Here is a 57,100-nt window from a genome sequence, read left to right as displayed (position 1 = left end):
CGATCTCGGCCGACGACGTCATCGCGGTCTGCACATTCATCACCAGGATGGCGTCGTTGTCCGGATCGGCGAGCAACACCTCCAGGGATGCCGCATAGCGTTCGGCATCGGCATCGCCGGTGATGTCGATCGGATTCGAGCCCGACCAGCTCGGCGGCAGAACGGCGTCGAGCTTGTCGCAGATGTCTTTCGAGAGCGTCGCCGGGATGCCGCCGAGTTCTGCCAGCCGATCGACGGCGAGAACGCCGATACCGCCGCCATTGGTCAGGATCGCCACGCGCTTACCGCGCGGGGCGCTGACCCGGCCAAGGGTTTCGGCGCAATCGAACAATTCGCGCAGATCGAACACCCGCAACATGCCGGCGCGGCGGAATGCAGCGCCGTATACGGCGTCGGCGCCGGCGAGCGCGCCGGTGTGCGTCTCGGCCGCCATGGCGCCGTGCGCCATCCGTCCCGATTTGACCACCACCACCGGCTTCACCCGCGCGGCGGCGCGCGCCGCCGACATGAACTTGCGGGCGTCGGTCACCGCCTCGATGTACAGAAGGATCGCGCGGGTCTCGATGTCGGCAGCGTAGAAGTCGAGCATATCGGCGATGTCGACGTCGAGCTGATCGCCGATCGACACGATCCCCGAGAAACCGATGTTCTTGACGGCGGCCCAGTCGACCATACCGGCCGCGATCGCGCCGGACTGCGAAATCAGCGCCAGATTGCCCCGCCGCGGCATATGCGCGGCGAAGCTGGCGTTGAGGTTGGAACTCGGCACCATGATGCCAAGGCAATTCGGGCCGATCAGTCGTATTCCCGATTTGCGCGCGGCGCGATTGGCGGCCTCGGCGTAAGAGCCTTTGCCACGACCCATCTCGGCGCTGATGATGATCGCCCCGGCGACGCCGCGTTCGCCGGCTTCGGCGACGATCTTAGCTACCGTCCGCGAAGGCGCGGTGATGACGATCAGATCCGGTACGAACGAAAGCTCGGCCAGCGCGCGAACCGTCTTGAAGCCGCCAATCTCCGGATAGCGCGGGTTAACGACGCCGATCTCGCCCTTGAAGCCGGCGTTACGCAGATTGTCGAGCACGGCGCGGCCGAGCGATGCTGGCCGCGGGCTTGCGCCGATCACCGCCACCGCGGCAGGCGACAGGAGATTGCTCAATCGATAAGTCGACATCCCACCTCGGCACCGGGCAGCCGGAGGCCGATATCAGCCGTTGCGCGATTCCGGGGCTGCCCGCAACCTGTGTATTACAAATGCCCCGGCGTTTCCAATTTTCGCTACCGCGGCCCAGCGCCGCGCGGCTGTCATTTTACCTTGGTGAAACTCGCGAGAGCCTTGATCACGTCCTCGCGCGAGATGATGCCTTCCAGCTTGCGGTCGGCATCGAGCACCGGGATGCTACGGGTCTGGTGCTCGACCATCAATTGCAGCACCCGCGTCAGCTTGGTGTCGGCATGAACATAGATGAAGTCGGGCGTCATGATGTCGCCGACGGTGCGGTTCATCAGGTCGTCATAATGCGGCAGCATCTGGGTCGGGTGAAAGGCGAAGCAATTGAGAAAATCGTACTTCGTCACCAGCCCGATCGCGCGTGAATCTTCCAACACCGGATAGGCGTTGTAATCGTCGCGCTCGAACTGGTCCTCCAGCTCGCGCATCGTCATTTCCCGCGACACGGATTTCACCGGACGCGTCATGTGGTCGGCAACGATTGCCTCGAGAAACTTGTACAAGCTAATTCCAATCAGTCGAACTGCAGTCGATGGCGTACAAAGTGTATTGAGACACCTGATAATCGCCGTTTCGGGCAAATTGACCGCAGCTTTGCGGAATTGAATTGATCAAGGTCAATCCGGCGCCGTTTTCCCGGGCGTCTTGTTATCCGTGCAATTATGCTCGGCACGTCGGCCTGCGGCGCTGATCCATTTCCGGACAGGTCGCAAGTTCCGAAGTAGCATCATGGCAGAGCCGATCACAGCATCAGACCGGGCGCGGCAGGAAGAAGTGTTCCGGTTTGTCGCCGATCCGGCGACGCATGGCGGCGCGCCCGTCACGCAAATCGACACGCACGGCGCGGCGGTGTTTCTCACCGGTGATCGCGTGCTGAAGATCAAACGCGCGGTGCGTTTCCCGTTTCTCGACTATTCGACGCTGGTGCAGCGCAAGGCGGCCTGCGAGCAGGAACTCCAGGTCAACCGTCGATTCGCGCCGCAGATCTATCGCCAGGTGTTGCCGATCACCCGCGCTGCGGACGGCACGCTGCGGATCGGCGGCGACGGCGAGCCGATCGAGTGGGCGGTCGAGATGCAGCGCTTCGACGAAAGGCGCACGATCGACCATCTCGCAGCCGCCGGTCCGCTCGATCCCGCCCTTGTCGTCGCCATTGCCGATGTAATTGCCGCGTCGCATCGCGCGGCGCCGGAAGCCGCCGCTGCCCCCTGGATCGCATCCATCGTCCCGATCATCGCCGACAATGCCGCAGCGTTCGAAGCCGGCGGCTTTCCGGCCGACGCGGTCGCGGCGCTCGATCGCGCCACCCGCGCCGAATTCGAACGCACGCGTGGGTTGCTCGAATGGCGCGGTGGACAGAGCTTCGTGCGCTGGTGCCACGGCGATCTGCATCTCGCCAATATCGTGCTGATCGACGACGCACCGGTGCTGTTCGACGCGATTGAATTCGATCCGGCATTCGCGTCGGTCGACGTGCTGTACGACCTCGCCTTCGCGTTGATGGATTTCATCCATTACGGCCGCTGCGAGGCCGCCGCCGACCTGCTGAACCGTTATCTTGCGGTGACGCGCGCGCCGAACGGCGACGCGCTCGGCCTGTTGCCTCTGCTGCTGTCATTGCGCGCCGCGATCCGCGCCAAGGTGATGCTGGCGCGGCCCGCCGGCGATGCTGTGACGAAGCGTAGCCACCGACAGACCGCGGAGGCCTATTTCGTCCTCGCCGCGCGCCTGATCGCGCCGCCGCCGCCCCGGCTGATCGCCGTGGGCGGGCTGTCCGGCACCGGAAAGTCGGTGCTGGCCCGCGCGCTCGCCGGCCACATCTCGCCGCTTCCGGGCGCGGTGGTGCTGCGCTCCGACGTCGCGCGCAAGCGGCTGTTCGGCGTCGACGAGACCGAACGGCTGCCCGATACCGCCTATTCAGCTGAGGTGACGGCGCAGGTCTATCGCAACCTCGGCGAACGGGCCGGGCATATTCTGAAGCAAGGTCATTCGGTGATCGTCGATGCGGTGTTCTCGAAAGGCGAGGAGCGGCAGGCGATCGAAGCCATCGCGGCGCAGACAAGGTCCGCGTTCGCGGGTCTGTTTCTGGTCGCCGATCTGAAGACCCGGCTGGATCGCGTCGGCCACCGCGTCGGCGATGCGTCGGACGCGACGCCGGAAATTGTCCGACAGCAGCAGGATTATGAGCAAGGCGAGATCGGCTGGGCCGCGATTGACGCCTCCGGCGGGCCTGGCCAGACGCTGGCGCGCGCCGTGACGGCGCTGAAGCTCGACGTTCAGGCCTGCAGCACGTAATGGCCGGGGGCATCCGGCAGCTCGGCGGCGTTCGTATCCGAAAGCCCGATCCGCGGCGGCGGCACCGGCTGGCCAGATCGTGCCTCGAGCCAGTGCACCCATTCGGTCCACCACGATCCTTCGGCGTGCGGCGCCTCCTTGATCCAATCGTCCGGGCCGATATAGGGACCATCAGCCTCCTTCATCATCACCTGATAGCCGTGCGCTTTCGGCGACGGCGGCGAGACGATGCCGGCATTGTGGCCGCCGCCGGTCAGGCAGAAGGTGATCTCGGCGTCGGCCAGCAGATGGATCTTGAAGGTGGAGCGCCACGGCGCCACGTGGTCGCGCAGCGTGCCGACCACGAACATCGGAGTGTGAATGTCCGACAGCGCGATCGCCCTGTCGTCGACGGTGTAGCGCCCCTCGGCAAGGTCGTTGTCGAGGAACAGCTTGCGCAGATATTCGGAATGCATCCGATACGGCATCCGGGTGGCGTCGGCATTCCACGCCATCAGATCGTTCGGCTCGGACCGCTCTCCCATCAGATAGTCGCGCACCATCCGCGACCAGACCAGATCGTTGGAGCGTAAGATCTGGAAAGCGCCGGCCATCTGCGTGGTGTCGAGCACCCCGCGCTTCCACATCATGTCCTCGAGAAAAGCCACCTGGCTTTCATTGATGAACAGAGTTAACTCGCCGGCTTCGGTGAAGTCGGTCTGGGCCGCGAACAGCGTGATCGATCGCAGCCGATCGTCGCCATCGCGCGACATCGCCGCCGCCGCGATCGACAGCAATGTGCCGCCGAGGCAATAGCCGACCGCGTGGATCGGCTGGTGCGGGACGATCGCACGGATGGTCTCGATCGCAGCCATCACGCCGAGCCGGCGATAGTCCTCCAGCGTGAGATCCCGGTGTTTCGCCGTCGGATTGCGCCACGAGACCATGAAGACGGTGAAGCCCTGTTCGGTGAGGTACTTCACCAATGAGTTGTGCGGCGACAAATCGAGAATGTAGTACTTCATGATCCAGGCCGGCACGATCAGGATCGGCTCCGGCCGAACCTCCCCCGTTGCGGGCGCATATTGGATCAGCTCGATCAGATCGTTGCTGTAGACCACCTTGCCCGGCGTCACCGCGACGTCGCGCCCGACCTCGAAATCGTGCTTCAGGTCGGTGTCGTGCGACATCGTCTGCAGCAGATCCTCCCACCAATTCCGCAGGCCTGCGGTGACGTTGCCGCCTTCGGACGTGAGAGTGCGGCGGATCACCTCGGGATTCGTGAGCGCGAAGTTCGACGGCGCAAACACGTCGAGCATCTGCCGCATGGCGAATTCGACGATCTTCGCGTTCTGCTGGGACACGCCGCGGATCCCGTTGGTGGCGTCGCGCCACCATTCCTCGGCGAGCAGAAAACTCTGCGCCATGAGGTTGAATGGCGGCTGCCGCCATTCCGGCCCGGCAAAGCGTCGATCCTGCGGCTGCGGCGTGATCAGCGACCACGGAGGCGCGGGATGGACAGCGGCTTGCGCCAATTGCGCGGCGCCGCGCAGCGCATCCTGCGCGAGGTCGAGCCGGCGCGCCGGCGCCCAAAACAGATGCGAGAGCCAGTCGGCATAAGCGAGCGACAGTGCGGTCGGCGACAGCCCGCCGGTCAGCGGCGCCAGCGCGGCGTGCAGCGAGCGGTCGCTGTCGGTCGACCCGACATGCCTGACCGGCGCTTGCGGCGCTACGGCAATTGGGTTTGACGGCGTTTGCAGCATCATCGCCTCATGTCGGTGCGGGCCAGTTCGGCGTGAAAACGGTCGGGACTCTTGCGAAATCGTCGAGCGGATTCACGGCACGGCATTGCGATACACATATAGGATGGCGAAATCGTCATCTCGCAGTCCTGCATCCAAGCGACGCAACGCAGCTTGCCCGATGGTTAAGGAAGCGTCACGTCGGATCGGCGAGAGAGCATCCCATTCGGCGATTTGGCGTCGTTGACGCCAATCAATGCAGGGGTCACGTGAAAGACCAAGCGCAGTTCTGGCTGTCATCGATCGATGCCCTGCTCGCTGAGTCCAACAGCCAGCGCACGGGGCTGACCTCCGGCGAGGCCGCGCAGCGGTTGCTGCGTTATGGCCACAACGCATTCCATCAGCCGATCCGACAGGCGCTCCTCGCGGTGGGCGCTGCGCCGATCGGTGGCTGTCGCCATCGCGCTGGTGATCGGCCCGCTGCGGACGGTGTTCGGATGGTCGATCGGGGTCGAGGTGCCTTGGCGCTCGGCGCGATCGTCGTGTGTTATCTGGCCTGCGCTGAAATTGCCAAGCGCCTGGTGCTGAAGCGAGTGGACGTCATCAACAGCCCGGCTGATGTTTGTCGCGCGATTTTCCCCGAAGACCGGGATCCATTTCCAGGACGATCATGCATCAGCGCGCCAGCAAGGCGCAGCGGGCGGTCTGCTCGATCAGGTGCTGGGTGACGCCGCCAAGGATCCATTCGCGGAATCGCGAGTGCCCATAGGCACCGGCGACGACAATTCCGGCGCGGACCTGGGTTGCGACCGTATCGAGTTGCCTGGCGACATCGCCGGCCGGCGCCGGCACCTCGCCTGTGGCGTGAATATGATGGCGCGACAGCCAGTCGACTACATCGTGAACGCCGGCAAGCGCGTCGGCGCGGCTGCCGTCATGTTCGACGATCTCCACCACTGTGACGTGGCTTGCTTGACGCAGAAGCGGGAGCGCATTGACGATCGCGCGGCGTGCCTCCGGATTGTCCTTCCACGCCACCAGCACGCTCGACAGATCGACGCGACAATTATCGTCGGGGACAACCAGCAACGGCCGTCCGATCTGCATCACCAGATCCGCCGGATCGGCCAAGGCAAACGGGTCGGTCAGCGGCCCGGCGGCGCGGCTGATCACGATGTCCGCAGCGCGCGCCTGCTGCACGATGTACTTAGCCGGCTGGTCGATCGCCGAGCGCCATTGCAGCTCCCGCGCATGGCCGCCCATCGCCTGCCGGAATTCGGCTTCCACTTCGCCAAGGCGCTGCCGGATCGCAGCGAGTCCGTGCTCGAGCAGCCGCTCGGCCTGATCCCCGGAGGTAAAGTAGAGTGGCGGACTGATGTCAGAGGCCGCGATGCCGATCACCCGGGCTTCGAACCGTTCTGCGAGTTCAGCGGCGATCCCGAGCTGACACGCATTCGTATGATCGCAAGACAAGGTCACCATCATCGTCGAATAGGTCATCGGTATCCCCCCAGCGCATCCACCCCGAACTAACCGTATTGTTCGGGGCATCCTCATTGCTGCAATTGAGCCATGTTTCTGCAACGGGGCCAAGCCCGCACGATGAGCTAGATCAAAGTACGGCGCGTCAACGCCGGTATATTTCGCCGAAACTCGGAACAGGCATTATGCGGGGAACACTGCCATGCTGAATGATATTGTCGTGCATATTCCGGCGGACCGACCGGCTGATGGCATCGTCGGCTGCGCCGTCTCGATCGCCAAAGCGTTCGGCGCGCATCTCGACGGCATCGTCTGCACCTATCAGCCGATCAATCCGGCGATTGTCGTCGGCGCGTCGGCGGCGTACTACGCAGCAGCCAATCAGTACAACACCGACAATGACGAAGCGGCGGCGCGCCTGGACCAATTCGAAATCGCGGCCCGCGCCGCGGGTATCACCCATGGCGCGCGCAGCATCTGCGACACTCCGGTGCTTGCCAATGAGTCGCTGTCGGAGATCTCGCGGCTGTACGACCTCAGCGTCGTGCCACAGCCCGATCGCGCCAAGCCGGGCCACCAGGATCCGCTGCCGGAGAGCATCCTGTTCAATTCCGGCAAACCCATGCTGATGGTGCCTTACATCCATACAGGGCCGATGCAGCTAGATCGCATGCTGATCTGCTGGGACGGCGGACGCCAGGCCGCGCGCGCCGTGCATGACGCGATGCCGTTTCTACGCCGCGCCAAGACCATCGATGTCGTGGCCGTCAACGAGGATGAGGAGGATGTCGGCCAGTCGTCGACCGACGCCCTGCTGGCGCATCTGCTGCGCCACGACCTCGCTGCCACCGCGCACCGCTACACCTCACCCCCGGGCAATATCCACAACACCATCCTGTCGCTGGCCGCCGATCTCGGCGCCGACATGCTGGTGATGGGCGGCTACGGCCATTCGCGGCTGCGCGAATTCATCCTCGGCGGCGTGACCCGCGGCATCTTCAAGTCGCTGACGCTGCCGGCGCTGATCTCGCACTGAGGCGACACGACCGGCCGCCGACGCATCGATGCCGGAGTCGCCGGGCGCTAGACGATTGACGGCACAGCCGTGCCGGAGGAGAGCCAGATCATGCGTGCGCAGCAGATCATGACGGAACAGGTGATGACGATCGGGCCCGAAGCCTCGATTATCGACGCCGCCAATGTAATGCTCGAAAACCACGTCAGCGGCCTGCCGGTGGTCGACGCCGACGGCAAACTGGTCGGCATCATCTCGGAAGGCGACTTCATCCGCCGCGCTGAGCTCGGCACCCAGCGCAAACGCAGCCGCTGGCTGCGGCTGCTGCTCGGCCCAGGAACCTGTGCTGCCGACTTCGTCCACGAGCACGGCCGCAAGGTCGGCGAGGTGATGACCCATCATCCGCATACGATCACGGAAGACACGCCGATCGAGGCCATCGTCAAGACGATGGAGAAGCATCACGTCAAGCGCCTGCCGGTGATGCGCGGCGACCTGCTGGTCGGCATCGTCACCCGCAAGAACTTGCTGCGCGCGGTCGCCAACCTGGCGCGCGAAGTTCCGGACCCGAGCGCGGCCGACGACAAGATCCGCGAGAAGATCGTCGCCGAAATCGAACGCAACGACTGGCGACCGTTCGGGCTCAGCGTGCTGGTGCGCGAAGGCGTCGTGCACCTTAGCGGCGTGATCACCGAGGAGCGCTCGCGCCAGGCGGCGATCGTCGCCGCGGAGAATGTATGCGGGGTCAGGGAGGTGCACGATCACCTTTGCTGGGTCGACACCATGTCCGGCTTCTACTTGAATTCGCCGGAGGACGATCGCTCCGCCAAGAAGCAGCGCTGAGCGCGGCGCGCCGGCCGGCGCGCAGGGGCTTGACAGGCTCGACGACTGCGGCAAACGGATGGTTTGCCGCAGCGCGTTTTGTTGTGCACCGCGTCCGTTGCGGATCGGAACACCGCTATGATAAGACTAAGACAATGAATGACGAAGGTAGCGCGTGACGGATCAAGCCCAATCGTCATCGGAGGCCCTGGCGCGCGATAGGCGGCTGCAGCAGGGCATCGATAGCTACGGCGTGGGAAGTTGGGAATTGAATCTCGCCACGCGGGAATTGGCGTGGTCTGCGACGACGCGACGATTGCTCGGTGTCGCGCCCGACGCACCGGTCGACTTCGACACCTTCGTCTCTCTGGTCGATCCGGAAGACCGCGACCGCGTCACGCAGGCGGTGCAGCGCACGATCGAGCACAGCGAGTACCTCGACATCATGTTTCGGGTCGCCGACAGGGGCCAGCCGAGCCATTGGCTGCGCGCCCGCGGCGGTCTCGTCAGGGAGAACGGCACGGCCGGCTACCTGTGCGGCATCGTGCTCGACATCGACCAGCAGAAGGTGCTCGAACAGGAACTTCGGCTGCAGCAGAATCAGCTCCGCTCGATTCTCGACACGGTGCCTGATGCGATGATCCTGATCGACGGCCGCGGCATCATGCGGTTCTTCTCCAGCGCCGCAGAGCGGATGTTCGGACTGTCCGAGAGAGAAGCGATCGGCCAGAACATCAGCATCCTGATGCCCCGGCCGGACGCGTCACGCCACGACAATTACATTTCCCGCTACAGCAATACGGGCGAGCGCCACATTATCGGCATCGGCCGCATCGTCACCGGCCAGCGCAAGGACGGCACCACCTTCCCGATCCATCTGTCGATCGGCGAGATGGTGTCCAGCGGCGAGCGATATTTCACGGGATTCATCCGCGACCTCACCGAATATCAGCAGACCCAGGCGCGGCTGCACGAACTGCAGGCGGAGCTGGTGCACGTCTCGCGGCTGACAGCGATGGGCGAGATGGCGTCGGCGTTGGCGCACGAGCTCAATCAGCCGCTGTCGGCAATCAGCAACTACATGAAGGGCTCGCGCCGGCTGCTCGCGGGGAGCAGCGACCCGAACATCTCCAAGATCGAAAACGCGATGGAGCGCGCCGCCGAGCAGGCACTGCGCGCAGGCCAGATCATCCGACGGCTGCGCGACTTCGTCGCCCGCGGCGAATCCGAAAAGCGGGTCGAGAGCCTCGCCAAGCTGGTCGAGGAAGCCGGTGCGCTGGGCCTGACCGGCGCGCGCGAGCAGGGCGTGGTGCTGCGCTTCCACATGGACCAGGCCAACGATCTGGTGCTGGTCGACCGCGTGCAGATCCAGCAAGTGCTCGTCAATCTGTTCCGAAATGCGCTCGAGGCGATGGCGACTTCACGGCGCAAGGAGTTGTCCGCGTCGAATGCACGGGTGGCGGACGACATGATCGAGGTGACGGTGGCCGACAGCGGCAGCGGCATCCCCGACGACGTCAAGGCCAAACTGTTCCAGACATTTTTCACTACCAAGGACACCGGAATGGGCGTTGGACTATCCATCAGCCGCTCGATCATCGAGGCCCATGGCGGCCGGATGTGGGCTGAAACCAACAGCGCTGGCGGCGCGACGTTTCGCTTCACGCTGCCGATGGCGCCGGGCGAGGACGTGACCGATGCCGCATAAGGGAATCGTCTATGTGATCGACGACGACCAGGCGATGCGGGAGTCGATCGACTTCCTGCTCACCTCCGCCAATTACGAAGTCCGCCTGTTCGAATCCGCGCCGGCCTTTCTCGATGCCATGGCCGATGTCGAATTCGGCTGCGTGCTGTCCGACGTGCGAATGCCCGGAATCGATGGGCTCGATTTGTTGAAACGGCTGAAGGCCAGCCGGAGCCGGTTGCCAGTCGTGATCATGACCGGGCACGGCGACGTCCCGCTCGCGGTCGAGGCGATGAAGCTCGGCGCGGTCGACTTCATCGAGAAGCCGTTCGACGACGACCGGCTGATCGGCATGATCGAGACCTCCCTGAAACTGGCCGGCGAAGAGGCCAAGAGCGAAGCGGTGTCGCAAGATATCGTGGCGCGAATCCAGTCGCTCAGCCCGCGCGAGCTTCAGGTGATGGAGGGGCTGATCGCCGGAATGTCGAACAAGGCGATCGCCCGCGAGTTCGATATCAGCCCGCGTACCATCGAAGTCTACCGCGCCAACGTCATGACCAAGATGCAGGCCAGCAGCCTGTCGGAACTTGTCCGGATGGCGATGCGTGGCGGCGTGATCAAGGATTGAGGCAGATCAACCTGCTTCGTACGCCGGCGCCTATTCTCGCGACCATGAGAAAATTGCAGCTGGGCCGGGTGCGTGGAATCAATTGATGACCTCCGCGCCGGTAAAAACTGTTGTCTATGTGGTTGACGACGATCAGGGCGTACTCGGATCTCTGCGGTTTCTGCTGGAAACCGACGGGTTCGCGGTTCGCACTTTTCGGAGCGGGCCAGCCTTACTCGACTCGCTCGATGACGGGCGAGCCGACTGCATCGTCGTGGACTACAAGATGCCGGGCATGAATGGCATCGACCTCGCGCTGAAGCTCCGCGATCGCAAGGTCAAGACTCCGGTAGTCATGATCACCGGATACCCGGATGAGAGCATTTCCAGCCGCGCCGCCGCCGCCGGCGTGCGCCACGTGGTGCTGAAGCCGCATCTGGAAGAGAGCCTGGCCTCTCATATCCGCGGCGCGCTACAGGGCAGCGACGCCTCGGCGTGAATCGCCGCAACGCCCTCCCCGACTTCCAAGCCATTGAAGAATTTCGGCTTTATTTTATCAGCCGGCGGCCACGCCGCCTCCGTAAAACTACTTAGGTAGACCTCCTTAAGATAAGGGGCGAAATTTCTCACCTGAGAATTCTTCAATACAACCTGGCCATCCGATCCCGATACCCGTTAGGAGATGGCAAGATGCTGAACCAGTCGCTCAGGGCACATACCGCCGCCAAGGCTCCGGTTGACCCTTCCTGTTCCCCGGCGGTTCAGTTTTTTGCAACTACGGGCCATGCCGGGCTGATTGCCTCGGAGTTTTCCTACAAAAAGGAAGAGGAAATCTACGGCGAGGACGAGCCGTCGGAATACGTCTATCAAGTTGTGTCGGGCGCCGTCCGCAGCTACAAGCTGCTGTCAGATGGCCGCCGTCAGATCGGCGCTTTCTATCTTGCCGGTGACGTGTTCGGGCTGGAATCGGGACCGACCCATCGCCTCACCGCGGAAGCCATCGTCGACACCACCGTCCGCCTGCTGAAGCGCCGCAGCCTCGAACAGGCCGCCGCCACCGACGTTCATGTCGCCCGCAGCCTGTGGTCGATGACCGCCGGCGAGCTGCGCCACGCCGAAGACCACATGCTGCTGCTCGGCCGCAAGAATGCGATGGAGCGCGTCGCCAACTTCCTGCTGGAAATGGACCGCCGCCTCGCCGTCGCGGGCATGATGGCGCTGCCGATGTGCCGCCGCGATATCGGCGACTATCTCGGCCTCACCCTCGAAACCGTGTCGCGCGCGCTGTCGCAGCTGCAGAGCCAGGGCATTCTCGGTTTCTCCGGCGCCCGCCAGATCGAGCTGCGCAATCGCCAGCAGCTCCGCAATCTGGACGCCTGATCGCAGACGCCTACCGACCGACGGCAACGTCGCCAACGGTCGGCGGGCCTACATCACTCTCGACGGATCGGCCGCCAGCAATGGCGGCCTTTTTGCTGCAGATAGAAGCCGATGGCGCGAGCAGGTCTTCGCAAAAATCAAAAGAATTTTCTACCAGAAACCACAATACCTGAAGAATGAACTCGTCACAGGCGCAAATTCCCCGCCTGATAGATTTTTATTTCAATCGACCGATTGACTTGGACGGGGCGCCCCGACCTGATGGACGCTCCGGCGGACCTTCGCATCGACCCCAGAAGGGCAAGGCGCAGGGCAGCTTTGCCGTTCTCAATCGAAGGACCTTGTCATGACCCAGAAACTTCATCCTGAAACCCTCGCTCTGCACGCAGGCTGGCGCGCCGATCCTTCGACCGGCTCGGTTGCAGTGCCGATCTTTCAGACCACGTCGTATCAGTTCAACAACACCGAGCACGCGGCCAACCTGTTCGCGCTGAGGGAGCTCGGAAACATCTACACCCGCATCGGCAACCCGACGACCGACGTGCTCGAAAAGCGCGTCGCGGCGCTGGAAGGCGGCGTCGCCGCGCTCGCGGTCGCATCGGGCCAAGCGGCCTCCGCCCTTGCTCTGCAGAACCTCGCCCGGGTCGGCGACAACATCGTCAGTTCGACCGATCTCTACGGCGGCACCTGGAATCTGTTCGCCAACACGCTGAAGGACCAGGGCATCGAAGTCCGCTTCGTCGACCCGTCCGATCCGGAAGCGTTCGAACGGGCCACCGACGACCGCACTCGCGCCTATTACGCCGAGACGCTGCCAAACCCGAAGCTCGCGGTGTTTCCGATCGCCGAAGTCGCCGCGATCGGCCGCAAGCATGGCATCCCGCTGATCGTCGACAACACCGCGGCGCCGCTGCTGGTGAAGCCGCTCGAGCACGGCGCCGCGATCGTGGTGTATTCGGCGACCAAATATCTCGGCGGCCACGGCACCTCGATCGGCGGCCTGATCGTCGACGGCGGCAATTTCGAATGGGATAAATTCCCGCAGCGTCAGCCGGCGCTCAACACCCCGGACCCGAGCTATCACGGCGCGGTCTGGGTGGAGGCGGTGAAGCCGATCGGTCCGGTCGCCTACATCATCAAGGCGCGCACCACGCTGCTGCGTGACATCGGCTCGGCGCTGTCGCCGTTCAACGCCTTCCAGATCCTGCAGGGCCTGGAAACGCTGCCGCTGCGGATCGAGCGTCATGTGCAGAACGCGCAGGCGGTCGCCGATTATCTCGAAAAGCGGCCCGAGATCGTCAAGGTGATCCACCCGTCGAAGCAGACCGGAATCGCCCGCGAACGCGCCGACAAATATCTCAAGGGCAAGTTCGGCGGCCTGGTCGGCTTCGAACTCGCCGGCGGCCTCGACGCTGGACGCAAGTTTATCGACGCGCTGCAGTTACTGTATCACGTCGCCAATATCGGCGACGCCCGAAGCCTCGCGATCCATCCGGCGACGACAACCCACTCGCAGCTCTCCACCGAGGACCAACTCGCGACCGGCGTCACGGACGGCTATGTGCGGCTGTCGGTCGGCCTCGAGCACATCGACGACATCATCGCCGATCTGGAACGCGGCCTCGCCGCAGGGCGGCTCGCCAAAGCGGCTTGACGCGACCATCAGGTGGGTTGCGCGCTTCGCGCCAACCCACCTGATGGTGTGATCACGGCGCCAGCGTCGCCCGCACGACGTCGATCAGAACCGCCGGCGCGACGCCGAACAATACGATCAGCACCACGCACACCGCCAGAAGCCCCTGGTCGAGCCGCGGCAACGGCTCTGCCTCGGGGCTCGACTGGCCGAAGAACGGCGCGGTGAAGAACCGCGCGTAGTAATAAAAGCCGAGCGAGGAACCGGCGACCACGATCGCCAGCAGCGTCCACAAACCGCCATCGACCAGCACGCGCAACAGATACAGCTTGGCGATGAAGCCGCCCGCGGCCGGCAAGCCCGCCAGCGACAGCAAGGACAACGACAGCGCGATCGCCTCCAGCGGTCGCCTTCTGATCAGCCCATGCAGATCCGGCAACGTCGGCGCGCGGCCGAGCGCCGCCGACACGCATAACGCGCCCAGCATCGCCGGCGCATAGATGCCGAGATAGAACAGCACCGCCTCGCCGGCGCGCGGCGCGCCCGACGCCAGGATCAGCGCGATGTAGCCGGAATGCGCGATGGTCGAATAGCCGAGCATCCGCGGCAATTGCGGCTGGCGCAGCGCCAACAGATTACCGACCAGGACCGAAGCGGCGCCCAGCGCTGCGAGCCCGCTGCTCCAGACCGGCTCCGGCAGATGCGCGGTGAGGAACAGTCGCAGGATGACGATCGCCACCGCCGCTTTCGACACCACGCCGGCCAGCGCCGCGGCGCTCGCGGGCGAGGCCTCGAAGGCGTCAGGCGTCCACATATGAAACGGCGCCAGCGAGAATTTGAATGCGAGGCCGGCCAGGAGCAGCGCGGTCCCGAACGCAGCCAGAGCGCCGTGGCCTGTCCAGCCGACGAAATCGAGCGCGCCGGTCTCGGCGTAGATCAGCGCAATGCCGAGCAACAGAGCCGACGACGCGAGCCCGCTCATCACCAGAAACTTGTAGGCTGCCTCCAGCCCCTGCCGCGAAAGCCGGAACGCAAACAGCGCGATCAGCGACAGGCTGACGATCTCGATGCCGAGAAAAAGTGTTGCGGCATGGCCGGCGCCGGCCAGCGTGGCCGCGCCGAGCGCGACCAAGACCAGCAGAGAGGGCGCCTCTTTCGCCGGCACGCCGGTGCGCAGGAAGACCAGAGCGCCGAGCGAAGAAAGGCAGGCATAGGCGATACCGAACCGCGCCATGCCGTCGTCCGTGAACAGCGCACCGAGCGGCGCCGCCGGTGCGCCGACCCGCAGCAACACCAGCGCCAAAGCGGCGAGCAGGCCAACGCCGGCGGCGGCTTGGGCGGCTTCAAGACGCGCCAGCGGCACAAGCATCATCGCCGCGACCGCGGCGATCGCCAGCACAATGAGCGGCAAGAGCGCGACGAACTGGGCTGCGGTCATGGCCGAGGCAGCACCAGCGCGGCCTTGATGGCCGGTTCGAGCAGCGCCAGCAGGCCCTGCGGGTAAAGCCCGATGATCAAGGTGGCGAGGCTCATCACCAGCACCGGCCAATATTCGCGCCAGTTGAGATCGGCGAGCGGCGCGTTGGTCCGCGGCACGCCGAACACCAGCCCCTTCAGCAGCCGCGTCGCGTAGATCACCGAGACCACCAGCGTTGACAGCGCCAGCAGCGCGAACACCCAGTTGACCTGGAAGATGCCCACCACGATCAGCGCCTCGCCGACAAAGTTCGCGGTGCCGGGCAGCGCCAGCAGCGCAGAGCAGAACAGCGCGAAAGCCGCAGCGAAACGCGGCGCGAGCTGTTGCAGACCGCCGAGCTGGCGCAGATCGCGCGTGTGGGTGCGCTCGTAGAGCGCGCCGATCAGCAAAAACAGAGCCGAGGCCGAGAACGAATGCGCGATCATCTCGACCGCAGCGCCGGCCAGCGCATACTGCACGCCGGCTGAGATGCCCATCAGCACGATCGACATATGCGCGATCGAGGTGTAGGCGACCAGCCGCTTGGCGTCGTTCTGGCCGCAGGCGACGAAGCCGCCGTACAGCGCGCCGGCCGCGCCGAGCGCGATGCCGTAGGGCGCCACAGCCTCCAGGCCTTGCGGAAACAGCATCGGCGCGAACCGGAACAGGCCGTAGGCGCCGGTCTTCAGCAGCACGCCCGCAAGCAGGATCGAGCCTGCGGTCGGGGCCAGCGTATGAGCCTCAGGCAGCCAGGCGTGGAACGGCGGCACCGACAGCTTGACCAGGAAGGCGAGCGAAAAGCCGAGCAGCATCCAGACCTGCACCGACGTGCTGAGCTTCATCTCCGCAAGTTCGAAGGCGTTGAAGGTCATGTGGTCGGCCATCGACGCCAGCGCGAACGACGCCGCCAGCAGTCCAAATCCCGCGACCGCGTTGAAGATCAGGAATTTCAGCGCTGCGCCTTCGCGGTCGCCATGGCCCCACACCGCGATCAGTGTGAACGCCGGCACCAGCATCGCTTCCCAGAAGAACGCGAAGATCAAGAGGTCGAACGACAGGAACACGCCGATCGTCGCAGCCACGGTCCAGCACAGGCTGGCGTGAAACAGCCCGGACTGGGTGCGGATCTCCGACCACGACGCCATCACCGAAATGATGCCGAGTCCGGCGGCGATGGCGATCAGGGCCGCCGACAGCCCGTCCATCGCGAAGTCGAGCGAAATGCCGAACGACGGCACCCACGGATAGGAGACTTTCGCGTACCAACGGCCATCGTCGGCGCCGGCGACGATCGCGGCGAGCAGCACGAGCATCAACGCAAAGGTCGCGATCGTGACCCATCGTTCGCGCTCGCCGCGTCCCGCGATGAAGAATGCGACGAGGCCGCCAATGGCCGGTAGCAGAATGAGCGCAATCAGCGCCATGACGTCCCCCAGGCAAACAACAGAAGTCCTACGCAACCGAGCGCAATCCAGAGCGAGTGATCGCGAACGCGGCCGGTCTGTATCCGCCGCGCCTGTGCCCAGGCATGGCCGAAACCGCCCGCGAAGCCCATCCAGGCCCGATCGATCTGATCGGGACTGAAGCGCGCGACGAAACTGCCGACGAACACCCGCGCGACGGCAATCAGAATCCGTCCGACCGGATCGCCGGAGACGAGACGCACCATTGGCGTCTGCCCGTCGGTCACGCGCGCGATGAAATCCGGCTTCGTTGCGTCTACGCCGAAGGCGCGCGCGGCCGGATCGTCGGCTACCGTTCCGGGCACGTCAATGCCCTCGCGGCGCAGCGCCGCGGCTTGTGCGACTGCTTCGGTGCCTTCAGCGTTACCGAGTACCGTGGCGACGTGCCGGAAGCGCCGCACGAAGTAGTAATAGTACAAGATCTCGATCCGGAATGCGCGGACGTGCCGCAACCGGGCCGCGATCCGCTCGAGCTCACGCGGATTGCGGACGAATCGTCGCGCGAGCAACACGCCGAGGATCGGCGCGGCGGCGCCGAGCAGCGCCAGCAACAGCGGAATGTCCTCCGGCGGGCCGCCGGCGAAACTGATCAGCGCACCGACCGACAAGCCGCCGACCACCGCCACCGTGGCCAGCACGACGAGCGGCACCAGCACCGCGAGGCCGCCCCAGGGCGGCGCTGCGAGATCGGCGGACTGACTGCCGGCGATGAACACGACGCGGAAGGCATAGGTGGCGGTCAGCATCGCCGCAATCGCGGCGAGCAACCACAGCGGCACGCCCCACGGTCCGCTGCTCCACACCGCGGCGAGCACCGCTTCCTTGGAGTACCAGCCGGCGGTGATCACCGGCAGGCCAGCCAGCGACGCGGCGCCGATCGCGAAGCTCCAGAACGCCCAGGGCTGACGATAGCGCGCACCGCGCAGCGCCTCGATCGCGGTCGAGCCGCCCGAGGCATGGCTCATCACGCCGGCGCTGAGGAACAGCAGCGATTTGAACGCGGCGTGGATCGCGAAATGCGCCAGCGCCACCGCCGGCGCACCGAGCCCGAGCGCCAGCACCATGAAGCCGATCTGGCTCATCGTGGAGAAGGCCAGCAGCTTCTTGATGTCGGGCTGGATCACCGCGATCAGCGCGCCAAACGCCGCGGTCAGGATGCCGAGCATCGCCACCATGGCGGAGATTTCCGGCGCCGCGGCGAACAGCGGCGCGAGCCGCGCGAGCAGGATCACGCCGGCAGCCACCATGGTCGCGGAATGCAGCAGCGCCGACACCGGCGTCGGGCCCGCCATCGCGCTCGGCAACCAGGTGTGAAACGGAAACTGCGCCGATTTGCCGAGTGCGCCGAGCGCGATCAGGCCGGCGATCGGCGCCAGCCGCCACGGGTCGATCGACGGCACCGCGGCGAGCATGCCGTCGAGCCGCGTGGTGCCGGCGGAGAGGAACAGCATCATCAGGCCGGCCAGCAGCATGGTGTCGGCGATGCGCGTGGTGATCAGCGCCTTGCGCCCGGCCGACACCGCCTTCGGCAGCTTGGTGTAGAAAGCGATCAGCATGAAGCTGCACAGGCCGATGGTTTCCCAGCCGAGGAACAGCAGGATGACATCGCCGGCGAACACCACCGCCAGCATGCCGGCGAGAAACAGATTCATCAGCGCGAAGTAACGGCGCAGCTCGGGCAGCGGTTCGGAGCCCATATAGGCGCCGGAATAGATCAGCACCAGCGCGGCGACCACCGCGACGGTGCCGCCGGTGACCATGCTGAGCGGATCGAGCGACATCGCGATTTGCGCGACGAAAACGCCGACGTCGATCGACAGGATCGGCGCCACTGCGCCAGACACGCAGGCGCCGTCGAGGCAGGACAGCGCGACCGGCGCGAACAGAATTGCCGGCAGCACCGCTGCGCCGACGCCGATCGCAATGACGACGGCGCGCGACAGCGTCGCCGGCGTCAGCGACAGCACGATGAAGCCAACCAGCGCCGGCACCGGCACGAAGGGAAGCAAGCTGATCATGCTCATCCCTTCATCCCACTGATAACGTCGCTGTCGTCGCTGCCGGCGATGCGGCGGATGCGCAGAAACAAAGCGAGCCCGACCGCGACCTCGGCCGCGGCGAGCGTCAGCACCAGAATGAACATCCCCTGCCCTTGCGGATCGGCATGATAGGCGCCGGCGGCGACGAAGCCGAGTGCCGGGCCGCTCAACGCGACTTCCAGCGCGACCAGCTGAAACATGATGCCGCGCCGCGCCAGCACGCCGAACAGCCCGATGGCGAACAGGCCGGCGGCGAGGATCATCATCGCGATCAGGTCGGAACCGGTCATGGGCGGCTCCTCGGGGTGCGGTCGCTGCGGCCGATATGACGAACGCCGATCAGGCCGGCGAGCAGCAGCAGCGAGGCGAGTTCGACCGCCAGCGCCCACGGCCCGAACAGCAGACGCCCGACCTGCTGCGCCGACACCGGCGCGGCGGCGGTGTTGGCCGCGATGCCGAATTCGCCGAACACGAACGGCGCGATGATCAGCACCGACAGCAGCAATGGCACCGGCCAGGCGCCGCGCAAGCTGGCGCGCTCCCGCGTCATCGATTCCGGCGAGATCGGCAGCGTCATTACCACGAAGACGAACAGCACCACGATCGCGCCGGCGTAGATCATGATCAGCAGCACGGCCGCGAACGCAGCGCCGAGCGCGAAGAACGCAACCGCCAGCGCCAGCAGCGTCACCACCAGATACAGCAGCGCATGCACCGCGTTCGGTCGCGTCACCGCGATCGCCGCGGACACCAGCGCGAAGGCTCCGGCATAGATGGCGAGCAGCAGGCTCATGGCAGCAGCCCCCTCAAGTCGACCGGCGGGGATTCGTGCTCGGCATCGCCCTTGTCCTTGCCGTCGATCGCCTTGCCGGCAACCGACCAGTAGCGATAGCCGCGCACCTTGCCCTCGCCGGAGATCAGAAGATCGTGCTTCTCGTAGACCAGCGCGTCGCGCCGCCACTCGCCGAGTTCGAAATCCGGCGTGAGCTGGATCGCCGAGGTCGGGCACGCCTCCTCGCAGAAGCCGCAGAAGATGCAGCGCGCGAAATTGATGCGGAAATGTTCGGGATACCAGCGGCCGTCGTCGGCCACCGCTTTGGTGAGGTCGATGCAGCCGACCGGGCACACCACCGCACACAGGTTGCAGGCGACGCAGCGCTCCTGACCATCCGGATCGCGGGTCAGCACGATGCGGCCGCGGCTGCGCGGATACAGCTTCGGCTTCTCCTCCGGATAGAGCTGGGTCTCCGCCTTGACGAACAGTTTGCGGCCGACCCGCAACATCGCCTCCAGCCAGCCGATCATGACGCGCTCCTCGCCACCACGACGATGCCGGTCAGCAGCAGATTGGCCAGCGACAACGGCAGCGCGATCTTCCAGGCGAAACTCAGTAACTGGTCGTAGCGCGGCCGCGGCAGCGTCGCGCGCAGCCAGACGAACACCACGGCGATCACCCCCGTCTTCAGTCCGAACCAGATCGGCCCCGGCAGCCACGGCCCCAGCCAGCCGCCGAAAAACAGCGTCACCGCCAGGGCCGACACCAGCAGCACCGCAAGATATTCGCCGAGGAAGAACAGACCGAACGACATGCCGGTGTACTCGGTCATGAAGCCGGCGACGAGGTCGTTCTCGGACTCCGGCAGATCGAACGGCAGCCGGTGCGCGGCGGCGACGCCGGCGATGCAGAACAGCGCCGCGCCGAGCGGCTGCAGCACAACGAACCAGACGTCGCGCTGCGCCTCGACAATCGCGTTCATCGAGAGCGAACCGGCAAGCATGACTGCGCCCATCAGCGACAGGCCGAGGAACACTTCGTAAGCGAGCATCTGCGCCGCGGCGCGCATCCCGCCCATCAGCGCGAAGCGACTATGCGACGCCCAGGCGCCGAGCACCACGGCATAGGCGGTGAGACCCAACATGCCGATCAGAAACAGCACGCCGACATCGACCGCGGCGAGCGACAGGCCGTCGCCGAATTCGATGACGCCAAAGCCGGCGAGCACCGGCGTCGCGGCGACCGCGGGCGCAAGGATGTAAGTGAACTTGTCGGCACCAGGCGGCGGGCGATCCTCCTTGGTGAGAATCTTGACGGTGTCGGCGACCCATTGCAGCGAGCCGAACGGCCCGACGCGGTTCGGCCCGAGCCGCTCCTGCACGAATCCGAGCAGTCGCCGCTCCACCCAGGTGAAAGTGCCGGCGACCACCAGCAGCACCATGATCAGGGTGACCGAAATCGTCGCGGTGATGATGAGACCGATCATCGCGCCGCCTCCACTCGGACGCGGTGCAGCGGCCCGCGCGGCACGCCGACGCCGGCGCTGATCGCCACCGTGCCGCGTGGCAGCGAGGCATCGAGCGAAACCGTCGCGGGGTAAAGCCGGCCGTCGACCAGCGCGGCGGCGCCGTGCGTGAGGCCATGCAGCGCAGCGTCGTCAGGATGCAGCAGGAGCCGCGGCGCAGGCGCGCGCGCGGCGAGCAGCGCGCTGGCGCGGCTCAACTCCCAGCCGGAGAACGCGTCGTGCAACGGCACCAGCAATAGCCCGTCGCCTTCGACCGCCCGAGACGGCGGCGCGTCGGGCAGCGATGCCTCGCCCGCCTTCAGCAGCATCGCGCCGGGATCGCCGCCGCGCAGCGGGCCGCCGACCTCTTCCATGAAGCGCGTGACGTTGTTGGCGGAGTGGTGCCCTGAGGTCTTGTAGCTGGTGATCAGCGCCGGCGGCACGGCCGTGCCGCGCGCGCCCTTGATGCCGAAAGTCATCGGCCCGTCGAGATCGATCGGCGGCGCTGCGTCGGCGAACTGACCGGCGCGGTCGTCAGCCGTGCGGCCGGAATAGGGCCGCGGCGCACGGGTCACCTGGCCGTCGGCCATCATGAAATCGGCGTCGGGCGCGGCATCCGCGACGCCGACCAGATCGGGACGCTCGACGATCAGGTCGCCGATCAACGCGTCGAGCCCGTGCCAGTCGCCGGCGCCGAACACGTCGAGCCGTCGCCACGACGCAGGCGTCGCTTCGGACGACGGCACGGCGGCGAAGAAGCGTTGCGCGCGGCCTTCGTAGTTGACGAAGGTCCCGGCGCATTCGGTGAAGGGCGCGACCGGCAGCGCGATCGACGCCCGCGCGGTGGTCTCGCTGGCCATCGAATCCAGCACCACCACGGATTTGGCGGCGGCGAACAGCCGCTCGACGCTGGCGCGCGGCGCGCGTTCGAACAGATCGCTTTCGAGCACGATCGCGGCCTTGGCCGCGCCGCGCTCCAGCAGCGCAGCAGCGCTCTCGACGCCGTCGCCGCCGAGCAACGCCAGGCCGATGCTGTTGGCCTCCGGCGGCAGCAGCGCAATCCGCGCCTTGGGACCGAGCGTCGAGACGAGCGCTGCAGCGACTTCGATGATGCCGGCTGTCCCGAGCGAGCAACCGGCGATGATCAGCGGGCGCTCGGCAGCCGCGAGAATGTCGGCGACGCGGTTTGCGTCGGCATCTGCGCTCGCGACGCCGCCGAGCGCGGCGGCGAGGCATGCGCCGAAATTAATGATGGCCTGCGGGTCGCGTCGCAGAGCCAGCGCCGCAATGTCGTCGAGCGGATCGACGACCGGCGTAGCGAGGATGATCGGCGAACGGCGGCCTTCACCGGCGACACGGACCGCCGGATCGAGCCACTGCGGCACGCCCTTTTGCGCGGCGAGCTCGCGCTCGGCGCCGCGCGCGGTCTGGCGCAACGCCAGCGCAATGCGCGGGGATGTGTTGGTGAGATCTTCGCCGAGCACCAGCACCGCGTCGGCTTGCTCGACATCCGCGAGCGAGGCGATCTGCGCCGGGCCGGCGCGCAGAATGGCCACGATGCGCCGGACCATCGCGGCTTCGGCGTCCGAGACGCCGGCGAAGAACCGTTCCGGGCCGACCAAACGCTGCAGCGCGTAGTTCGCCTCCAGCGAGGCGCGGGGCGAACCGATGCCGATTGCGCCTTCGGCGACCGCGGCGTGCGCCGCCGCGCAGGCGTCGTGCTCGCCGGCCGCCTCGCCGTTTATCAGCGGCGTCAGCAATCGCGCATCGGAGACGACGTGCAGCGGGCCATACCGGCCGCGATCGCAGATGAAGTAGCCGTTGAGCGCGCCATGATAGCGGTTCTGCACCCGCTTGACCCGTCCACCGCGCTGGTCGACCAGGATGTTGCAGCCGACCGCGCAATGCGGACAGACCGAAGGCGTCGCGCGCATGTCCCATTTACGGGCGTAGTCCTGCGACCAGCCCTTGTCGTTGAACACGCCGGTCGGGCAGACCTCGGCCAGATTGCCGGCGAACGGGCTCTCCAACGGACCGTCCTCGGCGCGGCCGAAATACACGTTGTCGTGCGCGCCGAAGGCGTCGAGGTCGCGGCCGCCGGCATAGTCGCGATAGAACCGGGTGCAGCGATAACAGGCGATGCAGCGGTTCATCTCGTGCGTCAGCAGCGGCCCGAGATCCTGATTGCGATGGGTGCGCTTGTCGAAGCGATAGCGGCGGATGTTATGGCCGGTGGCGATCGTCATGTCCTGCAGATGGCAGGAGCCGGCCTCTTCGCAGACCGGGCAATCGTGCGGATGATTGACCATCAACCATTCGATCACCTGCGCGCGGAACTGCGCAGCTTCGGGGTCGCTGACGGACACGCGCTCGACATCGGCGACCGGGGTCATGCACGACATCACGATGCGGCCTTCGGTGTCGTCGGGGCCGGAATAGACCTTCACCGCGCATTGCCGGCAGGCGCCGACCGAGCCGAGCGCGCCGTGCCAGCAGAAATACGGCACGTCGATGCCATGGGTCAGACATGCCGACAACAGATCGTCGCCGTCGCCGGCCTCGATCACGCGTCCATCGATCTCGATCTTCCTGGTCATGCGCGGCCCACCGGACAGGAGCCCTGCAGATGGGCCGTGAAGATGTCGCCGAAGCGTTCGAGTCCGCTCTTCAGCGGCGTCAGCGCGCCGGTGTTGAGGTCGCAATAGCTGCGCCCCGAGGGAGCGGACAATTGGACATGGCTGTGCAGCAGATCGAGATCGGCTTTCGCGCCACGGCCGGCTTCCAGCGTATCGAGCAGTTTCGCGACCCACGGCAAGCCATCTCGGCAGGGCGTGCAAAGCCCGCAGCTCTCGCGCGCATAGAACCGCATGTGGCGGCCGATCGCTGCGACCGGACAGGCGCGATCGTCGAGCACGATCAGCGCGCCGGTGCCGAGCGAACTGCCGGCCTTCTTGGTGTGGGTGAAGTCCAGCGGCACGTCGAGTTCGGCCGTTTCCAGAAACGCAGTCGCGCCGCCGCCGGGCTGGAACGCGAACAACGCGCGGCCGTTGCGAATGCCGCCGCAAATCTCGATCAACTCGCGCCCTGTGGTGCCCATCGGGGCTTCGATCAATTGCGGGCGCGCGACGCAGCCGGACACCCCGTAGAGCTTGGTGCCGCCTTCGTCCGACCGCGACAGGCCACGATACCAATCGGCGCCGTTCTCGATGATCGAAGGCACCGCCGACAACGTCTCGACATTGTTGACCGTGGTCGGCCGTCCCCAAAGCCCGCTCACCGCCGGATAGGGCGGGCGATGTCGCGGCACCGGACGCTCGCCTTCGAGGGCGGCGATCAGCGCGGTCTCTTCGCCGACAATATAGCGGCCGGCCGAGGTATGGACGCGCATCATCAGATCGAAGCCGGAGCCGAGAATGTCCCGTCCGAGCCAACCGGCCTGTTCGGCCTCGGTGATCGCGCGGGTCAGCGCGGCCGCGGCGGCGCGATACTCGTCGCGCACGAGGATGATCACTTCGGTCGCGCCGGTCGCATAGGCCGCGATCGTCGCGCCCTCGATCAGCTGATGCGGCAACGCCTCCATCAGCAGCCGGTCCTTGAACGAACCCGGCTCGGTCTCGTCGCCATTGACGCAGAGATAACGCGCGCCCGGCCCCGCTTTATCCGCGCCGGCGCGCATGAAGCGCCATTTGTTCGCGGTCGGGAATCCCGCGCCGCCGCGGCCGCGCAGACCCGCGGCCTCGACCATCGCGATGACGGCCTCGGGGCTGTGGCGCTTCAAGGCCAGCGCCAACGCAGCACCACCGCCGAGCCCGCGCCATGCGGCGAGGCTGTGCGGCTGACGGTCGGCTCTGGCGCGGCCGGTGAGCGGCTTCTTGCTCATGGTCTGCCTCCGATCAACGCGTCGAGATCGTCAGCCGTCAGCGGACCGACCAGCTTGCGCTCCGGCCCGACGAGAGCCACCGGCGCGCGGTCGCAACCGCCGACGCAGCAGATATTGATCAGCGTGAACTTGCCGTCCGGCGTGGTCTCGCCGAAGCCGATGCCGAGCCTGCTCATGATCGCATCGCGCACCGCATCGCCGCCGCAGAGATAGCAGCTCAAGCCGTCGCACAGCAGGATCACGGTGTCGCCGACAGGCCTGCGGAAGATCTGGCTGTAGAACGTCGCGAGGCTTTCGATTTCGGCGGTGGTGACGCCGAGCGCCTGCGCGGCTTCCTTCAGATGCGCATCGGAAACCCAGCCTTCGGCCTCCTGCACCAGCTTCAACGCTTCGACCATGGCGGCCTTCGGCCCGCCGTGATTGGCGGCGGCCTGCGCAATTGCGGTCTTGATCGCGGGGCTGAGGCTCATCGGTCGACGTCCGACATCACGTAGTCGATGCTCCCGAGAAAAGCGACGAGATCGGCCACCATCATGCCCGGCGCCACCGCCGAGATCATCTGCAGATGCGCGAATGACGGCGTGCGGATCCGGGTGCGATAGCTCGACGGCTCGCCGTCCGAAATCAGCGCGAACTGCGTCAGCCCGCGCACGGTCTCGACCTGGCCGGTGTATTCTCCAGCGGGCAACACAGGGCCCCAGCTCGCGCCGACGAAATGATGGATCATGGTCTCGATGTCGTGCAGCATCCGCTCGCGCGGCGGCGGCGTGGTGAGGGGGTGGTCGGCCTTGATCGGGCCAGACGGCATGTTGTCGACGCACTGGCGGATGATCTTCAGCGACTGCCGGATCTCCTCGACCCGCACCACCGTGCGGTCGAAACAGTCGCCGTTGACCCCGACTGGAATCTCGAAATCGAAATTTTCGAAACCGGCATAGGGCCGCGCTTTCCGCACGTCCCAGGCATAGCCGGTGGCGCGCAGTCCCGGCCCGGTCACGCCCCAATCGAGCGCCATCGCGGTGTCGTAGGCGCCGACGCCCTTGGTGCGTGCGCGGAAGATTTCGTTGCGCAACACCATGCCTTCGTAGTCGTCGAGCCGCGATGGCATCCAGTCGAGGAATTCGCGCACGAGCCCGTCCCAGCCTTGCGGCAGGTCCATCGACAATCCGCCGATGCGGAAGAAGCCGGGGTGCATCCGCGCGCCGGTGATCGACTCGATCACCCGGTAGGCGCGCTCGCGATCGACGAACATGTAGAACACCGGCGACATCGCCCCGGTGTCCTGCGCCATGGTGCCGTAGAACAGCAGGTGGTTCATGATGCGGAATATTTCCGACAGCATCACCCGGACCATGAGTGCGCGATCCGGCACGGTGATGCCGCAGGCTTTTTCCACCGCCTGCAGATAAGGCATCTCGCCCATCACCCCGCCGAGATAGTCGACGCGGTCGGTGTAGGGCAGGAAGCTGTGCCAGGTCTGGCGCTCGGCCATCTTCTCGGCGCCGCGATGATGGAAGCCGATGTCGGGCCGCGCCGCGACGATCTCCTCGCCGTCGAGCGCCAGCACGATGCGGAACACGCCATGGGTCGCCATGCTGTGCGGCCCGTAATTCAGGATCATCAGCTCGACGCCGTCACGATGCGTCGGCAGGCCGAATTTTTCCGGATCAGCCGCGAGCGCATGTTCCTTGGCGTCGAACAACGCCGCGGTCATGTTGAACAGCGGCCGCTCGGTTGCGCGACCCGGCTGGGTCTTGCGCATCGGATGGCCTTCCCATCCGGGCGGCAGAAGGATGCGCTGCGAGTGCGGCTGCAATTCGAACTCGACGCCGAACATGTCGTAGGCTTCGCGCTCGTACCACGCCGCGTTGGGAAACACCCCGGCAATCGACTTCGTGCTCGGATACTCGGCGTCGAGCGCAATCTTCAGCCGGATGTCGGCGTTGCGCTCGTGCGACATCAGATGGCTGGCGATGGTGATGCCCGACGGCGGCTGACCCTCGCGATGTTTTCGCGCGGTCTCGTCGATCGCCCATAGATCGACCAGCATCCGGAACGGACGATCGACCTCGTGCTTCAGGAATCGATGCACGGCGGCCGACGCCTCCGGACGGATCCACACCGTCGGAAACCGCTCGCGCGTGATCTGCTCACCCAGCACCGCGTCTCCAAACCGCGCACTGAGTTCGCTGACGAAGTCGGTGCCGCTCACAATTTCTCCGGGGGATCGAGAAGGGTCTGCGCCATGCGTTCGTCGCGACGCTGGTCGCGCCGGCGCGGCGCATCGAAGCCGAGGCCGGCGGTGTTGCCGACGGTGACGCCGAGCGGCCGGCGCTCGCTGCCGATCTGTTGCTGCAGCATGATCAGCGCGTCGAGCATCGCTTCCGGCCGCGGCGGACAGCCGGGAATGTAGACATCGACCGGAATGAAACGATCCACGCCCTGCACCACCGAGTAAATGTCGTACATGCCGCCGGAATTGGCGCAGGCGCCCATCGAGATCACCCAGCGCGGTGCGCGCATCTGCTCGTACAGTCGCAGCAGAGGCGCGGCCATCTTGTGAAACACTGTGCCGGACACGACCAGCAGATCCGCCTGGCGCGGCGAGGCGCGGATGACTTCGGCGCCGAAGCGCGCCTGATCGTACACCGGCGTCAGCACGGTGACCTGTTCAACATAGCAACACGACAGCCCGAAATTGAACGGCCACAGGCTGTGCTTGCGCGACCACGCAGTGAGGTCTTCGAGTGTGGTGAACAGGTTGCTCCGCGCCATGTGCTCTTCGACCGACATCGAATCGGCCGGCGTTGGCGGAATTGCGGGCGGTAGAGTCATCGGCGGCGCTCCTTGTGCCAGTCCAGCGCGCCATCGGCCCACAGATAGACCAGCGCCAGCAGCAGCACGCCGATAAAGACGGCGGCCTCAATCAGGCCGAGCCAGCCGGTGTCGCGCGCCGCCACCGCCCAGGCGAACAGGATCGCCGCCTCCATGTCGAAGATCACGAACAGCGCGGCGATCAGGAAGTACGGCGCATTGACCGGCCCCTGCTGCGGCGCGGCCGGCAACACGCCGCCCTCGTAGGGGACGTCGGCGCGCGCGCCGGAGCGCTTCTCGCGCAGCAACGCGGCGACGACGATGATCGCCGCGACGATGCCCGCCGACAGCGCGACATGGATGGCAAGTGCAGCACCTGGATTGATCGGAAAGATCAGGTCACCCACCGGCGGGCCTCCAAACGAACGGCAAAAAGAAGCACTCGCGATCCAAGCCCGATCTGGAACTCGGATCGCAAGTGCATGGTGACCATGTCACCTGAGCCGTCAAGGACCGTTGACGCCGATCAACGTCCACTCTCACGCATACCCGAATCCCGATATGATTTCCACGACTTGGAACTCGCTGCGGGAGGCTGTAAAGCGCCGTCTCATGCGCTTTTCCGGACCTCGATTGCGACGGCTGCGCCGACCGATTCGGAACGCTTCGCTGCGCTGCGGCACGATGCCACCCCGATCTCTCATCCCGCCTGATTGCAGATGCTGAAATCTTCGCCGGCCAGTCGTCCGGAAGATCATCCACCGAAGCTCGCGACACCCCTCATTCCGCTGCGCGGCGAAATGATCTAACCATAAGGTTCCATCGTTCGGGGCGGTCGATGTCGCTGTTTCGTCTTTATACGCGCGTTCTCGAACTGCTCGGCAAGGAGCGGCGTCTCGGCTGGGCCCTGGCGGTCGCCAACTTGCTGCTGGCGACCGCACAATTCGCCGAGCCGGTGCTGTTCGGCCGGATCATCGATGTGATGTCCGGCAATCTCGCAACCGGCGCGCTGGTGCCGGAGACCCGATCGCCGTGGCCGCTGCTCGCCGCCTGGGTCGGCTTCGGCCTGTTCACCATTCTGTGCTCGGCCACCGTCGCGCTGCACGCCGACCGGCTGGCGCATCGGCAGCGCCAGGCGGTGCTGACCAGCTATTTCGAGCATATCCTGCAATTACCGCTGACCTTCCACACCGGCACCCATTCGGGGCGGCTGATGAAGGTGATGCTGCAAGGGACCGACGCTCTCTGGCGCGTCTGGCTCGGCTTCTTCCGCGAGCACTTCGCCGCGATCCTGTCGCTGGTCGTGCTGCTGCCGCTGTCGCTCTACATCAACTGGCGGCTGGCGATTCTGCTGTTTGCGCTGTGCGGGGTGTTCACCGTGCTGACCACGCTGGTGGTGCGCAAGACCTACGGGATGCAGAACGAGGTCGAGGCGCAGTACAGCGACCTGTCGGCGCGCGCGTCCGACGCGCTCGGCAACGTCGCGCTGGTACAGAGCTACGTGCGGATCGACGCCGAGGTCCAAGGCCTGCGCTTCGTCGCCGACAAGCTGCTTGCGGCCCAGATGCCGGTGCTGTCGTGGTGGGCGCTGGTGACGGTGATCACCCGCGCCTCGACCACGATCACCGTGCTGGCGATCTTCTCGCTCGGCATCGCGCTGAACCAGCAGGGCCTCACCAGCGTCGGCGAGATCGTGATGTTCGTTTCGTTCGCGACGCTGCTGATCCAGCGGCTGGAGCAAGTCGTAAGCTTCGTCAACAGCCTGATGATGGAAGCGCCGCGACTGCAGGAATTCATCACCGTGCTCGACGCAGTCCCGGCGGTGCGCGACCGACCGGACGCGATCGATCCCGGCCGCCTCTCGGGCCTGGTCGAATTCCTCGACGTGTCGTTCTCCTATGACGGCAAGCGCCCGGCAATCGAGGATCTATCGTTCACCGTGCTGCCGGGGCAGACCATTGCGCTGGTCGGCGCGACCGGCGCCGGCAAATCGACCGCGATCGCGCTCCTGCATCGTGCATTCGATCCGCAATCGGGCGTCGTCAAGATCGACGGCATGGATGTGCGCGGGCTGACGATGTCGGGCCTCCGGCGCAACATCGGCGTGGTGTTTCAGGAAGCGCTGCTGTTCAACCGCTCGATCGGGGAGAATCTGCGTGTCGGCAAACCCGACGCCACCGATGCGGAATTGCGGCTGGCTGCCGAACGCGCGCAAGCGCTCGACTTCATCGACCGCAACGATCTCGGCTTCGACACCAATGCGGGCGAGCGTGGCCGGATGCTGTCCGGCGGCGAGCGCCAGCGGCTGTCGATCGCCCGCGCATTGCTGAAGGATCCGCCGATCCTGATCCTCGACGAGGCGACCTCGGCGCTCGACGCAGTGACCGAGGCCAAGGTCAATCTCGCGCTCGACGAGGTGATGAAGGGCCGCACCACCTTCGTGATCGCGCACCGGCTATCCACCATCCGACACGCCACGCGAATCCTGGTGTTCGACAACGGCAAGGTGATCGAAAGTGGAACCTTCGACGAACTGGTGGCCCAGCGCGGGCGTTTCGCGGAGTTGGCGCGGGCGCAGTTCATGGTGCAGGAGGAAGCGCGTGCCGCGGTCGCGACCGCAGCCGACGATGCGCCAGTCAGGCTCTGAGCACCGTCGAATTTCGGCCCCTTTCATCCCCGATTAACGCCCGCAAGCTCTGTTCTAAGATCACAAGCCGGTATAGGGTCGGGTCTGCTGGGCCAACGCCTGAACCCGAACGTCAACCCGTAAAGACTTCGTCCGCGACGGACGGATCTCAAGGACCGGAATTCGGATAGTGCACTCTTCCACCCCGCAGCTTCGCAGATCGCCGACACGCTGGATCGCCATCGCCGCCACGCTGATGCTGATGGCGGCGCCGCGGCTCGCTTCCGCGGAAGCGTTGCTGCTGATCGAGGCCGACACCGGCAAGGTGCTGCAGGCAGAGAACGCCACCTACCCGTGGTACCCGGCGTCAGTCACCAAGATCATGACCGCCTACGTCACGCTCAAGGCGGTAAAGGAAGGCCGGCTGACGCTCGACTCGCTGCTGACCGTATCGCCGGTCGCGGCCGCGCAATCGCCGTCGAAGATGGGCTTCCGCCCGGGCACCCAGATCACCGTCGACAACGCGCTGAAAATGATGATGGTGAAGTCGGCCAACGACATGGCCGTCGTGCTGGCGGAAGGCGTCGGCGGTTCGATCGACGGCTTTTCGGCGACGATGAACGCGACCGCACAACGGCTCGGCATGACGCAGACGCACTACGTCAATCCGAACGGTCTTCCCGCCGACGGTCAGGTCACTTCGGCACGCGATCTTGGGATTCTGGCGCGGGCGATGATCCGCGACCTGCCGGAATACGAGTATTTCTCTCACATCCCGGCGATCCGCTTCGGCAAGCGCGTCACGCATAATTTCAACAAGCTGATCGGCCGCTACCCCGGCGCCGACGGATTCAAGACCGGGTTCATCTGCGCCTCCGGCTACAACCTCGTCGCCAGCGCCACCCGCAACGGGCGCCGCCTGATCGCCGTCGTGCTTGGCGCCAATTCCGGTCAGGACCGCGCGGTCAAGGCGGCGCAGCTCCTCGAGCGCGGTTTCTCCGCCAATACGCTGGCGTGGCTGACGCCGTCGCTCGGCACTGTCGACAACCTCGCGCCGATCGACGCGACCCCTCCGAATCTCCGCGAGGAGATGTGCGGACCCAAGCGCAAGCGGCCGGCGAGCGACGAGGACGAGCAGGTCGCCAGCGTCATCGCCAATGGCGAAACCGCGTTGTCGATGTTCTCTCCGCCGGTGCTGCGTCCCGTCGACATGATTGCGGCGGCGCCCGCGCCGACCGAGCCCGTTCAGGTCTACACCGGCCCGACCCGGACCGGCGCAGCCTTGATCGCGGTTGCGGTCAGCGACGCCGAGCAGCAGGCGGCCGAGGGCAGGAACACCAAGAAGACGGCGAAGAAAAAGGGCGCGAAGCCGAAGGACGAAGCCAAGGAAGCGACCGCCGGCGAAAAGCCCGGCAGCCGGACCGCGGTGACCATCGATACCACCAAGCCCAATCCTTCCGGCGCCAAACCTGCAAACGTCAAGCCTGCAAACGCCAAGCCTGCAGATGCCAAGCCCGCCGGCCCCAAGCATGCTCACGCGAAGCCCGAAACCCCGACCGCGGCAAAGCCCGCTGCTGCGCCTAAGCCCAAGCCGGCGACGGCTGCGGTGGCCAAGCCGGCTCCGAAAGGCGCTGCCGGCGAGGTCAAGCCCGGCACCTGACCCAGCGCCAATCCGTCGCGCTATCCCGGCCTTCCGACACCCGCTTGCCGCCGCTGGTCCGCTTGCGTTCAGTCCCGGCTTCGCTCAATACTTAGCTGGCGGGCAAAATCATTAAATTGCCGCGCCTTTCGGCCAATTCGCCGCGACAAGGCGATGTGCGACAATTAATTATGCGGAGCGTAGCGCTCCCGGATGCGAGGAAAAGACCATGGAGCGGAACTGGCTCAAGCACTACCCACCGGGCGTGCCGGCGGACATCGACGTGACGCAATACGCCTCGCTGGTCGACCTGCTCGAGGAGAGCTTCAGAAATTTCGGCGATCGCAAGGCCTTCATCTGCATGGACAAGGCGATCAGCTATCGCGAGCTGGACGAGATGTCGGCCGCGCTCGGCGCCTACCTGCAGGGAAAGGGCCTGCAGAAGGGCGCCCGCGTCGCGCTGATGATGCCGAACGTGCTGCAATATCCGGTCGCGATCGCGGCGGTACTGCGCGCCGGCTTCGCCGTCGTCAACGTCAACCCGCTTTACACTCCGCGGGAGCTCGAGCATCAGCTCAAGGACTCCGGCGCCGAGGCGATCATCGTGCTGGAGAACTTCGCCAGTACCGTCGAACAGGTGATCGCCAAGACCGCCGTCAAACAGATTATCGTCGCCACGATGGGCGACATGCTCGGTTTCAAGGGCGTGATCGTCAATCTGGTGGTGCGCAAGGTCAAGAAGATGGTGCCGGCCTACTCGCTACCCGGCGCGGTGCCTTACAATGACGCGGTTGCCGCAGGCCGCAGCCTGAAGCTCACCAAGCCGACGCTCGGCCCCGACGACGTGGCCTTCCTGCAATACACCGGCGGCACGACTGGCGTGTCCAAGGGCGCGACACTGCTTCATCGCAACGTCGTCGCCAACGTGCTGCAGAACGACGCCTGGCTGCAACCGGCGCTGGCGAAGCCGCCGCATGTCGACCAGTTGTTCATCGTCTGCGCGCTGCCGCTCTATCACATCTTCGCGCTGACCGCCTGCTACCTGCTGGGGATGCGCGCAGGCGGCGTCAACCTGCTGATCCCCAATCCGCGCGACATGCCGGGCTTCATCAAAGAGTTGATGAAGTATCAGGTCAACAGCTTCCCGGCCGTCAACACGCTGTACAATGGCCTGCTGCATTCGCCCGGCTTCGACAAGGTCGACTTCTCCAAGTTGAAGATTTCCAACGGCGGCGGCATGGCGGTGCAGCGGCCCGTCGCCGAAGCCTGGCTGAAGATGACCGGTTGCCCGATCGCCGAAGGATACGGCCTGTCGGAGACCGCGCCGGTGTTGACCTGCAACCCCGCCACCGTCACCGAATTTAACGGCACGATCGGCGTGCCGGTGCCGTCGACAGATATTTCGATCCGCGACGACGAGGGCAAGGAAGTGCCGTTCGGCACCGCCGGCGAAATCTGCGCCAAGGGTCCGCAGGTGATGGTCGGCTACTGGAACAGGCCGGACGAGACCGCGCTGGTGATGACCGCCGACGGCTATTTCCGCACCGGCGACGTCGGCATCATGAGCGAGGACGGCTACACCAAGATCGTCGACCGCAAGAAGGACATGATCCTGGTCTCCGGCTTCAACGTCTATCCGAACGAGGTCGAGGAAGTGATCGCCAGCCATCCCGGCGTGATGGAATGCGCCGTGATCGGCGTGCCCGACAAGCGCACCAGCGAGGCGGTCAAGGCGTTCGTGGTCAAGAAGGATCCCGACCTCACCGCCGAGGACATCATCAAGTTCTGTCACACCCAGCTCACCAACTACAAGGTGCCAAGGCAGATCGAATTCCGAACCTCCCTGCCGAAGACCAATGTCGGCAAGATCCTCCGCCGCGAATTGCGGGACGAGAAGAAGCAGGCGGCGGCCTGATCGTCCGGCGGATCCGGCGCGTACAGCACCGGGTTGAGCAATCATGTCGTTCCGGTTCGCCTGAGGCGCGAACCGGACGCGTCAATGGTCCGGAAGCGTTCCTCGGCGATTGATCAATCGCCGTCAGCTCGATCGCCCTCCGCGATGGCGAAAGGCCCGGCCGTGTGAGACGGCGGGGGGCCTGCTTGCCCCGTAGCGCCTTTCGAATTACCTCTGCGCGCCACGGAACGACAAGAGATCCCCATCCATGACCCGTATCGCCGTCGGCGGCTTCCTGCACGAGACCAACACCTTTGCGCCCACCAAGGCGACCTGGGACGACTTCGTCCATGGCGGAGGCTGGCCGGCGATGACGTTCGGCGCCGACGTGCTCAAGGTGATGCGCGGCATCAATGTCGGCCTCGCAGGTTTCATCGAGGAAGCCGAGATGAAAGGCTGGGAGCTGGCGCCGACGATCGCTTGCGGCGCCAGCCCGTCGGCGCACGTCACCGAGGATGCGTTCGAGCGCATCGTGAAGATCATGATCGATGGCATCAAGGCTGCGGGCCGGCTCGACGCGGTGTATCTCGACCTGCACGGCGCGATGGTGACCGAGCATCTCGACGACGGCGAAGGCGAGATTCTCGCCCGCGTCCGCAAGGTGATCGGCCCCGACCTGCCGCTGGTGGTCAGCATCGATCTGCACGCCAACGTCACGCCGGCGATGATCGCGCACGCCGATGCGCTGATCGCCTATCGCACCTATCCGCATGTCGACATGGCCGACACCGGCCGCGCCTCGGCTCAGCATCTCGATCTCCTTTTTCAAAGCGGCAGAAGGCTCGCCAAGGCGTTTCGGCAACTGCCGTTCCTGATCCCGATCTCCTGGCAATGCACCTTCGACGAGCCGACCAGGGGCATCTACGCGAAGCTCGCCGCGCTGCAGAGCGACGCGGTGCCGTCGCTGTCGTTCGCGCCGGGCTTCCCCGCCGCCGACTTCCCCGATTGCGGCGCCAGCGTGTTCGCCTACGGACGCACGCAAGCCGAGGCCGATGCGGCTGCGGACCAAGTCGCCGCACTGGTGATCGGCCACGAGAACGACTTCGACGGCACGATCTATTCGCCGGATGACGGCGTGCAGCTGGCGATGGAGATCGCGCGCGACGCAACCAGACCGGTGATCATCGCAGATACCCAGGACAATCCCGGTGCCGGCGGCGACTCCGACACCACCGGGATGTTGCGCGCGCTGGTGCGCAACAACGCGAAACGCGCCGCAATCGGCGTGATCTACGATCCTGCTTCGGCGCAGGCCGCGCATCAAGCAGGCGTCGGCGCGACTGTCCAGCTCGCGCTCGGCGGCAAGTCCGGCATCGAGGGCGACGCCCCTTATGAAGCGAGCTTCGTGGTCGAGCGCCTGTCCGAAGGCCGCTTCATTGCGCCCGGCCCATACTTTGGCGGCCGCGAGATGGAGATGGGGCCGTCGGCATGCCTGCGCATCGGCGATGTCCGCGTCGTCGTCTCCTCGCACAAGGCCCAACTGGCCGATCAGGCGATGTATCGCTATGTCGGCATCGAGCCGACCCAACAGGCGATCCTCGTCGTCAAAAGCTCGGTGCATTTCCGCGCCGATTTCCAGCCGATTGCCGAGCGGCTGTTGATCTGCGCCGCGCCGGGCGCGATGCCGGCAGATACCGCGTCATTGCCGTGGACGCGACTGCGCAAGGGCGTTCGTGTCAAGCCGAACGGACAACCATCTTCCGGTCACGACAACTAACTACTCTGTTGACGTCAACCGCGCGTGACTCTTCACGCCCATCGAACAGCTCGCGCTGATCACGATTCGTGGCGCAACGCGCCGAAAAAATATACGCAAATACCATTTTACTAATTAGTTCCATTTTGCTGTTGCATTGATGGAACCGAATGGGCCCACAATATTTGCCCAACCATCTATTGATCTCGAGGAGATTCGCAGATGTCGGTCGTCAGCAATGAAACAACCATACCGAGGAACGCCGAGCAGGGTTATGCACGGTCAAACCTCGCCAACCCGGTGGGCGGCGCACGTGCCGACATCGTCACGAAAGTCGGCCGGCTCGCGACCTACTCGCTCGGCTTGACGTCTAGCGACGATACGACGCGGCCGCTGCTGTTGGTGCACAGCATCAACGCCGCAGGCTCCGCCTTCGAAATCAAAACGCTGTATGATCACTACGCCAAGCATCGCCCGGTTCACGCCGTCGACCTCCCCGGCTTCGGCCAGTCCGACCGCGACGACCGCGAGTATACAGCGCGGCTGATGACCGATGCGGTCCATGCGGCGATCGCACGCGTGCAGGAAGTTCACGGACCGGAGCCGATCGATGTGGTGGCGCTGTCGTTGTCATGCGAATTCGCCGCACGTGCAGCGGCAGAGAAGCCCGACGCGTTCAATACTCTCGGCCTGATCAGTCCGACCGGCTTCGAAGGCAAGGCGCGCGACGAGGCGGAGCCGGCCACGCGTGGCCAATCCTGGTTGCTGAGCACACTGAGATTCAAACTGTGGGATCGAGGCTTCTTCAATCTCTTAACAACGAGGCCGGTGATTCGAAAGTTCCTCGAAAAGGCCTGGGGCTCGAAAGACATCGACGAGTCGATGCTCGATTACGACTACCATACCACCCATCAACCCGGCGCACGCTACGCGCCGTACTACTTTGTTTCCGGCTATATGTTCAGCAAGGATATCCTTCGCATTTACGAATCGCTACGCCTGCCGGTTTGGATGGCGCATGGCGTGCGTGGCGACTTCGTGGATTACCGCCACAAGAGTCGCGTCGCAGGACGCTCGAACTGGACTATCGTAAAGTTCGACGCAGGCGCGATGCTTCACTTCGAAGTTCTGGGTGAGGTCGTCCGTTCATACGATCAGTTTCTGGCGGTGTCAGCGCCGACTGACGCGACTGCCGTGAGCGCCTGACACAGGAAGGAGCGCCGCCGCACGATTATGTGAAGCGACGCTCCCCTCATCGAGGGCGCGGCATGGGTTTTCGAGTTGCATTGAGCAATGCGAACGCTGTTAACTGACAATGCAAGTCATGTGATGAGGCACCGAATTCGGAGGTGTTGAACGCAAATGAACTACGCAAGGCTTCTCACCGGTTCGGCAGGCCTCGACGCGCCGCCGACGCATCCGCTCACGCATCACGAGATCCTGGGCCTGGTGCGCCCGTTCACGCACCGCGGCTTTCATGTCGATCTTGACGCCAGTGAGCGGATCAACCGCCGGCTGATCTTCAAGCCGGTCACGCACAACGAAGCCGACCCAGCCGGCGTTAACGCCTGCGAAGTCCTCCAGCTCGATAATCCGCGGCAGGGCTTCAGTGTGCTCACACGCACACTCACGCACGCTTGCGGCCTGTCGGCGACCCTGGAGACCCAGGGCGAAGATCCCGACGCATTGCTGGCGCGGATCGAGGCCGTGCTGCCGCATCAGCAGTTTCGCTCAGTGGACGGCACGATCGTGGCGCTGAACTATCGGTTGATCCCGAGCGACAGCGGCAAGAACGCCGCCCCGACTGCCGTAACACGCGAGTTGCTGCGCGGCGTGGCCGACATCGCCGGCTTCACACTGGTGCTGCGTCCGGCGCATGTGAAGGGCTACCCCGTCGAGATCGACATCACGCCGAAGGTCGCCGGCGCCGAACTGCCGGAGGATCTGCTCGCGGTTCTCGGCTGGGCCTGGTCGCCGCTGCGCAAGAGCAAGGCCGGCTGGAGCGGCAAGCTCAAGGTGCGCGGCGCTGAGCCGGAACTGAGCCGCGCAATCGAAGCGCGGCTGGAGAAAACGGTCGCGCATCTCACGCATACGCTGACGCAGCCGCCGGCTGCCTATCACGACGCGCTGGCGCGGGCGCGCTGGGTCGTTGCGCTGCGGCGCTCGCTGCCATTGTTGTTCTTCGGCGGCCTAATTCTGGGCGCAGCTGGCTTGACGCTTGTCGAGATCCCGCAGGATTCGATCGTCAACCTGTTGCTGATGGGCGCGCCGCCGCTGTTGATGATCGGCGCATTCGGCATGCGCGATATCCCATCGATGGAGATTCCGCCGCTCCCGCGCCGCATCACGCACGCCGCGTGGCATCCACAGATCGAGACGGCCGCGCCGCAGACTCTCGACGTTCAGCTGACCTAACCGAGGAGCCGATCCATGCACGGCAATCCGATGAACATTCCCCCGGTCTCGATCGCTGCAGCGAAGGCGGCGCTGATCGAACAATATGCCGAGCCGACGCTGCGCCGCCGTGCGTCGATGCTGTGGGGGACCCGCGGGGTCGGAAAGTCGTCGGTCGTGCGCCAGGTCGCCGAGCACTACAAGGTGCCGCTGGTGGATCTGCGCCTCACTACGATCGAGCCGGTCGATATCCGCGGCGCGATCTACGCGGACGAGAACCTCGCCAAAACGGTGTGGTTTCCGCCGGAGTTCCTGCCGTCCGCCGACCAGCCCGAGGGCCTGCTGTTCCTCGACGAGCTGACCGCCGCCGATCAGCGGCTGCAGATTTCGGCCTATTCGCTGATCCTCGACCGCCGCGTCGGCAACTACCAACTGCCGGACGGCTGGCTGGTTGTCGCCGCCGGAAACGCCAGCTTCCACGGCGCGATCAGCCACGATATGGGCACGGCGCTCGCCGACCGCATGTTCCACTTCAACGTGCAGACCGCGATCGACGCCTTCCTCAGCCACGCCATGGCCCGCGACTTCGCGCCGGAAGTGATGGCCTATCTGAAGATCCGCCCGGACAAGCTCGACGATACGCAGGCCCAGCTCGCCGGCGATCATCTGATCGGCGCCAGCCCGCGCGGCTGGGAGGATATCTCCAACGTGCTGAAGTCGGGACTTTCCGATCAGGCCAAGCGGCTGTTCGTGCAGGGCCGGATCGGCGCCGCCAACGCGGCGGAATTCTTCGGGGTGCTGCGCGAGATCAAGGCCGGCACCGACGTGGCGCGTCTGCTCGCGGCACGCCCGGGCCCGGACACCGCAGCGCTTCTCCCCAAAACCCTCGATGCACTGTACGGCATGCTGTACGGGCTGCTCGCGGCCTGCACCGATCAGCCGACGCTGGCGCGCGCGCTCGAAATCATCGAGCAACTCCCCGACATCCGCGGCGCGGTGCCGCTGCCGATCCGCGAGGCGCAGACGCTGGCGATGGAGCTGTTGATACAGCGCGCGCTGGAGAACGGCCTCGAGGCCGCGATCTTCGACAGCCCGGCCTATGCCCGCTACGGCGAGCGCCGGCAAATGGATATGCAGGATGCCTGAGGCCGCTGCGCTGTATTGCCATCGCGGAACACGCGCAATCCAGCGGATGGTGGAGTTCGCGCCATCCACCGGCGGACTCGCGCTATGGGTGCGGCATCAGGACCTGCCGGCCGACAGCGACGTAGCGCCAGTAGCGTTCACCGACGGCACTGTGGTGTATTACGGCGCGGCGTTCGAGCGGCTGGCGCTGCCCGAACAGGTCGGGCTCGTCGCCCACGAGGTGCTGCACATCGCGCTGCGACATCCGCAACGCTTCGTCGAACTGCAGCGCGTGATCGGTGATGTCGACCTCGAATTATTCAACATCTGCGCCGACGCCATCGTCAACTCGACGCTGGCGCATCTGAGCTGGCTGACGCTGCCCGCGAAATCGGTGATGCTGGAGCAGATCCTCGCCAAGGCGCTCAAGCGCGAGCAGGAGGCCGAGGCGGCATTGCTGGAATGGGATGTCGAGAAGCTGTATCGCGCGATCGACGATCGCGACACCGACAGCAACAACGGCAAGTCGAAGTCCGGCAACAAATCTCAGGCGGGCTCCCAGGCCGATGCGTCCGGCTCCGGCGGCCGCGATCAATCCCGGTCGCAATCCAGTTCTGAACAACAAAGCGCCGAGCAGCGCGCCGACGGCGCACGCTCCGCCAAGGTCCGCGAACTCGGCGCCGGAGGCGTTCGCGATCTGGTGCCGAACCCGGAATCGCAATCCGCGCCGGAGCACGAAGCCGAACACGCCCGCGAATGGAGCGAGCGAATCCTGCGCGGCCACGCCGGCGACGGCGCGTTCTCGATGCTGCGCGCGCTGATCGCCGACCTGCCGCACACCCGCACGCCCTGGGCACAAGTGCTGAGGGTGCAACTGGCACGCGGCCTGGCACGAAAGCCGTCACTGACCTGGTCGCGGCCGGCGCGCTCCTACATCGCCAATCAGGGCCGAGCCGGCCAACACCGGATGCCGTTCGAGCCGGGGTTCTGCGCGACCAAGAACGAGCCGCGGCTGGCGCTGATTATCGACGTTTCCGGCTCGATCGATGAAGGGTTGATGGAACGGTTCGCGCGCGAGATCGAGACCATCACGCGGCGGCAGGAAGCAGGGCTGGTGCTGATCATCGGCGACGAGCGGGTGCGGCAGGTGGAATTCTTCGAGCCCGGCCGTCGTTTCGTGCTGAGCGAGATCGAATTCGCCGGCGGCGGCGGCACCGACTTCACCCCCTTGCTCGCCGAAGCCGACCGGCACAGGCCGGACATCGCCGTGGTGCTGACCGACCTCGAGGGTCCGGCGGATTTCAAGCCGCGCTGGCCGGTGATCTGGGCGGTGCCGGAGACGCATAGGAATACGATTCAGCCGTTCGGCCGGCTGCTGACCTTGAACTGATCGCCGCTGCGGCGCGGACCGCAGCCAGGAGCACGACATGCTGCAGGTAACGGGGATTCCGGATGCGTGCGATAATCTTGCACCGATCCCGATGGAATGCGACGCGCCGTCTCTGCCGATCAAAGGCGAGCTGCCGCGCGAGCTGAACGGCACGCTGTATCGCAACGGCGCCAACCCGCAATTCGCTTCGCCGAACGCGCACTGGTTCTTCGGCGACGGGATGCTCCATGCTTTCAGGCTGGAGAACGGCCGCGCCAGCTATCGAAACCGCTGGGTTCGCACGCCGAAATGGCTGGCCGAACATGCCGCCGGTCGGGCGCTCTACGGCGAGTTCAACCTCAAGCTGCCCGACGCGCCGCGCTCGGCGCCCGATGACGGCAACGTCGCCAACACCAACATCGTGTTTCACGCCGGCCGGCTGCTCGCGCTGGAAGAGGCGCATCTGCCGATCGAGATCGAGCGCGACACGCTGGCGACCCGCGGCTATTGCGACTATGGCGGCGCGCTGAAAGGGCCGTTCACCGCGCATCCGAAGATCGACCCGGTGACCGGCGAGATGCTGTTCTTCGGCTACAACGCCGCCGGGCCGCTGAAACGGACGATGTCCTTCGGCGCGATCGATGCGTCGGGTCATGTGACGCGATTCGAGTACTTCAAGGCGCCTTACGCGGCGATGGTGCACGACTTCATCGTCACCGAGAACTACGTTCTGTTTCCGATCCTGCCGCTGACCGGCAGCATCTGGCGGGCGATGCGCGGTCGGCCGCCTTATGCCTGGGACCCCGGTAAGGGCTCCTATGTCGGCGTGATGAAGCGCACCGGCACGACGCGCGACATCCGCTGGTTTCGCGGCGACGCCTGCTTCGTGTTCCACGTCATGAATGCGTGGGAGGACGGGACAAAGATCGTCGCCGACGTGATGCAATCCGAGGAAGCGCCGCTGTTCACCCATCCCGACGGCCGCCGCACCGATCCCGAGAAGGGCCGCGCGCGGCTGTGCCGCTGGAGCTTCGACCTCGCCGGCAACACCAATGCCTTCAAGCGCAGCTATCTCGACGACATCAGCGGCGAATTCCCGCGGATCGACGAGCGCCGCGCCGGCCTGCGCAGCGGCCACGGCTGGTACGCCTGCGCCAGCCCGGAGACGCCGATGCTCGGGATGCTCACCGGACTCGTGCATGTCGACGGCAACGGCCATCGTCGCGCGCGCTATCTGCTGCCAACCGGCGACACCATCGGCGAGCCGGTGTTCGTGCCGCGCAAGCCGGATTCAGCCGAAGCCGATGGCTGGCTGCTGACCGTGATCTGGCGCAGCTGCGAAAACCGCAGCGACCTCGCGGTGTTCAACGCCGCCGACATCGCCGGCGGCCCGATCGCCTTGGTGCAACTCGGCCACCGCGTCCCGGACGGCTTTCACGGCAATTGGGTGGCGGCGGGGTGATGGCAACGCGCTGTTCATCGCGTCGTCCCGACAACCTCGGGCTTCCGCTTTGCGCTGCGCGCGCCCCGGAATAACCTTCCATCTTCTACCGGGGAGAAGATGGAAGGTCACCGCCCCCATCTATCCTGCCAGATCTTCTCGCCCACCAGACACGACACCCGCGGCGTCTGCGCCCTGTCGGCGACCGGGACGATGCGGTGTGGCGGGGTGCGGCCGGCAACTTCCATCACGAGTTTGGTGCGGATCGCTTCCTTGAACTTGTCGCGGCTCTTGATCGTCACCACGAACGAACCGGGACCACCGATCACGCAATCCTCGTAGTAATAATCGAGGTTCTCGATATCCATCGTCGAGTAGGATGGCTCCTTCACCATGATCGGCAGGCCGTTGATGACGACGCCTTTTTCGACAGCGGCGTCGCGCGCCAGCGTCACCGGCTCGCCGTTATTGTTAGGCCCGTCGCCTGAGATGTCGATGACGCGACGCAGCCCGTGATAAGCGTTCTGCTCGAACAGCGGCATCGCGAAGTTGATCGCGCCTGAGATCGAGGTGCGCGACGCCCGCCGCAGCGGCGCGTTCATGATTTCGGTAGCGACCGCATCGGCCGATTCCGGCCCGTCGATCAGTTGCCACGGCAGAATGATTTTCTGATCGCTCGCCGCCGCCCATTCGAAATAGGTCACGGCAATGCGGCCGTTCGGCCCGGTCTTCAACGTCTTCATGAAGTCGCTGGAGCGTAGCGCCTCGGCGTAGCCTTCGCGCTGCACCGCGAGTTCGTCGACATCCATCGAGTAGGAGACATCGACCGCAAGCACCAGTTCGACATCCACCGCCATGGCGTCGTCGTTGCGATCGGCGATCGGCGCCGCCCGGTTCGGCGCGGCGAGTCCCCCGACCATGCCGGCCGCTGAGACGGCGGCAACCACCGCTCCGATCGAGACCCACCAGCGCATCGTGCGCCCTCCGGTCGAGGATACATGATCGTGTCACGCTATGCTGACGACGAAAAGCGGCAAAGCCGGTTCCGCCGCGATCACGTTTCAGTCAGTAACAACAATAGTGAAAGCGCCGGAAAATGACGCGCTGCACCGAAACTGCGCAGATCGCCGAGCGACCGTGGGTTTCCTGATCCCAGCCGAGGCTGTAAACTACCAGCGATCAGCACCGGTTCAACGCATGGGCAAAATCGTCACCAAGCCGTCGACCAAGGCCAAGCCGAAGCTCGAGCGGCCCAAACTGCACAAGGTGATCCTCGTCAACGACGACTTCACGCCGCGCGAGTTCGTCGTGATGATCCTGAAGGCCGAGTTCCGGATGACGGAGGAACAGGCCTACAAAGTGATGCTGACCGCGCATCAGCGCGGCGTCTGCGTCGTCGCGGTGTTCACGAAGGATGTCGCAGAGACCAAAGCCACCCGCGCCACCGACGCCGGCCGCGTCAAGGGCTATCCACTGCTATTCACCACCGAGCCGGAGGAATAGCGGCGAACGATAGATCGGCTGCATCGCGCTGGCTGAGTGAGGATGACGCAGCGAGGCTTCCAGGGTGAACGCTCAGCGCAGAGCTAGCCCACCTGGCCGCGATGGCGCAGCAGATGATCGGCCAGCACGCAGGCGACCATCGCCTCGCCGACCGGCACCGCGCGGATACCGACGCAGGGGTCGTGACGGCCCTTGGTGAGGATGTCGGTGTCATGGCCTTCGCGATCGACGGTCCTGCGCGGCGAAAGGATCGACGAGGTCGGCTTCACCGCGAACCGCGCCACCACCGGCTGGCCGGTGGAGATGCCGCCGAGAATGCCGCCGGCGTGGTTCGAGAGAAACGCTGGGCCGTGATTGCCCATCCGCATCTCGTCAGCGTTCTCCTCGCCGGTCAGCGCGGCAGTGGCAAAGCCGTCGCCGATCTCGACGCCCTTGACCGCGTTGATACTCATCAGCGCCGCGGCGAGGTCGCCGTCGAGCTTGGCGTAGATCGGCGCGCCGAGCCCGGCGGGCACGCCCTCGGCGATCACCTCGATCACCGCGCCGATCGACGAGCCGCTCTTGCGGATGCCGTCGAGATAGGCCTCCCACACCGAAGCGGCGTCCTTGTCGGGGCAGAAGAACGGATTGTTGCCGATCTCGTCCCAATCCCACTTCTCGCGATCGATCTTGTGCGGCCCGATCTGCACCAGCGCGCCACGCACACTCATGCCGGCGATCACTTTTCGCGCAATCGCCCCAGCGGCGACCCGGCTCGCGGTCTCCCGCGCCGAGGAACGGCCGCCGCCGCGATAGTCGCGGATGCCGTATTTGGCCTCATAGGTGAAGTCGGCGTGGCCGGGCCGATACTTGTCCTTGATGTCGGAATAGTCCTTCGAGCGCTGGTCGGTGTTCTCGATCATCAGCGCGATCGGCGTGCCGGTGGTGACCTGCGCGCCGGACTCCGGATGCGCCATCACGCCGGACAGGATCTTCACCTGATCGGCTTCCTGGCGCTGGGTGGTGAAGCGCGATTGGCCGGGCCGGCGGCGGTCGAGATCGCCCTGGATGTCGGCCTCGGTCAGCGGGATCAGCGGCGGGCAGCCGTCGACCACGCAACCGATCGCCACCCCATGGCTCTCGCCGAAGGTGGTGACGCGAAACATGTGGCCGAATGTATTGAAGGACATGGGACAGCCTGCGCGAAGGGTTGAGGGGTGTGGTAACGCGCCGGAAACGGGTGGTCAAACAAGCCCGCTGTCACCTTCTCCCCTCGTGGGCGACGGTTCAAACGGGGTCAGCGCACGATCGTCAGCCCGCCGTCGCGGAACACATAGAGTGCGCCCTGCTCGATCAGCCCTTCCAACGCCTCCGCCGGCGATTTCAGGCCGAGCGCCACCATCAGCGTCCGCGCGGTGCCGACATGGCCAACCGCCACCGTGTCGTTTGTCAACGCGCCGGTCCAGTCGGCGATAAAGGGCAGCCGGTCGGCGTAGCTCTCGCCGCGCAGGGGCGCCACGGCCCAGCGATCGGCCAGACGTGCGGCGTGGATTTCCGAGTTGGACTGCTCCATCTGCGCCAGCGTGAACCCCTCCCAGGCGCCGTAGGTGATCTCGCGCAGCCGGTCGTCGGTGGTGTAATCCTCCGCCGGCAGGCCGAGCGCAACGCGCAGCAGCTCCATGGTGACGCGAGCGCGGCTGAGCGGGCTCGCGACATAAGACAGGCTCGCGGCGTCGCGGCCGTCGCGGGTCAGCAGATCGCGCAGCAGTTGGCCGGCCGCGCTGGCCTGCGCGCGCCCGATGTCGTTCAGCGGAATGTCCTGCGTGCCCTGAAATCGACCGGTGGCATTCCAGTCGGTCTGGCCGTGGCGGATGTAGTAGATGGTGGGCATGATCAGCCTGTGCAAAGCCGTCGTCCCAAGGTGCCAGCATGAGCGAGCTCGAAGGGCGACGGCAGCCGCGATGTCAGCCTTCGAGGAGCGCCCTTCGGACGCGCGCCTCCGGATGACGGCGGAGCGCTTCCTCAGTCCTTCGCCAAGGTGATGTCCGGCGCGTCGGGTCGCTTCATTCCGACGACGTGGTAGCCGCAATCCACGTGGTGCACTTCGCCGGTGACGCCGCGCGACAAGCCCGAGAGCAGATACAAGGCGCTGTCGCCGACTTCCTCGATCGTCACCGTCCGGCGCATCGGCGAATTGTACTCATTCCACTTCAGGATGTAGCGGAAATCGCCGATCCCCGACGCCGCCAGCGTCTTGATCGGGCCGGCCGAGATGGCGTTGACGCGGATGTTCTTTTCGCCGAGGTCGGCAGCGAGATAGCGCACACTGGCTTCCAGCGCGGCCTTGGCGACGCCCATCACGTTGTAATGCGGCATCCATTTCTCGGCGCCGTAATAGGTCAGCGTCAGGATCGAGCCGCCATCCGGCATCAACTTCTCGGCCCGCTGCGCGATCGCTGTCAGCGAATAGCAAGAGATCAGCATGGTCTTGGAAAAATTATCGGCGGTGGTCTCGACATAGCGCCCGTCGAGCTGGTCCTTGTCGGAGAACGCGATGGCGTGGACCACAAAGTCGATCTTGCCCCACTTCGCCTTCAGCTCGTCGAACACCGCGTCGATGGTCGCCGGTTCGGTCACGTCGCAATGCCCGACCAAAATACCCTCGAGTTCGGCCGCCAGCGGCGTGACCCGCTTCTTCAGCGCGTCGCCTTGCCAGGTCAGCGCGATCTCTGCGCCGTGGGCGCGGCACGCCTTGGCGATGCCCCAGGCGATCGACCGATTGTTGGCCACGCCCAGAATCACACCACGCTTGCCGTGCATCAGACCTGAATCGGTCACCATTTCATATCCTATCGCCTTGATCAGGCTTTGGACCTACACCAGCGGCCGGGCTGGGTACAGCCCCCATGTTCGCTGCAAATTCAGCGATTTCGCGCAATCCTGGCGCGATGGAATAGGCGCCGCACGGCGGTGTTATGATTCCCGGCGCTGCTGCCGTCGCCGAGACACCGCCGCGCGGCAGGCAAGTCCGGGCGAACAGAGCCATGAACGATTTTCGCGACGGCGTCGAAGAGTTGATTCCCGCGCTGCGGCGGTACGCCCGCGCGCTGGCGCGCGACGCCGATATTGCGGACGATCTGGTGCAAGACACGCTGGTGCGGGCGCTGCGCTCGGAAAAGTTGTTTCACGGCGGCGATCTGCGGAGCTGGCTCTATACCATTCTGACCAACCTCAACCGCAACCGCCGCCGTGCACTGGCGCGCCGTCCGCCATTGCTGCCGCTGAACGACACCGGCGCGGACGCCAGCGGCACCGAAGCGGAGGGCGGCGACATCGCGCGCGCGCTGGCGACGCTGGTCGAAGAGCAGCGGGCGGTGCTACTGCTGGTTGTTCTGGAGGGGCTTAGCTACCGCGAGATCGCGGACATCCAGCGCGTGCCGATCGGCACGGTGATGTCCCGCCTTGCCCGCGCCCGCGCCCACATCCGCGCCACCCTCGCAGGCGAACGGCCGATGCTCAAGCGGGTGAAATGAGACAGTAAATGCAGAAGACGAATGGCCATGACTGACCCCAAGATTCCCGTGACCGAAGACGAACTGCATGCCTATGTCGACGGCGAACTGCCGGACGAGCGGCACGGTGACGTCGAAGCCTGGCTGTCGTCGCATCCGGCGGATGCGGAACGCGTGGCGTCGTGGCGCGCGATAGCGGAGGCGCTGCACGCACGCTACGATCAGGTGTTCGACGAGCCGGTGCCGCCGCGCCTGCAGATCGACCGGCTGACCAACCGCCCGCCGCGGCGCTGGATCGCCGGCGCAATCGCGGCAACGCTCGCGGCGTTCATCGCCGGCGGCGGAGCCGGTTGGTTCGCCCACGGCGCAGCCGCGACACCGAGCATTTTCCGCAACTTCACCGTCGATGCGCTGGACGCGCACCGGCTCTACGTCGTCGAGGTTCGCCACCCCGTCGAGGTCGAGGGCTCCGAACGCGCCCATCTGCAGCAATGGCTGTCGAAGCGCGTCGGCTATGTGGTGAGGGCGCCCGAGCTCGACGGCGCCGGGCTGAAGCTGGTCGGCGGGCGGCTATTGCCCGGACCCGACGCGCCGGCGGCCTTCCTGATGTATGAGAGCGCCAGCGGCGAGCGCTTCACGCTGTACACCTCGCGCGCCAAAACCGACGCGACGCAGATGCGCTACGCCAGCGATGATCGCGACGGCGCGCTGTTCTGGACCGACCGCGGCGTTGGCTATGTGCTGTCGGGCCCGACCGACAGGGACCGATTGAGCGAAGTAGCGAAGCAGGTCTATGAGCAGACCGACAAGAGCGGCGGTTAGTTGGCAATCAGTTGGAGCCGGCGGGCACTATTGACTTAGCAATCATCGTCGTCCCAATTTCGACATCGATAATCGCGGTTTCCAACATGGACGCGCCTCACTATCGTCCGATGAACTCAGGATGTTTGATCCGCGTCTGATCCGCCGATCGACGCACAGCGGCCTTGGCCGGGGTTGCGCTGATCCCCCGCGCCGAGGCCGCTCCCCTTTTGGCCGGGCCACGCCACCGTCTTCCAGCCGATCCGGCAGTTATTTGAGGTCGCTGCGCGGGTGATACGGATGGCCGTCGCGCCATTTCTGCATCAGCGCCTCGAGCTCGGCATCGTGGCCGTCCGGCAGCGTGATCCGCGTGGTGACGAACAGGTCGCCGGTCGCGCCGTTCTTCAGCAACCCCTTGCCCTTGAGCCGGAAGGTTCTCCCGCTCGAGGTGTTCTTCGGGATCGACAGTTCGATTGCGCCGGTCAGCGTCGGGACGCGAACCTTGGCGCCGAGCACCGCCTCATACAGCGTGATCGGCAGCTCCAGCCGCAGATCAGTGCCCTCGACCTTGAAGTGCGGATGCGGGGCGTAGTTGACGGTGATCAGCAGATCGCCGGCGCGATGGCCGGGGGCGCTATCGCCCTGCCCTTTCAGCCGGATCTGCTGGCCCGAACTGACGCCAGCCGGAATCTTGACGTTGAGCTCTTTGCCGGTCGGCAGCCGGACGCGCTTCTCGGTGCCTTGGGCCGCCTCTTCCAGCGTCACCGTCATCGCGACGGTCTGGTCGAGATCGGGAGCGAAGCCGCCGGTGTCGAAATCGAACCCCTGGGGGCCGCCGCGCGGGCCGCCGCGCATGCCGGCCGCACCACCGAACATCGAGTTCAGAATGTCCTCGAAGCCTGCGCCGCCCGCGCCAGCGAATCCGCCGCCACCGCTTCGGAAATTGTGCTCGAAGCCACCGCCGGGCCCGCCTGCACGCCCACCGCGTCCGCCGCCGGGAAAGCCCTGGAAGCGCGGCTTGCCCTCGGCGTCGATCTCGCCTCGGTCGAACTGTTTGCGTTTGGTCTCGTCGCCGACGATCTCGTTGGCGGAATTGACTTCGGCGAAGCGGGCAGCAGCCTTCGGATCGTTCTTGTTGGCGTCGGGGTGATGCTTCTTGGCCAGCTTGCGATAGGCGCTCTTGATCGCCGCAGCGCTGGCGTCCCGCTGCACCCCCAGGACCTCATAGGGGTCGCGCATCCGTCTCGTCTCCTTCAAGGAATTCGAACCCTGGGCAGAACGCCCATTGGCGTTTCATCTGGGGTTTTTGTGTCGCTTTTGCAACCGCTTTCGGCCGCCTTCGCGGCGCGTCAGCTGCGCCGCCAGGGCTTCAGCGAGCGGATTTCCCAATGCCCTTGCGCCGAGCGGCACGCCGCACCTTGCATCCAGCTCTCCGACCTGTCTTTGACGTAGCTCGCAAGAAAGTCGCGGCAGGATTGTCCATCGCTGGTGTAGGCGGCGGCGATCGGCGTCACCGAACCGCGCGCACCGGTGGCCGGATTCTCCCAGGGCTGGCTCGAATCCTTGTCGCCTTTGGTCAGCACGTCGGACGCGGCAATGCGCGCCATTGCCAGATCCGCCTCGGTTGGGCCGTTATCGGAAGACGGCGCCAAGGCGCGGATGGAGCCGGTGAAGTCGTTGCTTTCCATTTGGGCAAAAGCTGCATCCTTACCCCCGACACTGCAGCCGCCGAGTCCCGGCCCCATTAGAATCGCTATCATCGCCGCGGATGGGGCGATCGCCGATAGGCCAACGCGGTTGCGTGCCCTATATAGGTCTGACCTATACAGAGTTCCCAGCGCGTTTCGGACCGTGGTGAAGCACAAGTCGGATTTCCTCGCATGAGCGATACCTCCATCCAACAACAGAGTCAGTTAACGTCCGGTGATTTCACCGCGGCGGAGAATCCATTTGCGTTGTTTGCTGAGTGGTTTGCAGATGCGAATGAATCCGAACTTAACGATCCGAACGCGATGGCGCTGGCCACGGTCGACCCCGACGGTCTGCCGGATGTCCGGATGGTGCTGATGAAGGGCTACGACACTGACGGCTTCGTGTTCTACAGCCACATCGCCAGCCAGAAGGGTCGCGAGCTTGCCGCCAACCCAAAGGCGGCGCTGCTGTTTCATTGGAAGTCGTTGCGGCGTCAGGTTCGCATTCGCGGCGCGGTGTCTGCGGTAACCGAAACCGAAGCCGACGACTACTTTGCCACCAGGCCGAAGCAGGCGCAGATCGGCGCCTGGGCTAGCAAACAATCGCAGCCGCTGGAGAGCCGCTTCGCCTTCGAGCAGGCGATCGCCAAGGTGGCTGCGCGCTATCTGGTCGGCCAGGTTCCGCGCCCGCCGGGCTGGAGCGGCTGGCGGATCACGCCGTTGCGCTTCGAGTTCTGGCACGACCGCCCGTTCCGCCTGCACGACCGGATCGAATTCAGCCGGGATACCCCGGCCCAACCCTGGATCAAGACAAGGCTGTATCCATGAGCCCCGACACCGCGAAGCCGCGCGCGCCCGACAGCAATGCGCAGCGCCGGACCATGATTTTGACCGGCGCCAGCCGCGGCATCGGCCACGCCACGGTGATCCGCTTCTCCAGCGCCGGCTGGCGGGTGATCACCTGCTCGCGCCACCCCTTCCCCGAGGAATGCCCTTGGGGCGCTGGCCCTGAGGATCACATCCAGATCAATCTCGGCGACCGCGACGATACGTTGCGCGGCATCGCGGAAATCCGCGAACGCCTCGACGGCGATCAGCTCCACGCTCTGGTCAACAATGCCGCGATCTCGCCGAAAGCCGCCGGCGGCGGCCGGCTCGGCTCGATCGACACCGAAATGGACACCTGGGAACACGTATTCCACGTCAACTTCTTTGCGCCGATCATGATGGCGCGCGGACTGATCGCGGAACTCAAGGCGGCGAAAGGCTCGGTGGTGAACGTCACCTCGATCGCCGGCTCGCGGGTGCATCCTTTCGCGGGGGCGGCCTACGCCACCTCCAAGGCAGCGCTGGCCGCGCTGACGCGTGAGATGGCGTCGGATTTCGGCCGCATCGGCGTTCGCGTCAACTCGATCGCGCCGGGCGAGATCGACACCTCGATCCTGTCGCCGGGCACCGAAAAGATCGTCGAAGAAGACATCCCGTTGCGTCGGCTCGGCACCCCGGACGAAGTCGCCAAGATCATCTACGTTTTGTGCACGGAGACGTCGTCTTACGTGAACGGCGCCGAGATCCACATCAACGGCGGCCAGCACGTGTAGCGAGGTCGCCGCTCTCCTGTCAGTAGCGGGGCGAGCGATCGCCCCGCTTTTTTTTGTTTGGTCGTTGTCGATCAATCGAAACGGATGCGGCGCGGCGACCGCCCACGGAACGGTCTCTGCAGACCGATGCCGGCGCTCGAACAATCATCCTCGGAATCGTCGTCGAGCAGCGCCGCGCCGCAGTGACGGCAGAAGCGGCCGCTCATCGCTGTTGCCTGACTCGGTCGCTGAGTTCGCTGATAGTCCGCGAAGTCGATGACGTTGCGACCTGGTGTTACAACTCTCTCAACCATTGCTGTCCTCGTACATTTGACAGCCTTATCGCAGCAAACCCTTCTTCCAAGTCTTCAGGCGACCGCTCAAATTTTAGAGGCAACGGCGGATCAGCCGAGATGCTTTCCAAAGAATGCAGTGGCGCGCGACCACGCGAGTTCCGCGGCTTCGCGATCATGCACCGCAGCGCGCTGCTCGTTGACGAAGGCATGGTCGGCTTCATAGCGGAACAATTCCGCAGTCTTGCCGGCCTCTGTCAGTCCCTTCTCGAAGGCGTCGACGACTTGAGGCGTGCACCAATCGTCGCGGTTGGCGAAATGGCCCTGCAGCGGAACCCGCACTTCCGAGGGTTTGGCCGCCTGTTCCGGCGGAATGCCGTAGAACACAACCGCGGCGCTGAGTTCGGGGATCTTGCACGCGCCGATGACGGTGACTGCGCCACCAAGACAGAAACCGGTGAGGCCGACCTTGGCGCCGTTGCGCGCGAGATAGGCCACCGCACCGCGCACGGTCTGCGTCGTCGCATCGATGAAATCGAGCGAGCTCATCTCTTTGTTGGCTGCGTCCGTGTCGTGATAGGGCACGACCTTGCCGTTATAGAGATCGGGCGCGAGCGCATCGAAACCGGCCAGAGCGAACCGGTCGGTCAGGCCCTTGATCTGCTCGGACAACCCCCACCATTCCTGGATCACGACGACGCCGGGCGCATTGCCGCGCGCGGCGTTGGCCAGATAGCCGCTGGCGTCCTGACCGTCGGGACGTTTGAAGGTGATGATCGTGCCCATGATTCCTCCGCTTGAGTCGCACATCGTTGCGAACATTGTGTCCGCACTGACTGCGAGATGCAATCGCCGGAGGTGCAGCCACACATCGCGGCTCGACGCAACAAAAAAGCCCCCGAAGGGGCTTTCTGTCACGCGATCGTCGTCTGATCTCTCGTCGTTCGCGCTCAGTGCGCGTTCGACCAGACCTTGCGCTTGGTGAAGTACAGCAGACCGCTGAGAATGATCAGGAAGATCATGACCTGCAGACCAAGGCGCTTGCGGGCTTCGAGATGCGGCTCGGCGGCCCACATCAGGAACGACGTGATGTCCTTGGCGTATTGCTGAACCGTCTGGGGGCTGCCGTCGTCATAGGTCACCTGCCCGTCCGAAATCGGGGGCGGCATCTTGATCGAATGGCCGGGATACCACTTGTTGTAGTACGACCCGTCCGGCAACGAGAACCCTTCCGGCGGCGTATCCAGATAGCCCTGCAGCAACGCGTCGATGTAGTTCGGGCCCTGCTCCTGGAACTGGGTGAACAGGTCGAATGCGAACTGGGGGAAGCCACGCGGATAGGAGCGAGCCTTCGCAAGCAGCGACATGTCCGGAGGAACCGCGCCGCCATTGGCCGCGCGCGCCGCCTGCTCGTTCGGGAACGGCGAGTGGAAGGCGTCGGCGAGCCGGCCGGGGCGCTCGAACATTTCGCCGGCGTCGTTGGGGCCGTCCTTGATCGAGGCTTCGGCGGCGATCGCCTTGGCCTGATCCAGGGTGAAGCCGGGGCCGCCCGGCTCGGCGAGGTTGCGATATTGCAGCAACTTCAGCGAGTGACAGGCCGAGCAGACTTCCTTGTAGACCTTGAAGCCACGCTGCAATTGGGCGCGATCGTACTTGCCGAACGGGCCAGCAAAACTCCAGCTCAGCGAGGGCGGGCTCTCGCCGCCTTCCCCCGCCTTGGCGCTCTGCACGCCGCCGAACATCATGGATCCGGCCAACACCACGGCGAACAGGCTCGCCGCCGTCGTGCCAATCACCTTGCCCTTGTTCAGCACGTCTTCAGAGATCGAGTTCGGAAGCGGCAGGGTCTTCTCGACCCGTGACAGCATCGGCAGCACGATCAGGAAGTAGGCGAAGTAGAAGAAGGTGAAGACGCGGGCAAGCATAGTGTAGATGCCTTCCGCCGGCTTGGAGCCGAGCCACCCCAGAACCAGGCAGCAGACCACGAAGCCCCAGAAGAACCGCTTCGCCAGCGGACGATAGCGGGACGAACGCACCTTCGAGCTGTCGAGCCAGGGCAGGAACAGCAGGACGATGATCGCGCCGAACATCGCAACGACGCCCATCAGCTTGTCCGGGATCGAGCGCAGGATCGCGTAGAACGGCAGGTAGTACCATTCAGGCACGATGTGCGGCGGGGTCACACCCGGGTTCGCCGGAATGTAGTTGTCGGCTTCGCCGAGATAGTTCGGCATGTAGAAGATGAACCACGAGAAGAAGATCAGGAAGCAGGACATGCCGAACACGTCCTTCAACGTCGCGTACGGCGTGAACGGGACGGTGTCCTTCTCGGTCTTCGGTTCGACGCCGGCCGGGTTGTTCTGGCCGGTGACGTGCACCGCCCAGATGTGCAGCACGACGACGCCGACGATCACGAAGGGCAGCAGGTAGTGCAGCGAGAAGAAGCGATTCAGCGTCGGGTTGCCGACCGAATAGCCGCCCCACAGCAGCGTCACGATGCTGTCGCCGACGAACGGGATCGCCGAGAACAGGTTGGTGATCACGGTGGCGCCCCAGAAGCTCATCTGGCCCCACGGCAGCACGTAGCCCATGAAACCGGTCGCCATCATCAGCAGGTAGATGATCACGCCGAGGATCCACAACACTTCGCGCGGCGCCTTGTACGACCCGTAATACAGGCCGCGGAACATGTGAATGTAGACCGCGATGAAGAACATCGACGCGCCGGCGGCGTGCATGTTGCGCAGCAGCCAGCCGTAGTTGACATCGCGAACGATGCGCTCGATCGAGTCGAAGGCCATGTCGACGTGCGGCGTGTAGTGCATCGCCAACACAATGCCGGTGATGATCTGCAGCGCGAGCATCATCGAAAGAATGGCGCCGAACGTCCACCAGTAGTTCAGGTTCCGCGGCGTCGGCCACGCAATGAACGATGAGTGAACAAAGTTCCCGATTGGCAGGCGCTGTTCAAGCCACTTCATCCAAGGACTTTGTGGCTGATAGGTCGAGGGTCCGCTCATGATGCGATCCTAGTAAGCGATGTGGCGACGCGACTGAGCGTCAGCCGATCTGGATTTTGGTGTCGGAGACGAATTGATACGGCGGGACCGGCAGGTTCGCCGGGGCCGGCCCTTGGCGGATTCGGCCGGAGGAATCGTATTGCGAACCGTGGCAGGGGCAGAAAAAGCCGTCGAACAGGCCTTCATGCGCGATCGGAATGCAGCCAAGGTGAGTGCAGATGCCGACCACGACAAGCCACTGCTCGTAGCCTTCCTTGGTGCGGTCCTGATCGGTCTGCGGGTCGGGCAATGCCGACAGGCTCACCGAACGCGCTTCTTCGACCTGCTTCTTGGTGCGGTTCATGATGTAGATCGGCTTGCCGCGCCAGAACACTTTGATGTCTTGACCCTCAGCGATCGGGGTCAGATCGACTTCGATCGGCGCGCCGGCGGCGATCGTCGATGCGTCTGGGTTCATCTGCGAGATGAACGGCCACACGGTCGCAGCTGCGCCGACTGCAGCCACGGCGCCGGTTGCGATGTAGAGAAAATCACGGCGTGTCGGTTCCGCCGAAGTCTCTGTCGTCACGATCCAAAGCCCTTTCATATCTGCGGCCGGCGAAGCGGTCTCGGCAAGATGCGAAACGATCGCCCGAGGGAAGGCCGCCGGAGTCCGCAGCCCACGCACCCCTTGGCTGCTTGACGCAAGCCGGTCGGGAAGAAACAGACAGTCCAGAATCGATCTATTGGCACCCTTGCCGGTAGAGCGCAAGCCCGCCAACGGCTATTCAGCGCGGCTCATAAAATTCCCGCGAATTGTCATGTCACAACGCGAGTTATAATTCAGTTGCTAGGGAGCATTACGTATGCGGATCGCCCTGTACCAACCCGACATTCCGCAAAACACCGGCACACTTCTTCGGTTTTGCGCGTGTTTAAACCTCGAAGCTCACATCATCGAGCCTGCAGGCTTTCCGACATCAGATCGGCATTTCCGGCGCGCGGGAATGGACTATCTCGATCAGGTAACGATCCTGCGCCATGATTCCTGGTCAAAATTCGTGCAATGGCGGAAGGAAGCTGACTGCCGAGTGATTTTGCTTACAACGAAAGGCGTAACACCCTATCTCGAACAACGTTACCAATCCACTGATGTGCTGCTGCTGGGCCGGGAAAGCGCAGGCGTACCGGACGAGGTCGCCGCAGCCGCCGATGCGCGCGTGCTGATCCCGATGCAACCGAAGATGCGATCGCTCAACGTCGCGATGGCCGCGGCGTTGGTGGTCGGCGAAGCGCTCCGCCAGACCCGTTACGGATAAAGGACAAGGCTTCGTGAGCTACGCGGTGAAAGAGATCTTCCTGACCTTGCAGGGCGAAGGCGCGCATGCAGGGCGCGCATCGGTGTTCTGCAGATTCGCCGGCTGCAATCTGTGGACCGGCCGCGAGCAGGATCGCGATCAGGCGGTATGCCGGTTCTGTGATACCGACTTTGTCGGTACCGACGGCACGCTCGGCGGTCGCTACACGGACGCCGGCGAGCTCGCCGGCGCTATCGCAGCGCAATGGGCCGGCGCCGAGGTTGATCGCTACGTCGTGATCACCGGCGGCGAGCCGCTGCTACAACTCGACGCGGAGCTGATTGCCGCACTGCAAAAGCAAGGCTTCGCGATCGGCGTCGAAACCAACGGCACGATCGAGCCGCCGCCGGGAATTGACTGGCTCTGCGTGAGTCCCAAGGCCGGCGCTGAGCTGCGGGTGAAGCGCGGCAACGAGCTGAAGCTGGTGTATCCGCAGCCCGGGGCGATGCCGGAGCAATTCGCCGCGCTCGACTTCGAGCGGTTCTCGCTGCAGCCGATGGATGGCCCGGCGCGCGACGAGCATACCCGTCTGGCGATCGCGTACTGCCTGCGCCATCCGCAATGGCGCCTCAGTGTGCAAACACACAAGACGATCGGGATCCGATAGCGATCGTCAGAGCCGGTGATCGCGCGCGAACCGCGCCGCGGTCTGATCGGCGATCGCCTGCAGCCGCTGATCGTCGACCGGGAAGTCCGCGGCGAGCCAGGCGTCCTCCGCCAGCGTCAGGACATGACCGAGCGCCGGCCCCTCGGCGAAACCGCGGGCAATGAAATCGGCGGCTTTCAGCGGAAAAGCCGGCGCGCGCCAGCGCTGCGGCAACGCAATCAGGTCGCGCCATGGCGCAGGATCGGCCTCACGCCCTGCCCGCGCCCAGGCCAGCATCATCCTGTCGTGGAACCGCGGCTCCCCGAGGCGATACAGCCGGCGGCGTGCGGTGGCCTCGTCCATGCGGGCCAGCCGCCACCAGCGATGCCCCATCGAGTCGAGCCGCTTGCTCTCCGCGTTCGACAGCCGCAGCCGCTGCGTCAACCGCTTGGCGTCCTCGGTGACCGCGACGGCGAGCGCGCCGAGCCGCCGCACCGGGTCGGCGTCGAGACCGAGCGCGCGCTCCGCCTCGACCATCGCCGCGAAAGCTCCAGGATAGATCACGCCGCCGAGCACCCCGAGCAGCAGGCCGCCATCGGCCATCGCGACCACCGATGCCGCAGCGCCGCCGGCCACCATCAGCTTCAGCATCTCCATCCGCATCCGCTCGGCCGACAGCGTCGACAAGCCGCCACGGCCGCGGATGCAGGCCAGATACCCGTCCCGCTCGGGAGCGCCGACGCCATAAGC

52 protein-coding genes (2 of these 52 cut by a window edge) are annotated in these 57,100 nt (G+C 65.2%); 25 read left to right on the top strand and 27 right to left on the bottom strand.

Annotated elements, in window-relative coordinates; genetic code table 11:
- On the bottom strand, positions 1–1,174 hold the 5' portion of the coding sequence (locus tag BMY71_RS05195; RefSeq protein ID WP_092682196.1) for a bifunctional acetate--CoA ligase family protein/GNAT family N-acetyltransferase. The gene continues 1,550 nt to the left of window position 1, outside the view; 1,174 of the gene's 2,724 nt are visible here — the first part of the coding sequence; the start codon lies at positions 1,172–1,174; its stop codon lies off the left edge, out of view.
- A 131-nt stretch (positions 1,175–1,305) separates the two neighbouring features.
- Entirely contained in the window at positions 1,306–1,734 is a 429-nt protein-coding gene (locus tag BMY71_RS05190; protein ID WP_041805185.1) for a CBS domain-containing protein, read from the bottom strand.
- Positions 1,735–1,960: 226 nt separating this feature from the next.
- Between BMY71_RS05190 and BMY71_RS05185 the strand changes: the two genes are divergently transcribed.
- Positions 1,961–3,526 carry a bifunctional aminoglycoside phosphotransferase/ATP-binding protein gene (locus BMY71_RS05185; RefSeq protein ID WP_092682194.1) on the top strand — a complete coding sequence of 522 codons (1,566 nt, stop codon included), beginning with the start codon at positions 1,961–1,963 and terminating at the stop codon, positions 3,524–3,526.
- Here BMY71_RS05185 and BMY71_RS05180 read toward each other — a convergent pair.
- Positions 3,508–5,268 carry a PHA/PHB synthase family protein gene (locus tag BMY71_RS05180; protein ID WP_092682467.1) on the bottom strand — a complete coding sequence of 587 codons (1,761 nt, stop codon included), beginning with the start codon at positions 5,266–5,268 and terminating at the stop codon, positions 3,508–3,510. The two genes, BMY71_RS05185 and BMY71_RS05180, sit on opposite strands and share 19 nt — an antisense overlap.
- A 248-nt stretch (positions 5,269–5,516) precedes the next feature.
- Between BMY71_RS05180 and BMY71_RS24805 the strand changes: the two genes are divergently transcribed.
- Positions 5,517–5,975 (top strand): cation-transporting P-type ATPase, encoded by a 459-nt coding sequence (locus BMY71_RS24805; protein ID WP_175557613.1) that lies wholly within the window; start codon positions 5,517–5,519, stop codon positions 5,973–5,975.
- Here BMY71_RS24805 and BMY71_RS05170 read toward each other — a convergent pair.
- A complete protein-coding gene (locus tag BMY71_RS05170) occupies positions 5,923–6,747 on the bottom strand; it encodes a universal stress protein (protein ID WP_011501768.1) in 825 nt (274 codons plus the stop codon). The genes BMY71_RS24805 and BMY71_RS05170 overlap by 53 nt on opposite strands.
- Before the next feature lie 184 nt (positions 6,748–6,931).
- Here BMY71_RS05170 and BMY71_RS05165 point away from each other — a divergent pair, with 184 nt between their 5' ends.
- The 7 genes from BMY71_RS05165 to BMY71_RS05135 all read left to right on the top strand — a co-directional run bounded on the left by BMY71_RS05165 (position 6,932) and on the right by BMY71_RS05135 (position 13,894).
- A complete protein-coding gene (locus BMY71_RS05165; RefSeq protein WP_011501767.1) occupies positions 6,932–7,765 on the top strand; it encodes a universal stress protein in 834 nt (277 codons plus the stop codon).
- Positions 7,766–7,855: 90 nt separating this feature from the next.
- Positions 7,856–8,587 (top strand): CBS domain-containing protein, encoded by a 732-nt coding sequence (locus BMY71_RS05160; protein ID WP_011501766.1) that lies wholly within the window; start codon positions 7,856–7,858, stop codon positions 8,585–8,587.
- Between the two features lie 154 nt (positions 8,588–8,741).
- Positions 8,742–10,274, top strand: coding sequence for a sensor protein FixL (fixL, locus tag BMY71_RS05155; protein WP_011501765.1), 1,533 nt, complete (start codon positions 8,742–8,744; stop codon positions 10,272–10,274).
- On the top strand, positions 10,264–10,881 hold the full coding sequence (fixJ, locus tag BMY71_RS05150; protein ID WP_092682190.1) for a response regulator FixJ: 618 nt from the start codon (positions 10,264–10,266) through the stop codon (positions 10,879–10,881). Before fixL ends, fixJ begins: the two co-directional genes overlap by 11 nt.
- Before the next feature lie 85 nt (positions 10,882–10,966).
- Positions 10,967–11,359: a response regulator transcription factor gene (locus BMY71_RS05145; RefSeq protein WP_041805183.1), complete on the top strand. Its 393-nt coding sequence runs from the start codon at positions 10,967–10,969 to the stop codon at positions 11,357–11,359.
- A 191-nt stretch (positions 11,360–11,550) separates the two neighbouring features.
- Complete coding sequence (locus tag BMY71_RS05140) at positions 11,551–12,240, top strand: helix-turn-helix domain-containing protein (RefSeq protein ID WP_011501762.1); 690 nt, start codon at positions 11,551–11,553, stop codon at positions 12,238–12,240.
- Positions 12,241–12,586: 346 nt separating this feature from the next.
- A complete protein-coding gene (locus BMY71_RS05135) occupies positions 12,587–13,894 on the top strand; it encodes an O-acetylhomoserine aminocarboxypropyltransferase/cysteine synthase family protein (RefSeq protein WP_092682188.1) in 1,308 nt (435 codons plus the stop codon).
- A 52-nt stretch (positions 13,895–13,946) separates the two neighbouring features.
- On the opposite strand, the gene BMY71_RS05130 is transcribed toward BMY71_RS05135, so the two are convergent.
- The 13 genes from BMY71_RS05130 to BMY71_RS05070 are packed head-to-tail and all read right to left on the bottom strand — an operon-like array spanning position 13,947 to position 28,211.
- Positions 13,947–15,311: an NADH-quinone oxidoreductase subunit N gene (locus BMY71_RS05130; RefSeq protein ID WP_011501760.1), complete on the bottom strand. Its 1,365-nt coding sequence runs from the start codon at positions 15,309–15,311 to the stop codon at positions 13,947–13,949.
- Complete coding sequence (locus tag BMY71_RS05125) at positions 15,308–16,753, bottom strand: complex I subunit 4 family protein (RefSeq protein ID WP_092682186.1); 1,446 nt, start codon at positions 16,751–16,753, stop codon at positions 15,308–15,310. Before BMY71_RS05125 ends, BMY71_RS05130 begins: the two co-directional genes overlap by 4 nt.
- Positions 16,744–18,810, bottom strand: a complete 2,067-nt coding sequence (locus tag BMY71_RS05120) for a proton-conducting transporter transmembrane domain-containing protein (protein WP_092682184.1) — start codon at positions 18,808–18,810, stop codon at positions 16,744–16,746. Before BMY71_RS05120 ends, BMY71_RS05125 begins: the two co-directional genes overlap by 10 nt.
- 2 nt (positions 18,811–18,812) lie before the next feature.
- Positions 18,813–19,121 carry an NADH-quinone oxidoreductase subunit NuoK gene (nuoK, locus tag BMY71_RS05115; protein WP_011501757.1) on the bottom strand — a complete coding sequence of 103 codons (309 nt, stop codon included), beginning with the start codon at positions 19,119–19,121 and terminating at the stop codon, positions 18,813–18,815.
- Positions 19,118–19,624 (bottom strand): NADH-quinone oxidoreductase subunit J family protein, encoded by a 507-nt coding sequence (locus BMY71_RS05110; RefSeq protein ID WP_011501756.1) that lies wholly within the window; start codon positions 19,622–19,624, stop codon positions 19,118–19,120. Before BMY71_RS05110 ends, nuoK begins: the two co-directional genes overlap by 4 nt.
- Complete coding sequence (nuoI, locus tag BMY71_RS05105; RefSeq protein ID WP_092682182.1) at positions 19,621–20,136, bottom strand: NADH-quinone oxidoreductase subunit NuoI; 516 nt, start codon at positions 20,134–20,136, stop codon at positions 19,621–19,623. The genes BMY71_RS05110 and nuoI overlap by 4 nt, the downstream gene beginning before the upstream one ends.
- Positions 20,133–21,092: an NADH-quinone oxidoreductase subunit NuoH gene (nuoH, locus tag BMY71_RS05100; protein WP_092682180.1), complete on the bottom strand. Its 960-nt coding sequence runs from the start codon at positions 21,090–21,092 to the stop codon at positions 20,133–20,135. Before nuoH ends, nuoI begins: the two co-directional genes overlap by 4 nt.
- The gene (gene nuoG, locus BMY71_RS05095) at positions 21,089–23,707 is read right to left on the bottom strand and encodes an NADH-quinone oxidoreductase subunit NuoG (RefSeq protein ID WP_092682178.1); all 2,619 of its coding nucleotides are present in this window, start codon (positions 23,705–23,707) and stop codon (positions 21,089–21,091) included. Before nuoG ends, nuoH begins: the two co-directional genes overlap by 4 nt.
- Positions 23,704–24,990, bottom strand: coding sequence for a complex I 51 kDa subunit family protein (locus tag BMY71_RS05090; RefSeq protein WP_092682176.1), 1,287 nt, complete (start codon positions 24,988–24,990; stop codon positions 23,704–23,706). Before BMY71_RS05090 ends, nuoG begins: the two co-directional genes overlap by 4 nt.
- Positions 24,987–25,460 carry an NADH-quinone oxidoreductase subunit NuoE gene (nuoE, locus tag BMY71_RS05085; RefSeq protein WP_092682174.1) on the bottom strand — a complete coding sequence of 158 codons (474 nt, stop codon included), beginning with the start codon at positions 25,458–25,460 and terminating at the stop codon, positions 24,987–24,989. Before nuoE ends, BMY71_RS05090 begins: the two co-directional genes overlap by 4 nt.
- Complete coding sequence (nuoC, locus tag BMY71_RS05080; RefSeq protein WP_092682172.1) at positions 25,457–27,202, bottom strand: NADH-quinone oxidoreductase subunit C/D; 1,746 nt, start codon at positions 27,200–27,202, stop codon at positions 25,457–25,459. The genes nuoE and nuoC overlap by 4 nt, the downstream gene beginning before the upstream one ends.
- On the bottom strand, positions 27,199–27,825 hold the full coding sequence (locus tag BMY71_RS05075; RefSeq protein WP_011501749.1) for a NuoB/complex I 20 kDa subunit family protein: 627 nt from the start codon (positions 27,823–27,825) through the stop codon (positions 27,199–27,201). The genes nuoC and BMY71_RS05075 overlap by 4 nt, the downstream gene beginning before the upstream one ends.
- On the bottom strand, positions 27,822–28,211 hold the full coding sequence (locus tag BMY71_RS05070) for an NADH-quinone oxidoreductase subunit A (protein ID WP_092682170.1): 390 nt from the start codon (positions 28,209–28,211) through the stop codon (positions 27,822–27,824). The genes BMY71_RS05075 and BMY71_RS05070 overlap by 4 nt, the downstream gene beginning before the upstream one ends.
- Before the next feature lie 431 nt (positions 28,212–28,642).
- Here BMY71_RS05070 and BMY71_RS05065 point away from each other — a divergent pair, with 431 nt between their 5' ends.
- The 9 genes from BMY71_RS05065 (at position 28,643) to BMY71_RS05025 (ending at position 42,069) form a co-directional block, all read left to right on the top strand.
- Positions 28,643–30,451: a glucan ABC transporter ATP-binding protein/ permease gene (locus tag BMY71_RS05065; protein ID WP_092682168.1), complete on the top strand. Its 1,809-nt coding sequence runs from the start codon at positions 28,643–28,645 to the stop codon at positions 30,449–30,451.
- Positions 30,452–30,620: 169 nt separating this feature from the next.
- Positions 30,621–32,090, top strand: coding sequence for a D-alanyl-D-alanine carboxypeptidase family protein (locus BMY71_RS05060; protein ID WP_092682166.1), 1,470 nt, complete (start codon positions 30,621–30,623; stop codon positions 32,088–32,090).
- 208 nt (positions 32,091–32,298) lie between these two features.
- The gene (locus BMY71_RS05055; protein WP_092682164.1) at positions 32,299–33,984 is read left to right on the top strand and encodes a long-chain fatty acid--CoA ligase; all 1,686 of its coding nucleotides are present in this window, start codon (positions 32,299–32,301) and stop codon (positions 33,982–33,984) included.
- A 247-nt stretch (positions 33,985–34,231) separates the two neighbouring features.
- Positions 34,232–35,740 (top strand): M81 family metallopeptidase, encoded by a 1,509-nt coding sequence (locus BMY71_RS05050; protein ID WP_092682162.1) that lies wholly within the window; start codon positions 34,232–34,234, stop codon positions 35,738–35,740.
- A 201-nt stretch (positions 35,741–35,941) separates the two neighbouring features.
- Complete coding sequence (locus tag BMY71_RS05045; protein ID WP_092682160.1) at positions 35,942–36,925, top strand: alpha/beta fold hydrolase; 984 nt, start codon at positions 35,942–35,944, stop codon at positions 36,923–36,925.
- A gap of 156 nt (positions 36,926–37,081) precedes the next feature.
- Positions 37,082–38,134 (top strand): hypothetical protein, encoded by a 1,053-nt coding sequence (locus BMY71_RS05040; RefSeq protein WP_092682158.1) that lies wholly within the window; start codon positions 37,082–37,084, stop codon positions 38,132–38,134.
- 15 nt (positions 38,135–38,149) lie between these two features.
- Complete coding sequence (locus BMY71_RS05035; RefSeq protein WP_092682156.1) at positions 38,150–39,259, top strand: AAA family ATPase; 1,110 nt, start codon at positions 38,150–38,152, stop codon at positions 39,257–39,259.
- Complete coding sequence (locus BMY71_RS05030; RefSeq protein ID WP_092682154.1) at positions 39,252–40,628, top strand: vWA domain-containing protein; 1,377 nt, start codon at positions 39,252–39,254, stop codon at positions 40,626–40,628. Before BMY71_RS05035 ends, BMY71_RS05030 begins: the two co-directional genes overlap by 8 nt.
- Positions 40,629–40,665: 37 nt before the next feature.
- A complete protein-coding gene (locus tag BMY71_RS05025; RefSeq protein ID WP_092682152.1) occupies positions 40,666–42,069 on the top strand; it encodes a carotenoid oxygenase family protein in 1,404 nt (467 codons plus the stop codon).
- Positions 42,070–42,176: 107 nt separating this feature from the next.
- On the opposite strand, the gene BMY71_RS05020 is transcribed toward BMY71_RS05025, so the two are convergent.
- Entirely contained in the window at positions 42,177–43,022 is an 846-nt protein-coding gene (locus tag BMY71_RS05020) for a DUF1194 domain-containing protein (RefSeq protein WP_011501738.1), read from the bottom strand.
- A 223-nt stretch (positions 43,023–43,245) separates the two neighbouring features.
- On the opposite strand from BMY71_RS05020, the gene clpS reads away from it, so the two are divergent.
- A complete protein-coding gene (gene clpS / locus BMY71_RS05015) occupies positions 43,246–43,551 on the top strand; it encodes an ATP-dependent Clp protease adapter ClpS (RefSeq protein ID WP_011501737.1) in 306 nt (101 codons plus the stop codon).
- Between the two features lie 83 nt (positions 43,552–43,634).
- On the opposite strand, the gene aroC is transcribed toward clpS, so the two are convergent.
- The 3 genes from aroC to fabI all read right to left on the bottom strand — a co-directional run bounded on the left by aroC (position 43,635) and on the right by fabI (position 46,371).
- Positions 43,635–44,720, bottom strand: coding sequence for a chorismate synthase (gene aroC / locus BMY71_RS05010; RefSeq protein ID WP_092682150.1), 1,086 nt, complete (start codon positions 44,718–44,720; stop codon positions 43,635–43,637).
- A 107-nt stretch (positions 44,721–44,827) separates the two neighbouring features.
- The gene (locus tag BMY71_RS05005) at positions 44,828–45,421 is read right to left on the bottom strand and encodes a histidine phosphatase family protein (RefSeq protein WP_080506357.1); all 594 of its coding nucleotides are present in this window, start codon (positions 45,419–45,421) and stop codon (positions 44,828–44,830) included.
- Positions 45,422–45,552: 131 nt separating this feature from the next.
- Positions 45,553–46,371, bottom strand: a complete 819-nt coding sequence (gene fabI, locus BMY71_RS05000; RefSeq protein WP_011501734.1) for an enoyl-ACP reductase FabI — start codon at positions 46,369–46,371, stop codon at positions 45,553–45,555.
- A gap of 203 nt (positions 46,372–46,574) precedes the next feature.
- Here fabI and BMY71_RS04995 point away from each other — a divergent pair, with 203 nt between their 5' ends.
- Complete coding sequence (locus BMY71_RS04995; protein WP_041805736.1) at positions 46,575–47,063, top strand: sigma-70 family RNA polymerase sigma factor; 489 nt, start codon at positions 46,575–46,577, stop codon at positions 47,061–47,063.
- Positions 47,064–47,090: 27 nt separating this feature from the next.
- Entirely contained in the window at positions 47,091–47,864 is a 774-nt protein-coding gene (locus BMY71_RS04990; protein ID WP_092682465.1) for an anti-sigma factor family protein, read from the top strand.
- Positions 47,865–48,113: 249 nt separating this feature from the next.
- Here BMY71_RS04990 and BMY71_RS04985 read toward each other — a convergent pair whose 3' ends face one another.
- Positions 48,114–49,082, bottom strand: coding sequence for a DnaJ C-terminal domain-containing protein (locus tag BMY71_RS04985; RefSeq protein ID WP_092682148.1), 969 nt, complete (start codon positions 49,080–49,082; stop codon positions 48,114–48,116).
- Positions 49,083–49,192: 110 nt separating this feature from the next.
- On the bottom strand, positions 49,193–49,708 hold the full coding sequence (locus BMY71_RS04980; protein WP_244525978.1) for an RT0821/Lpp0805 family surface protein: 516 nt from the start codon (positions 49,706–49,708) through the stop codon (positions 49,193–49,195).
- 15 nt (positions 49,709–49,723) lie between these two features.
- Here BMY71_RS04980 and pdxH point away from each other — a divergent pair, with 15 nt between their 5' ends.
- Together pdxH and BMY71_RS04970 are read left to right on the top strand one after the other, a co-directional pair.
- Complete coding sequence (pdxH, locus tag BMY71_RS04975; RefSeq protein WP_092682146.1) at positions 49,724–50,362, top strand: pyridoxamine 5'-phosphate oxidase; 639 nt, start codon at positions 49,724–49,726, stop codon at positions 50,360–50,362.
- Positions 50,359–51,135, top strand: coding sequence for an SDR family NAD(P)-dependent oxidoreductase (locus tag BMY71_RS04970; protein WP_041805181.1), 777 nt, complete (start codon positions 50,359–50,361; stop codon positions 51,133–51,135). The genes pdxH and BMY71_RS04970 overlap by 4 nt, the downstream gene beginning before the upstream one ends.
- Positions 51,136–51,518: 383 nt before the next feature.
- On the opposite strand, the gene BMY71_RS04960 is transcribed toward BMY71_RS04970, so the two are convergent.
- The 3 genes from BMY71_RS04960 to petA all read right to left on the bottom strand — a co-directional run bounded on the left by BMY71_RS04960 (position 51,519) and on the right by petA (position 54,995).
- Positions 51,519–52,193, bottom strand: coding sequence for a dienelactone hydrolase family protein (locus BMY71_RS04960; protein ID WP_092682142.1), 675 nt, complete (start codon positions 52,191–52,193; stop codon positions 51,519–51,521).
- A 164-nt stretch (positions 52,194–52,357) separates the two neighbouring features.
- Positions 52,358–54,427: a cytochrome c1 gene (locus BMY71_RS04955; RefSeq protein ID WP_092682140.1), complete on the bottom strand. Its 2,070-nt coding sequence runs from the start codon at positions 54,425–54,427 to the stop codon at positions 52,358–52,360.
- A gap of 40 nt (positions 54,428–54,467) precedes the next feature.
- On the bottom strand, positions 54,468–54,995 hold the full coding sequence (gene petA / locus BMY71_RS04950) for a ubiquinol-cytochrome c reductase iron-sulfur subunit (RefSeq protein WP_011501724.1): 528 nt from the start codon (positions 54,993–54,995) through the stop codon (positions 54,468–54,470).
- A 277-nt stretch (positions 54,996–55,272) separates the two neighbouring features.
- Between petA and BMY71_RS04945 the strand changes: the two genes are divergently transcribed.
- Positions 55,273–55,725: a tRNA (cytidine(34)-2'-O)-methyltransferase gene (locus BMY71_RS04945; RefSeq protein WP_011501723.1), complete on the top strand. Its 453-nt coding sequence runs from the start codon at positions 55,273–55,275 to the stop codon at positions 55,723–55,725.
- A 13-nt stretch (positions 55,726–55,738) separates the two neighbouring features.
- On the top strand, positions 55,739–56,371 hold the full coding sequence (queE, locus tag BMY71_RS04940; RefSeq protein WP_092682138.1) for a 7-carboxy-7-deazaguanine synthase: 633 nt from the start codon (positions 55,739–55,741) through the stop codon (positions 56,369–56,371).
- A 6-nt stretch (positions 56,372–56,377) separates the two neighbouring features.
- On the opposite strand, the gene BMY71_RS04935 is transcribed toward queE, so the two are convergent.
- On the bottom strand, positions 56,378–57,100 hold the 3' portion of the coding sequence (locus BMY71_RS04935) for a CCA tRNA nucleotidyltransferase (protein ID WP_092682136.1). It continues 531 nt past the right edge of the window; the window shows 723 of its 1,254 coding nt (coding positions 532–1,254); the start codon falls outside the window, past its right edge; its stop codon occupies positions 56,378–56,380.

Source organism: Rhodopseudomonas pseudopalustris (assembly GCF_900110435.1).
Classification (GTDB): Bacteria; Pseudomonadota; Alphaproteobacteria; order Rhizobiales; family Xanthobacteraceae; genus Rhodopseudomonas; species Rhodopseudomonas pseudopalustris.
This window is presented reverse-complemented; position numbering and strand designations above follow the sequence as displayed.

What these genes read in the sequence shown, in the direction of transcription:
- BMY71_RS05185 (WP_092682194.1), top strand. Translation starts at nt 1,961, where the DNA reads ATGGCAGAGCCGATCACAGCATCAGACCGGGCGCGGCAGGAAGAAGTG.
- BMY71_RS05180 (WP_092682467.1), bottom strand. Translation starts at nt 5,268, where the DNA reads ATGCTGCAAACGCCGTCAAACCCAATTGCCGTAGCGCCGCAAGCGCCG.
- BMY71_RS05170 (WP_011501768.1), bottom strand. Translation starts at nt 6,747, where the DNA reads ATGACCTATTCGACGATGATGGTGACCTTGTCTTGCGATCATACGAAT.
- BMY71_RS05165 (WP_011501767.1), top strand. Translation starts at nt 6,932, where the DNA reads ATGCTGAATGATATTGTCGTGCATATTCCGGCGGACCGACCGGCTGAT.
- BMY71_RS05160 (WP_011501766.1), top strand. Translation starts at nt 7,856, where the DNA reads ATGCGTGCGCAGCAGATCATGACGGAACAGGTGATGACGATCGGGCCC.
- fixJ (WP_092682190.1), top strand. Translation starts at nt 10,264, where the DNA reads ATGCCGCATAAGGGAATCGTCTATGTGATCGACGACGACCAGGCGATG.
- BMY71_RS05145 (WP_041805183.1), top strand. Translation starts at nt 10,967, where the DNA reads ATGACCTCCGCGCCGGTAAAAACTGTTGTCTATGTGGTTGACGACGAT.
- BMY71_RS05140 (WP_011501762.1), top strand. Translation starts at nt 11,551, where the DNA reads ATGCTGAACCAGTCGCTCAGGGCACATACCGCCGCCAAGGCTCCGGTT.
- BMY71_RS05135 (WP_092682188.1), top strand. Translation starts at nt 12,587, where the DNA reads ATGACCCAGAAACTTCATCCTGAAACCCTCGCTCTGCACGCAGGCTGG.
- BMY71_RS05130 (WP_011501760.1), bottom strand. Translation starts at nt 15,311, where the DNA reads ATGACCGCAGCCCAGTTCGTCGCGCTCTTGCCGCTCATTGTGCTGGCG.
- BMY71_RS05125 (WP_092682186.1), bottom strand. Translation starts at nt 16,753, where the DNA reads ATGGCGCTGATTGCGCTCATTCTGCTACCGGCCATTGGCGGCCTCGTC.
- BMY71_RS05120 (WP_092682184.1), bottom strand. Translation starts at nt 18,810, where the DNA reads ATGATCAGCTTGCTTCCCTTCGTGCCGGTGCCGGCGCTGGTTGGCTTC.
- nuoK (WP_011501757.1), bottom strand. Translation starts at nt 19,121, where the DNA reads ATGACCGGTTCCGACCTGATCGCGATGATGATCCTCGCCGCCGGCCTG.
- BMY71_RS05110 (WP_011501756.1), bottom strand. Translation starts at nt 19,624, where the DNA reads ATGAGCCTGCTGCTCGCCATCTATGCCGGAGCCTTCGCGCTGGTGTCC.
- nuoI (WP_092682182.1), bottom strand. Translation starts at nt 20,136, where the DNA reads ATGATCGGCTGGCTGGAGGCGATGTTGCGGGTCGGCCGCAAACTGTTC.
- nuoH (WP_092682180.1), bottom strand. Translation starts at nt 21,092, where the DNA reads ATGATCGGTCTCATCATCACCGCGACGATTTCGGTCACCCTGATCATG.
- nuoG (WP_092682178.1), bottom strand. Translation starts at nt 23,707, where the DNA reads ATGACCAGGAAGATCGAGATCGATGGACGCGTGATCGAGGCCGGCGAC.
- BMY71_RS05090 (WP_092682176.1), bottom strand. Translation starts at nt 24,990, where the DNA reads ATGAGCAAGAAGCCGCTCACCGGCCGCGCCAGAGCCGACCGTCAGCCG.
- nuoE (WP_092682174.1), bottom strand. Translation starts at nt 25,460, where the DNA reads ATGAGCCTCAGCCCCGCGATCAAGACCGCAATTGCGCAGGCCGCCGCC.
- BMY71_RS05075 (WP_011501749.1), bottom strand. Translation starts at nt 27,825, where the DNA reads ATGACTCTACCGCCCGCAATTCCGCCAACGCCGGCCGATTCGATGTCG.
- BMY71_RS05065 (WP_092682168.1), top strand. Translation starts at nt 28,643, where the DNA reads ATGTCGCTGTTTCGTCTTTATACGCGCGTTCTCGAACTGCTCGGCAAG.
- BMY71_RS05055 (WP_092682164.1), top strand. Translation starts at nt 32,299, where the DNA reads ATGGAGCGGAACTGGCTCAAGCACTACCCACCGGGCGTGCCGGCGGAC.
- BMY71_RS05050 (WP_092682162.1), top strand. Translation starts at nt 34,232, where the DNA reads ATGACCCGTATCGCCGTCGGCGGCTTCCTGCACGAGACCAACACCTTT.
- BMY71_RS05045 (WP_092682160.1), top strand. Translation starts at nt 35,942, where the DNA reads ATGTCGGTCGTCAGCAATGAAACAACCATACCGAGGAACGCCGAGCAG.
- BMY71_RS05040 (WP_092682158.1), top strand. Translation starts at nt 37,082, where the DNA reads ATGAACTACGCAAGGCTTCTCACCGGTTCGGCAGGCCTCGACGCGCCG.
- BMY71_RS05035 (WP_092682156.1), top strand. Translation starts at nt 38,150, where the DNA reads ATGCACGGCAATCCGATGAACATTCCCCCGGTCTCGATCGCTGCAGCG.
- BMY71_RS05030 (WP_092682154.1), top strand. Translation starts at nt 39,252, where the DNA reads ATGCCTGAGGCCGCTGCGCTGTATTGCCATCGCGGAACACGCGCAATC.
- BMY71_RS05025 (WP_092682152.1), top strand. Translation starts at nt 40,666, where the DNA reads ATGCTGCAGGTAACGGGGATTCCGGATGCGTGCGATAATCTTGCACCG.
- BMY71_RS05020 (WP_011501738.1), bottom strand. Translation starts at nt 43,022, where the DNA reads ATGCGCTGGTGGGTCTCGATCGGAGCGGTGGTTGCCGCCGTCTCAGCG.
- clpS (WP_011501737.1), top strand. Translation starts at nt 43,246, where the DNA reads ATGGGCAAAATCGTCACCAAGCCGTCGACCAAGGCCAAGCCGAAGCTC.
- aroC (WP_092682150.1), bottom strand. Translation starts at nt 44,720, where the DNA reads ATGTCCTTCAATACATTCGGCCACATGTTTCGCGTCACCACCTTCGGC.
- BMY71_RS05005 (WP_080506357.1), bottom strand. Translation starts at nt 45,421, where the DNA reads ATGCCCACCATCTACTACATCCGCCACGGCCAGACCGACTGGAATGCC.
- fabI (WP_011501734.1), bottom strand. Translation starts at nt 46,371, where the DNA reads ATGGTGACCGATTCAGGTCTGATGCACGGCAAGCGTGGTGTGATTCTG.
- BMY71_RS04995 (WP_041805736.1), top strand. Translation starts at nt 46,575, where the DNA reads ATGAACGATTTTCGCGACGGCGTCGAAGAGTTGATTCCCGCGCTGCGG.
- BMY71_RS04990 (WP_092682465.1), top strand. Translation starts at nt 47,091, where the DNA reads ATGACTGACCCCAAGATTCCCGTGACCGAAGACGAACTGCATGCCTAT.
- BMY71_RS04985 (WP_092682148.1), bottom strand. Translation starts at nt 49,082, where the DNA reads ATGCGCGACCCCTATGAGGTCCTGGGGGTGCAGCGGGACGCCAGCGCT.
- pdxH (WP_092682146.1), top strand. Translation starts at nt 49,724, where the DNA reads ATGAGCGATACCTCCATCCAACAACAGAGTCAGTTAACGTCCGGTGAT.
- BMY71_RS04970 (WP_041805181.1), top strand. Translation starts at nt 50,359, where the DNA reads ATGAGCCCCGACACCGCGAAGCCGCGCGCGCCCGACAGCAATGCGCAG.
- BMY71_RS04960 (WP_092682142.1), bottom strand. Translation starts at nt 52,193, where the DNA reads ATGGGCACGATCATCACCTTCAAACGTCCCGACGGTCAGGACGCCAGC.
- BMY71_RS04955 (WP_092682140.1), bottom strand. Translation starts at nt 54,427, where the DNA reads ATGAGCGGACCCTCGACCTATCAGCCACAAAGTCCTTGGATGAAGTGG.
- BMY71_RS04945 (WP_011501723.1), top strand. Translation starts at nt 55,273, where the DNA reads ATGCGGATCGCCCTGTACCAACCCGACATTCCGCAAAACACCGGCACA.